This window comes from Solimonas terrae (assembly GCF_011067135.1).
Lineage (GTDB): Bacteria > Pseudomonadota > Gammaproteobacteria > Nevskiales > Nevskiaceae > Solimonas > Solimonas terrae.
The window spans coordinates 57,459-101,038 of the sequence record NZ_JAAMOW010000012.1 but is presented as its reverse complement, the minus strand read 5'-3'; the positions used below and the strand labels follow the sequence as shown (position 1 = coordinate 101,038).

At 61.5% G+C, this 43,580-nt stretch carries 42 protein-coding genes, 1 tRNA gene and 1 pseudogene (1 of these 44 only partly in view); 17 read left to right on the top strand and 27 right to left on the bottom strand.

Features of this window, described 5'->3' with window-relative positions; translation table 11 throughout:
• The 3 genes and pseudogenes from G7Y85_RS19745 to G7Y85_RS19735 all read right to left on the bottom strand — a co-directional run.
• Positions 1–184, bottom strand: a pseudogene (locus tag G7Y85_RS19745) (energy transducer TonB); the annotation flags it as partial.
• A gap of 1 nt (position 185) precedes the next feature.
• On the bottom strand, positions 186–1,559 hold the full coding sequence (locus G7Y85_RS19740) for an OmpA family protein (RefSeq protein ID WP_166261654.1): 1,374 nt from the start codon (positions 1,557–1,559) through the stop codon (positions 186–188).
• A 25-nt stretch (positions 1,560–1,584) separates the two neighbouring features.
• Positions 1,585–4,086 carry a TonB-dependent receptor gene (locus G7Y85_RS19735; RefSeq protein ID WP_166261651.1) on the bottom strand — a complete coding sequence of 834 codons (2,502 nt, stop codon included), beginning with the start codon at positions 4,084–4,086 and terminating at the stop codon, positions 1,585–1,587.
• Between the two features lie 356 nt (positions 4,087–4,442).
• On the opposite strand from G7Y85_RS19735, the gene G7Y85_RS19730 reads away from it, so the two are divergent.
• From G7Y85_RS19730 to G7Y85_RS19710, 5 genes are all read left to right on the top strand, one after another.
• Positions 4,443–4,895, top strand: a complete 453-nt coding sequence (locus G7Y85_RS19730) for a nuclear transport factor 2 family protein (RefSeq protein ID WP_206675631.1) — start codon at positions 4,443–4,445, stop codon at positions 4,893–4,895.
• Positions 4,892–5,605, top strand: a complete 714-nt coding sequence (locus G7Y85_RS19725) for a VOC family protein (protein ID WP_166261648.1) — start codon at positions 4,892–4,894, stop codon at positions 5,603–5,605. The genes G7Y85_RS19730 and G7Y85_RS19725 overlap by 4 nt, the downstream gene beginning before the upstream one ends.
• 143 nt (positions 5,606–5,748) lie before the next feature.
• On the top strand, positions 5,749–6,978 hold the full coding sequence (locus G7Y85_RS19720; protein WP_166261645.1) for an amidohydrolase family protein: 1,230 nt from the start codon (positions 5,749–5,751) through the stop codon (positions 6,976–6,978).
• A gap of 39 nt (positions 6,979–7,017) precedes the next feature.
• Positions 7,018–7,602, top strand: a complete 585-nt coding sequence (locus G7Y85_RS19715) for a cupin domain-containing protein (protein ID WP_166261642.1) — start codon at positions 7,018–7,020, stop codon at positions 7,600–7,602.
• A 30-nt stretch (positions 7,603–7,632) separates the two neighbouring features.
• Positions 7,633–8,490: a CmcJ/NvfI family oxidoreductase gene (locus G7Y85_RS19710; RefSeq protein ID WP_166261639.1), complete on the top strand. Its 858-nt coding sequence runs from the start codon at positions 7,633–7,635 to the stop codon at positions 8,488–8,490.
• A 46-nt stretch (positions 8,491–8,536) separates the two neighbouring features.
• On the opposite strand, the gene G7Y85_RS19705 is transcribed toward G7Y85_RS19710, so the two are convergent.
• Positions 8,537–9,304 carry an IclR family transcriptional regulator gene (locus G7Y85_RS19705; protein ID WP_166261636.1) on the bottom strand — a complete coding sequence of 256 codons (768 nt, stop codon included), beginning with the start codon at positions 9,302–9,304 and terminating at the stop codon, positions 8,537–8,539.
• 116 nt (positions 9,305–9,420) lie between these two features.
• Positions 9,421–10,020, bottom strand: coding sequence for an NADPH-dependent FMN reductase (locus tag G7Y85_RS19700; protein ID WP_166261633.1), 600 nt, complete (start codon positions 10,018–10,020; stop codon positions 9,421–9,423).
• A gap of 95 nt (positions 10,021–10,115) precedes the next feature.
• On the opposite strand from G7Y85_RS19700, the gene G7Y85_RS19695 reads away from it, so the two are divergent.
• The gene (locus G7Y85_RS19695; RefSeq protein ID WP_166261668.1) at positions 10,116–10,727 is read left to right on the top strand and encodes an NUDIX domain-containing protein; all 612 of its coding nucleotides are present in this window, start codon (positions 10,116–10,118) and stop codon (positions 10,725–10,727) included.
• On the opposite strand, the gene G7Y85_RS19690 is transcribed toward G7Y85_RS19695, so the two are convergent.
• From G7Y85_RS19690 to G7Y85_RS19670, 5 genes are read right to left on the bottom strand one after another with little or no spacing between them, the layout of a single operon-like run.
• Positions 10,724–11,443, bottom strand: a complete 720-nt coding sequence (locus G7Y85_RS19690; protein ID WP_166261630.1) for a hypothetical protein — start codon at positions 11,441–11,443, stop codon at positions 10,724–10,726. The genes G7Y85_RS19695 and G7Y85_RS19690 overlap by 4 nt on opposite strands.
• Before the next feature lie 27 nt (positions 11,444–11,470).
• A complete protein-coding gene (locus G7Y85_RS19685; protein WP_166261627.1) occupies positions 11,471–12,763 on the bottom strand; it encodes a TetR/AcrR family transcriptional regulator in 1,293 nt (430 codons plus the stop codon).
• Positions 12,760–13,233: a VOC family protein gene (locus G7Y85_RS19680; RefSeq protein ID WP_166261624.1), complete on the bottom strand. Its 474-nt coding sequence runs from the start codon at positions 13,231–13,233 to the stop codon at positions 12,760–12,762. Before G7Y85_RS19680 ends, G7Y85_RS19685 begins: the two co-directional genes overlap by 4 nt.
• A gap of 16 nt (positions 13,234–13,249) precedes the next feature.
• Complete coding sequence (locus G7Y85_RS19675) at positions 13,250–14,035, bottom strand: SDR family NAD(P)-dependent oxidoreductase (RefSeq protein ID WP_166261621.1); 786 nt, start codon at positions 14,033–14,035, stop codon at positions 13,250–13,252.
• Positions 14,036–14,039: 4 nt separating this feature from the next.
• On the bottom strand, positions 14,040–15,275 hold the full coding sequence (locus G7Y85_RS19670) for an amidohydrolase family protein (RefSeq protein ID WP_166261618.1): 1,236 nt from the start codon (positions 15,273–15,275) through the stop codon (positions 14,040–14,042).
• 96 nt (positions 15,276–15,371) lie between these two features.
• Here G7Y85_RS19670 and G7Y85_RS19665 point away from each other — a divergent pair, with 96 nt between their 5' ends.
• Positions 15,372–16,361 carry a zinc-binding dehydrogenase gene (locus tag G7Y85_RS19665; protein ID WP_166261615.1) on the top strand — a complete coding sequence of 330 codons (990 nt, stop codon included), beginning with the start codon at positions 15,372–15,374 and terminating at the stop codon, positions 16,359–16,361.
• Positions 16,358–17,422 carry a saccharopine dehydrogenase family protein gene (locus tag G7Y85_RS19660; protein ID WP_166261612.1) on the top strand — a complete coding sequence of 355 codons (1,065 nt, stop codon included), beginning with the start codon at positions 16,358–16,360 and terminating at the stop codon, positions 17,420–17,422. The genes G7Y85_RS19665 and G7Y85_RS19660 overlap by 4 nt, the downstream gene beginning before the upstream one ends.
• A gap of 33 nt (positions 17,423–17,455) precedes the next feature.
• On the opposite strand, the gene G7Y85_RS19655 is transcribed toward G7Y85_RS19660, so the two are convergent.
• On the bottom strand, positions 17,456–18,664 hold the full coding sequence (locus G7Y85_RS19655) for a TetR/AcrR family transcriptional regulator (RefSeq protein WP_366515008.1): 1,209 nt from the start codon (positions 18,662–18,664) through the stop codon (positions 17,456–17,458).
• 253 nt (positions 18,665–18,917) lie between these two features.
• On the opposite strand from G7Y85_RS19655, the gene G7Y85_RS19650 reads away from it, so the two are divergent.
• Positions 18,918–20,081: an acyl-CoA dehydrogenase family protein gene (locus G7Y85_RS19650; RefSeq protein ID WP_166261606.1), complete on the top strand. Its 1,164-nt coding sequence runs from the start codon at positions 18,918–18,920 to the stop codon at positions 20,079–20,081.
• Between the two features lie 3 nt (positions 20,082–20,084).
• Here the strand turns inward: G7Y85_RS19650 and G7Y85_RS19645 are convergent, their stop codons facing one another.
• Positions 20,085–20,894 carry an enoyl-CoA hydratase gene (locus G7Y85_RS19645; RefSeq protein WP_166261603.1) on the bottom strand — a complete coding sequence of 270 codons (810 nt, stop codon included), beginning with the start codon at positions 20,892–20,894 and terminating at the stop codon, positions 20,085–20,087.
• 137 nt (positions 20,895–21,031) lie between these two features.
• Between G7Y85_RS19645 and G7Y85_RS19640 the strand changes: the two genes are divergently transcribed.
• The 4 genes from G7Y85_RS19640 (at position 21,032) to G7Y85_RS19625 (ending at position 25,424) form a co-directional block, all read left to right on the top strand.
• Positions 21,032–22,174: an acyl-CoA dehydrogenase family protein gene (locus tag G7Y85_RS19640; RefSeq protein ID WP_166261600.1), complete on the top strand. Its 1,143-nt coding sequence runs from the start codon at positions 21,032–21,034 to the stop codon at positions 22,172–22,174.
• A gap of 90 nt (positions 22,175–22,264) precedes the next feature.
• On the top strand, positions 22,265–23,842 hold the full coding sequence (locus G7Y85_RS19635) for an AMP-binding protein (RefSeq protein ID WP_166261596.1): 1,578 nt from the start codon (positions 22,265–22,267) through the stop codon (positions 23,840–23,842).
• Positions 23,839–24,273, top strand: a complete 435-nt coding sequence (locus tag G7Y85_RS19630; RefSeq protein WP_166261593.1) for a Zn-ribbon domain-containing OB-fold protein — start codon at positions 23,839–23,841, stop codon at positions 24,271–24,273. Before G7Y85_RS19635 ends, G7Y85_RS19630 begins: the two co-directional genes overlap by 4 nt.
• Complete coding sequence (locus G7Y85_RS19625; protein ID WP_166261591.1) at positions 24,270–25,424, top strand: thiolase family protein; 1,155 nt, start codon at positions 24,270–24,272, stop codon at positions 25,422–25,424. Before G7Y85_RS19630 ends, G7Y85_RS19625 begins: the two co-directional genes overlap by 4 nt.
• Positions 25,425–25,451: 27 nt before the next feature.
• Here the strand turns inward: G7Y85_RS19625 and G7Y85_RS19620 are convergent, their stop codons facing one another.
• The 9 genes from G7Y85_RS19620 to G7Y85_RS19580 form a co-directional block, all read right to left on the bottom strand.
• Positions 25,452–25,730 carry a cytochrome C oxidase subunit IV family protein gene (locus G7Y85_RS19620; protein WP_166261588.1) on the bottom strand — a complete coding sequence of 93 codons (279 nt, stop codon included), beginning with the start codon at positions 25,728–25,730 and terminating at the stop codon, positions 25,452–25,454.
• A gap of 8 nt (positions 25,731–25,738) precedes the next feature.
• On the bottom strand, positions 25,739–26,323 hold the full coding sequence (locus G7Y85_RS19615; RefSeq protein WP_166261585.1) for a cytochrome c oxidase subunit 3 family protein: 585 nt from the start codon (positions 26,321–26,323) through the stop codon (positions 25,739–25,741).
• Positions 26,324–26,340: 17 nt separating this feature from the next.
• Positions 26,341–27,120 (bottom strand): SDR family NAD(P)-dependent oxidoreductase, encoded by a 780-nt coding sequence (locus G7Y85_RS19610; protein WP_166261582.1) that lies wholly within the window; start codon positions 27,118–27,120, stop codon positions 26,341–26,343.
• A 10-nt stretch (positions 27,121–27,130) separates the two neighbouring features.
• Positions 27,131–28,369: an amidohydrolase family protein gene (locus G7Y85_RS20725; protein ID WP_166261579.1), complete on the bottom strand. Its 1,239-nt coding sequence runs from the start codon at positions 28,367–28,369 to the stop codon at positions 27,131–27,133.
• Positions 28,370–28,600: 231 nt separating this feature from the next.
• Complete coding sequence (locus G7Y85_RS19600) at positions 28,601–29,686, bottom strand: IS5 family transposase (RefSeq protein ID WP_166261577.1); 1,086 nt, start codon at positions 29,684–29,686, stop codon at positions 28,601–28,603.
• Positions 29,687–29,774: 88 nt separating this feature from the next.
• Positions 29,775–32,129: a TOTE conflict system archaeo-eukaryotic primase domain-containing protein gene (locus G7Y85_RS19595; RefSeq protein WP_166261574.1), complete on the bottom strand. Its 2,355-nt coding sequence runs from the start codon at positions 32,127–32,129 to the stop codon at positions 29,775–29,777.
• Between the two features lie 127 nt (positions 32,130–32,256).
• Positions 32,257–32,664: a type II toxin-antitoxin system MqsA family antitoxin gene (locus tag G7Y85_RS19590; protein WP_166261571.1), complete on the bottom strand. Its 408-nt coding sequence runs from the start codon at positions 32,662–32,664 to the stop codon at positions 32,257–32,259.
• Between the two features lie 2 nt (positions 32,665–32,666).
• Entirely contained in the window at positions 32,667–32,966 is a 300-nt protein-coding gene (locus tag G7Y85_RS19585) for a type II toxin-antitoxin system MqsR family toxin (protein ID WP_166261568.1), read from the bottom strand.
• A 636-nt stretch (positions 32,967–33,602) separates the two neighbouring features.
• A tRNA-Ser gene (locus tag G7Y85_RS19580) sits at positions 33,603–33,692 on the bottom strand.
• A 173-nt stretch (positions 33,693–33,865) separates the two neighbouring features.
• Here G7Y85_RS19580 and mltF point away from each other — a divergent pair.
• Positions 33,866–35,338 (top strand): membrane-bound lytic murein transglycosylase MltF, encoded by a 1,473-nt coding sequence (gene mltF, locus G7Y85_RS19575; RefSeq protein WP_366515007.1) that lies wholly within the window; start codon positions 33,866–33,868, stop codon positions 35,336–35,338.
• Between the two features lie 201 nt (positions 35,339–35,539).
• Here the strand turns inward: mltF and def are convergent, their stop codons facing one another.
• From def to G7Y85_RS19555, 4 genes are read right to left on the bottom strand one after another with little or no spacing between them, the layout of a single operon-like run.
• A complete protein-coding gene (gene def / locus G7Y85_RS19570) occupies positions 35,540–36,073 on the bottom strand; it encodes a peptide deformylase (RefSeq protein ID WP_166261562.1) in 534 nt (177 codons plus the stop codon).
• Positions 36,070–36,396, bottom strand: coding sequence for a (2Fe-2S) ferredoxin domain-containing protein (locus G7Y85_RS19565; RefSeq protein ID WP_174839808.1), 327 nt, complete (start codon positions 36,394–36,396; stop codon positions 36,070–36,072). The genes def and G7Y85_RS19565 overlap by 4 nt, the downstream gene beginning before the upstream one ends.
• An 11-nt stretch (positions 36,397–36,407) precedes the next feature.
• Positions 36,408–37,076, bottom strand: coding sequence for a putative 2OG-Fe(II) oxygenase (locus tag G7Y85_RS19560; RefSeq protein ID WP_166261556.1), 669 nt, complete (start codon positions 37,074–37,076; stop codon positions 36,408–36,410).
• A gap of 23 nt (positions 37,077–37,099) precedes the next feature.
• On the bottom strand, positions 37,100–37,822 hold the full coding sequence (locus G7Y85_RS19555; protein ID WP_241696301.1) for a DUF481 domain-containing protein: 723 nt from the start codon (positions 37,820–37,822) through the stop codon (positions 37,100–37,102).
• A gap of 56 nt (positions 37,823–37,878) precedes the next feature.
• On the opposite strand from G7Y85_RS19555, the gene G7Y85_RS19550 reads away from it, so the two are divergent.
• On the top strand, positions 37,879–39,123 hold the full coding sequence (locus G7Y85_RS19550) for a (Fe-S)-binding protein (RefSeq protein WP_166261553.1): 1,245 nt from the start codon (positions 37,879–37,881) through the stop codon (positions 39,121–39,123).
• Here G7Y85_RS19550 and G7Y85_RS19545 read toward each other — a convergent pair.
• Positions 39,062–39,610, bottom strand: coding sequence for an LPS-assembly lipoprotein LptE (locus G7Y85_RS19545; protein WP_166261551.1), 549 nt, complete (start codon positions 39,608–39,610; stop codon positions 39,062–39,064). The two genes, G7Y85_RS19550 and G7Y85_RS19545, sit on opposite strands and share 62 nt — an antisense overlap.
• A 99-nt stretch (positions 39,611–39,709) precedes the next feature.
• Positions 39,710–42,382 (bottom strand): leucine--tRNA ligase, encoded by a 2,673-nt coding sequence (gene leuS / locus G7Y85_RS19540; protein WP_166261548.1) that lies wholly within the window; start codon positions 42,380–42,382, stop codon positions 39,710–39,712.
• 168 nt (positions 42,383–42,550) lie between these two features.
• On the opposite strand from leuS, the gene G7Y85_RS19535 reads away from it, so the two are divergent.
• Both G7Y85_RS19535 and G7Y85_RS19530 read left to right on the top strand, forming a co-directional pair.
• Positions 42,551–42,985, top strand: coding sequence for a pilin (locus G7Y85_RS19535; protein WP_166261545.1), 435 nt, complete (start codon positions 42,551–42,553; stop codon positions 42,983–42,985).
• 277 nt (positions 42,986–43,262) lie between these two features.
• On the top strand, positions 43,263–43,580 hold the 5' portion of the coding sequence (locus G7Y85_RS19530; protein ID WP_166261542.1) for a pilin. Its footprint extends 114 nt past the window's final position; the window shows 318 of its 432 coding nt (coding positions 1–318); its start codon is at positions 43,263–43,265; the stop codon falls past the right edge of the window.

Here is a 43,580-nt window from a genome sequence, read left to right as displayed (position 1 = left end):
GCGGCTCGTCCGGTGGCTTGATCTCTTCGATCAGCTTGGTCTCGATCGGCGCCGGCAGGATCTCGATCATCTTGTGCGCCAGACCCGCTGCCAGTGCCCAGATCAGCAGCGCGTGGAACGCGACCACGGCGCCGATGCCCATCATGCGCCGGCGCGGATCCTCCTGATGCTGACCGAGCTGCATGTTATTGATCCGGCTGCGGCTCGCTGACGTCGCTACCGGAAACACCAGCCGGTTCGAGCGCCGAACTCGGGCCGCTGCTGTCCGGAACCGAACCCGCATCGCCCGCATCACTCGATGAAGGCGACGCCGCGGAGCCAGCCGGTGCCCCATCGACGCTCTGCCCGACATCGGCGGACGATTCGGTCGCCGCCGCCGCATCCGCCGAACCCACTCCGACGATCTTGAGCTCGACGCGGCGATTGAGCTCGCGACCGTCTTCCGTGTCGTTGTCAGCCACCGGCTGAGTCTCACCAAATCCCTTTGCCGACATGCGGTCTGCAGCAACACCGTGATCCGCCAGGTATTGCATGACCGACTGCGCGCGACGCTCCGACAGCGCCTGGTTGTACGCATCGCTGCCACGCGAATCCGTATGCCCATCGACTTCAACGGCGATGCCGGGTGCGGCGGTCAGGGCATCCGCGACACCGTCGAGTATGGTCTGCGCGTTGACCGTGAGCTTGGCCTGGTCGTACTCGAAATTGACGCCGCGCAGGACAATGCTGTCGCCGACGGCGCAGCCGGACAGATCAACCTTCTGCCCCGCCTCGGGCGGCTTGCACGGCGGCGGCAACGGACAGCCGACATCGTTGACCTGCGTACCGGCTGGCGTATTCGGGCACTGGTCCTTGTCGTCTGTCACACCATCCCCATCGCTGTCGACCGGCGCCGCTACAGGCACCACCGCAACCGGCTCAGCCTTTGGCGCCACTGGTATCGGCATCAAGCCGACCGGCAATTGCAGACCGACATTGAGCAGGACATCGCCGAAGTGGCGAGGAATGTCGTAATCACCACTTCCGTTCGGACCAACACTTTTCCCACGAAGGCCGTAGCGGTAGCGCGCATCCATGCGTATGCCGAAGGCATAACGACCGACCCGCATCGGCACCAGATAGCCAGCGCCAGTCTCTACGGTCGTCAGCGAATATTCTCTGCCGATCGTCGGGTAGCGATTAACATCGAGGCCACCCGCGCCAACCAGTGCAAATAAACCAGGAAGGCTGTCAAACGGGAACACGAGCCCGTTCAGCGTCGCACCCCAGACACTAGTATCACTGCCGCCAGCGCCGCTCTTTTTTGCCTTCTCGCTGTCGACGACAAGACTGCCTTCGAATGCCCACCACCCGTTCCGGTAACCGACGGCGAAGGTGCCCCCATAGCCACCATCAAAGGCATCTCCACCCTTTTCGTTGAATATGTAGGAAGCCATTGGTGCCACATACGCGCCGTCGTAAAGTGGCGACGTCGCTACCGCCGATTCGTCCTGAGCATCGGCCTTTGCTGCGCAGCACAGCACCACAGCCGTCAGTAGAATTTTTCCTGCTGTCCGCATGATCGATCTCCGTGTGATCTTGAGCTCAGAAATTCCAGTCAAGCATCAGACCGTATGTGCGTGGCGGCGCCAACGCATTCATCACGCCGAAGTCGTTTTGGAAACGCTGCATGTGATACCGACGATCAAGGACGTTACGTCCGAAGACCGTAGCCCTCATATCCCACGGCAGGTGAAAGTAGCTGAGCCGCGCATTCAAAACGCTGTACGCATGCTCGTGAATCAGATTCGGAGAGTCCGCATAAAATCCGCCGTTGTAGTATTCGTCGAGCGCGACTTCGAAATTTCCGGTTGGAACCTCGATGGTCTGCACGACACCCAGGCTGCCCGACAGCTTCGGCGCGTAGACCATGTGATTTCCGCTGAAGTCGAACACCCCGGAGAGGAACAGGCCCTCCTTGTTGTAGCCGCTGGCGTGCTTGAAGTCGGTGTACTTTGCATCGACATAGGCACCGTTTGCTGTCAGCGCCAGACCGGGATTCCAGTGCGGGAACGGCAAGAAGGTTCCATCAAACTCCGCCCCGCGCGTGCGAGCCGCGCCAGCGGTCTGGAAGCGCAAGGTGCCACCGGCAAGTAACGAGATGTAGGCGGTCTGCAGGTTCTTGATGTCGTTCCAGAACAATGCGCCATTGAGGCGCAGGCGCCCACCCAGAAAATCCGTCTTGGTTCCGAGCTCGTAGGTCGTGATCTTCTCGGGAACGATGTAGTTCGGTGCGCGGTAGATGTTGACGATGTTGTACGTTCCGCTCTTGAATCCTGTTGCGTACGAAAGATAGATCAGCGAGTTGTCCGCCGGGTGGAAGCCCAGAACGGCCTTCGGCGAAAAATTGCTCGCGGTCGCGCTATCCAGCGGGAAGGACAGCAGTCTGGTTGAACCGGAGTTGTTGAGGTTCGTCAGGTCCGTGTGGGACTCGATGAGGTAGCGCTTTTCGTGCTGATCGCGACCGCCGAGCGTGAGATCGAGCCAGTCGGTAAACGAATACGTTGCTTGCGCGTAGCCCGAATAGCTCTTGGTTCCCAGGGTGCCGAAGAACGACAGATTCACGCCCTCTGGCCCGAACGGCGTGTTCTCAAGACCGAGCGCGCTCAAAAGGTCGTTGATGCCGGAGGTGTCGATCCCCGTGAATGCGTTGATCACGTCCGGAGCAACATGGATATGCGCCGGATGCAGGCCGATCTTCGACTCCAGATAGTACAGGCCGACCGTCCACTTCAGTTTGTCCGAGAGCCAGCTATCGGCGTTCGACACCAGTTGCAGTTCACCGGTCTTTTGATCGGTAAACTCGTGACTCCCATCAAAGCCTACGTACGGGCGCGACGAGCCGTCGAAGTCGTAGCTCGTATACGGCGTCCGCGCCTGGATATCGCTGCCGAGGAACTTGATGTCGAACCACGGGGTGTTATACGCCGCTGTTCCGTAGTAGAAGTTCTGATTGGACTGTCCCTGGACCTTGAAGTCGCTTTCTGCCACGTAATCGTCTGGTTGCGGGCTGATCAGGAGCAGACGTCCGAGCGGGCTCGGATTGGTGTTCTCGGCAATCTCCGCGGAGGCGCCCGTATAGTCCGAGTGAAATGCGGTCAGATTGACCGACAGATCATCGAATGGTTGGAGGTGCACCTTCAGTCGCGCAGCGCGATTGGTCTCTGGCTGCTCTTCGTAGTTGATGTTCGTATAGAAGCTGTCGATCTTCGAATACGAGCCGGACAGACTGAATGAGAGCCAATCCGCAACCGGGATCGTGACATTCGCCTTCAGCTGATGATCGTTGTAGTTACCGACTTCACTCGAAACCTCGCCGGTAAACTGGTTACCGGGGTCGGCTGTAATAATGTTAATTGCGCCGCCGGTAGCGTTTCGCCCAAACAGCGTGCCCTGAGGTCCCTTGAGAACTTCCACACGTTCGACCGTGCTGATGCCCTGCACGACGGACTGGCCGACTGGCAAATAGATGCCATCAATATACGTCGCGATACTCCGATCGGCAGATGGGATGGGATTGTCGGTGCCGATCCCTCGCATGAAGATCAGCTGGAAGCCCGCGGCATTGATGAACTGCAGGCTAGGAACGCTCTGTGCGAGCTGGGAGGTGTCCTGCACGCCACGCGCGTCCAACGCTTCCGCACTGAAGGCTTGTATCGAGATGGGAACATCCTGAATGTTCTCCTCTCTCTTCTGTGCTGTTACGACGATTTCTTCAATGACACGATTGTGGACCGCCGAGTCGCCGGTCGGAACTGATTTGTCCTCCGTCGTGTTGACCGGAATCGTCGGCAGATCTGCCGACGACTGGGCATCTTGCGAAGAACCTGCGGCGGCGTCCGGCGATGTGGCGTCCTTGGGGTCGGCACCGCTGGTCGGATCAGATACAGGCGCTGATGCGCCCCCATTCAAACCATCGGCGCCGTTGGAATCCGCCGGGGTTGTCGCCTCCGCCGCCGCATCATCCTGCGCGTGTGCGACGCCCACGACCCCCACGATCGACAGAAAAGCGCTCGCAATCGCCTTCTTCATTGCCGCCTTCTGCATGTCCACTCTCTCCTCTTTAGTCTTTATCGCGAGCGCCCCTACAGTGGCCTGAAAGGCCTGGGCGCCGCAGAGCTGCCGATCGCTTGCACGGTGACGAGGTTGCCGCCTCGCGCCAGGAGATTCACTGCTGCATCGCGCCCCCAGCGAGCGGCCGAGACACTTCACAAAGGCAATGCTCGATCGACCAGTCGAATGAGACCAGATAAGCTGAGTCATTGTCAATATGCAATATTAATTTCATACTAACAACGACAAATGCCGGAGCCAGGACTTCAATCTCGAACGGCTGATAGCTTTCATGCCTTCGCCGGGCCCCTGCAGTGAGCACCCTCGCAGACACTTACTTTGGAGAACCGATGTCGACCGTGCCATCCGCAGCCGATCTGCAAGACATAGAAGCCATTCGCCGGGTGAAGGCCCGTTATGTGCGGTATGGCGACACGAAGAACTGGGAGGGCTTTCGAGACCTTCTGACTGATGACTTCGAGGCCTACATTGAAGGCATGCCGCGAAGCAGCCCAGACGCGCCGACCAGTGGCGGGATTCAGGGGCTTGAGATGTTCCTGCAGGCCTTCTCGGTCATGTTGGCCGATAGCCTCACCGTTCACCACCTCTATTCCAGTGAAATTGTCATCACGGGCCCAGAGACGGCGACAGGCATCTGGGCCATGCACGATGTGGTCAAGCTACCCGCCTGCGTGTTTCGCGGCTGGGGTCATTACCATGAGGAATACGAAAAGCGCGAAGGGCGCTGGAAGATTCGGAAGAGCCGTGTGACTCGCCTTCAGATCGAGGAGGAATGGCGGTGAGTCTTGCACCCCCATTGCAATTGTCGAAGCCCGCATTCGACATCGCGCTCTTCACAAACCGGATCGCGCCCATGCTGGCCTTTTGGCGTGATGTCGCCGGCGCACGCCTGGAAGAGACGCAGCAGATTCGCGAGGGATACACCCAGTATCGTCACAGGCTCGAGCACACTTTCGTCAAGCTGGGACACATGGAGGCGCAGCTTCCCGAAAATCCCGCCGGCGGCCTGCGTGAACTGGTGATCTCCAAGCCGGGCTGCGGTCAGATCGCCTTCCACACGGACCCCGATGGGAACCGCCTCTTGATCGTGCCGCCAGGCACCTACGGCGTCGATAGCATTGGGCTCTGGCTCCACGTCACCAACGCTTTGGCAAGCGAGCGATTCTTCCGCGACCTCATCGGCCTGCCCGTTGAGCACGTCGACGGCGTAGCATCGATTCGAATCGGCGCCAATCGCCTGTTGCTGCGCGAAGATCGGGCTATATCGCGTGACGCCCCGCTGCAGGGCCCAGGACTGCGCTTCGTGACGCTTCCCGTCTTTGATGTGCGCAACTTGTACACCACGCTGCTCTCACGCGGAGTACGCGAAGGAATACCGCCCAAACGCTTGGGGGACACGGCGCGATATGCATTCGTTCGTGACATGGATGGCAATTGGCTGGAGTTGTCACAGCGAGCCTCGTTGACGGGCCCGATCGGCGACGACGATTGACGTCGCCGCCCCACGCCGAAACATCAATCGACACGTGTGGAAGCTGTTGACAAAGGCAGGGCTTCGGCTCATCCTCGTATTGCTTTAAAGAAATGATAATTCTATAAAGCGAATCATGATGCAGGCACATCGAGGAGCACGAGATGGCACAGTCACAAACGACCGCTTCCGCGAAATGGAAGCTCCCTGACGCAATCGCCGAATTCGCTGGGCAAATCAATGACACCGACGGGCATGAGGCCATGCCGATCAAGCGGTGGGCGGACACTTTCGGCGATGAGATCAAGCCGCTCGCGGATGCGCTGCTGCAGGCAGGCAAGGATGGCGTAGCGATCATCCAGAACCCCGACCTCGAAGGCGACTCCGCCGAAATCAACGACGAGACCGTCTGGAAGTGGAAGATGGAGAAGGCACCGGGCTCCTATGACATCAAGCGTCGCATCGAGGTCATGGACTACACGGGTGTGTACCGGCAGATCATGTACCCCGGGATCGCCGCAATCTACGCCCACGCGCTATACAACAAGGCCGACGACAGCAAGGTCTTCAGAAATATCACTGGCGATCGCAAGGCCTATGCCCATCGCCTGATGGACCTCTACAACGACTGGTGCGCACGCGTTTCGCGTGAACAGGATCGCGTACGTCCGACGGCGTTGCTGATTGCCGAGACGCCGGAGCTGATGTACGAAAAGGCCAAGAAGCTCGTTGATAAGGGCGTCCGGCTGTTCATGCTGGCGACAGATGAGCCGCCGGGTGGCGTCTCGCCAGCCAGCCCACGCCTCGGTCCGCTTTGGGATCTGCTGTCGAAGGCGAAATGTCCAGTGTTAGGACACATCTCCATCAGCGAGAAGCTGTTCGCCACCATGGAATGGCGCAATGCTCCTGCCTTCCAGGGCTGGATGCTTGGCGCCGAGTTCTCGCTCGACCCGTGGACATTGTCCAACATCCATCTGCAGATTCAGAACTATGTCATGACGATGGTTCTGGGCGGCGTATTCGATCGCCATCCCGACCTCGTCTTCGGGTGCGCGGAGTTCACCGGTCACTGGGTCGGCCCGCTCGCCGAAAACATGGATCGGTTCTATGGCAGCACGCCGTTTCCATCCGGCCAGCAGCACACGAAACTGAAACTGCGGCCGTCTGACTATATCCGCAGAAATCTTCGTGTGGCCTGTTTCGACTTCGAACCGGTGGGCAAGTACATCGATCGCTATGGCTTCGAAGAAGTGTTCTGCTACGCCAGCGACTACCCTCATCACGAGGGCGGCAAAGACCCCATGGGCAGCTTCGTGCGCAACCTCGACGGCAAAAGCCACGAAACCCTGAAGAAGGTCTTTATCGAGAACGGCCGGTCCCTGCTCCCGGACTGAGCCAACCTTCGGCCCCACCACATTCTCTTGAGATCTCCTATGTTCCTCTCCGAAAAAGAACGCCTGGCCCACATCACGCCGCTGCCGATCGACAAAAGTGGCTACTTCATCGACGGCGCACACGTCGCGCGGTTCGACAAGATTCCCTGGTCGCCCTTCAATCTGATCGGCAGCGCGGAAGGTCCGGTCTTCAAACTGATGACTGTCAACTGGGAACGCGACATGTTCGTGATGATCCTCGACGTGCCCGGCGGCATGAAGGTCGAGCCGCACTACCACCTTGGAGAGGCTTATGGCTTCATCCTGTCCGGCAGCTTTGACTATGAGTACGGCAAGATTGTCGCCAACAACTACATTGGCGAAGGCGCATCGATCGCGCACAGCGCCGTCATCGGGCCAGACAGCGTTCTCCAGTACTCCATCCTGTTCGGCGGACTGTGTGGCGTGAAGCCCGACGGAAGTCCAGATCTGTCCGTCATCGTCGGGTGCAGGGCAGTCTACGAGATGGCGCTGCGCAACAACGCAGCCGGGCATATCGCCCCACCGCCAGAGGGCTGGAAAAGCCAATGGGAGACGCCGGAGGCAATTGCCGCCGTTCAGATGCGCTCCCTGGCACCGGCCTGAACCGTCCAAAGACCTGCAGAGCAAGAAGCCATGCCCACCTCAACCGCCGTGAGAGCCGCGGATACCGAACACGTTCTTCCTTCGGTCAACGTTGCTCTCAACTTCAGTCAGAACATCCCGCGAGCGCGCTCAAGCGTTCTGGATCCGTCGCAAACCTACATGCCGCTGGAATCGCACGAGATCACGATCCGTGATGCGCGCCCGATTCGCGACCAGTTTGACCTGGATGTTCAGGGCTTTGCCCTGTTCGACCACAAGAGCTCGGTCACCCATCTGCGCGAGCCGAAGAAGCTTGACGCGACCTATCACGAGGAGGTCGGCTCGTTCATCAAGTCACTCTCGGGCGCTGATGTGGTGCTGCCCTACCGTATTTACCTGCAGTGTCGCCTCTCGCAGCGAGCCCCTGGCGAGAATGGCGACGCCACTACTCGGCCCGCTGGCTTTGCCCATGCGGATATCACGGAGAAGACCTTTCACGATTGGGTGCGGTGGGTTCAGGATGATGAGAACACCAAGGTGCCGAGCTTCAAGCGTGCGGCGCTGTATCAAACCTGGCGCGCCGTCTCCGAGCCTCCGCATGACTATCCACTCACGCTCGCCGACGCCCGGCACACGAAAACCGGGCAGTACGTCGTGATGGATAACATCACCAGCCTCGAGACCGATGATCACACCGTCGAAACGCGCCTCGGGCTCTATGACCCGGCGCAGCGGTGGTACTACTTCTCGAACATGCGAGAAAGTGAGTTGCTCGTGTTCAAAGGGTACGACAGCCGTTACAACGATACCCAGACGGTGCTACACACCGGCTTCGACAACACCGCGCTGCACCCGAATGCGTCGCCTCGTGAAAGTATCGAAGCACGCTTCTTCGCGTTTTGGCTGTAGTTCCGTCATGTCCGGACGGCGACATGCCGCCGTCCGGCATCATCAATCAATGAAATTGCGCGGCGAGGTCCTCGACCGAGTTGCGCAGATCGTCCTTGATCTGACGCATCGTGCGCTCCGTCGCCATGTGATGGTCGAATCCGACAAGAGCGATGCCGCGTGTGACACGATCCGCACCCTGAGGCAGTAGTGCCGCCACGACGGTGACGCCGCGGATATAGCCGCCTCGATCGACGGCCACCTTCTCAACTTTGACGCGATCAATTTCGGCGCACCAGTCCTCAAATCGAGGGGCCTTTTCCCAATTCAAGGCTTCAAACTTTTTCCTCAGAGCGTCACGGCCAAGATCGCGCATTGCGGCAACACAACGTCCCGTGGCACTGATCAAGGCCGGGAATCGACTGCCAACGTTGATATGCAGGCTTACCATGCCACTTGAGCGGGATGTCGCCACGACGACCAGGCGCTCACGACTATCGAGCTCCACCGCAACGGCCGTTACCTGATGCTCGGCGGCCAGACGGTCCAGCACCGGCTGGACGAGACGGGGGAACTCGCGCAAGGCCATTGCCTCGCGAACCAGCGTCAACAGTCCGACGCCGGTGCTGTACGTCTTGGTCACCGGATCGAATGCGATCAGGCCCTCATCGACGAGCGCTCGCAGGACGTGCAAGCATGTGCTCGGCACAAGCTCGATGCGTCGAGCAATTTCGGTCACGCCAAGACCAGCGCGCTCACCGGCCAGCAGCCTAAGAGCGGCCGCGGCACGCGAAACCGCTGGCGCTCGGTTGCCGTTGGCATTCTCTTTATCCACGGCCGACTCCGCGGCGGTCGCCCCGGCTCTCCCTGCCCCTTTTTTCAATTTCGCCTCGCCAAATCAATCGCCTGATGGCGACGAGGGCGACTGTAAGGCATGTCGAGAGGCGGTGCCTAGGCTGCATTCGCCGATCTGCATGACGCGTGATTCGCCCGCATCCGGGCGAAGTCCACGACCTGTGTCGCCATCAATTCCAGCTGCTTTGAAATCCCGGCATCCAGGCAAACCCCGTCGACGTCAAAGATCTTCGCGCTCGTGTTAATCGCAACACCGATTGGTGTCGGCCAGCCGCGAAGCGCATGGACAATCGACCGCAGAGCGGCCAAGGTGCTGCCTGTCGCCTGCCAGCCGAACGCGCAGGCGATGCAGCCGACCGCTCGTCCGTCGAAGTATGGGGCCGGGTCACTACGCAGATCTTCGACGTAATCAAGCGCGTTCTTCACGAGCCCGGAGATGGAGCCGTGATAGCCCGGCGATGCGACGATGACCCCGTCGCATTCGCGCAGCTCTGCCACCACGGCAGCGGCGGCGGGCGAGCGCTCGGAGCGTTCGGGTGCATACATCGGAAGCTCGATGTCCGGGCCCGCGAGCAGCCGCGTTCTGGCGCCCGCGCGCTCGGCTGCAGACAGGGCATAGCGCAAAGCGACTTCCGAGGAGGAGCCGGCACGTGTCGTGCCCCCGAGACCTACGATATATGGTTGCTCGATGTTCATATTCGATATGTGCAATTTACATTCAATATAGTAACAATAACTCCTTAGCCATTGCCAGCGATACCATCTGTGCGCCCCACGAGGACCTTCAGCGGATGAACGCAGAACCTGAGCGCTTCTGCAGCAAGTGCGGAGCTCCCGCAGAGATGCGTCGCCTCGAGAACGACCACGTCGATCGCTGTGTGTGCACACGCTGTGGCTTTGTGCGTTATCAGGGGCCTCAGCTGCTCGTGCTGACCGCCGTCTTCGCTGAAGGACGTATGCTGATGATGCGCCGCGGTCAGGATCCCTATGCAGGCATGCTGTCTGTGCCCGGGGGCTACGTCGAGGCCCACGAATCGCTGGAGGCGGCAGCCGTGCGCGAAATCGAGGAGGAAGTCGGTCTCGTGCTCGATCGAGCCACGCTGATTCCCTTCGGCATGCTCAGTCTGCCTTCGATGAATCAAGTCCACGTCGTCTTCATCGCGAAAATCGAAAAGCGCCTGCCGCTGCGACCGTCACCGCCGGAGGTGCTAGAAGCTGGGTGGTATGAGCGCAGCGAAGTTCCCGAACACGAGCTTTGGACGCCGGCGCACGACTTCGACATCGACCTGATCTTCGACCGCGGCAGCAGCGATCGCTTCGATTTCTATCAGCGTACCGACGAGTCGATGCGCATGATCAGCGAAGGCACACGCATCCGGCACATCTGGCCGGCCCAGGACTAGGACGTCAACGAGTCGGCGCCCGCAGCATCACTTTGTGGCTGGCGGGCAATCGCGCCACGCAGGAGCAGGAACGTCATCGCATACCACAGAAAATAGGCGGTCAACGGAATCCAGAAAACGAACACTCCATCCCACGCGAATGGCCCGGATTTGAAGAACATCCCGATCCCGCCCGGTACCGCAAGAAATGCAAACCAGAGGTTGAGATACCCGGACCAGCGCGGAAACACGCTCTGAGCTTGCCTGCTCAGCAGGATCGCGAGCCCTACGGCCAGCGCCTGGATAGTCACCAGCGGGAACGGAAAAATGAAGGTGAACCAGCCCAGATCGTTGAGAAGCTGCGTGAGCTCCGGGCTGCGCCCGGGTCGATACGCCGCACACGCGAGAATGAGACTTGGAAAGCAGACCAGCAGTGATGTTGCCGCGCCTGCTACCAACTGCGTACTGGCAAGTGCGGCGTCACAGCCGGGCATGCGCCGCATCTGCTGCGCGAGAACGGCGGCAAACGGCACGACGAGCCCGGACGCCGCCAGGCAGAGCAGCATGCCCGCCTTGATGCGGACTGCGTGGTCGCCATAGAGCTTGGCGACCGCTTCTGCGGTCAAATCCGGCGACGGCGGCGGCAGGAATCCGGCAAGGCCGGCAAAACCGACGCCAACCAGTAGCAGAAAGACCGGTGCACACCACAAGCAGATACGCTGTTGCAAGCTATTCACAGCCGCCTCCTCCCCGCATCAAGAAGATCATGCCCCTGATCGCGCGCGCGCCGAGAGGCGGCTACGACCACCCGCGGCACATCCCTTCAACAGAACCGTGAGCATTTCGACGATGCGGTCGCCACCGCACTCGCCTTCGCCGAAATTCACCGCCCAGCACGCACCCGAAATCGCACGACGTATGACCCTCGGATCAACTCCGCCTGGCAACGCCACCGCAAGTGTCGTTTCGATTTCGCGCAGGTGCGGTACAAGCGCAGCATGGAAATAGCGCCTCGCCTCTCCGAGTTCCGAGAACAGCGCACCAACGAACAGAGCGCCATACGAAGCGAAGAATGGAACTGCAAGGCGCAGGTAAGCCTCTGGGATATCGGCACGCACCGTCGTACTGCGCAGCGCCTTGGTCTGCATGGCCAGGCTTGCGAACGCAGACGACAGCGGCTTCAAGACCGCGTCGTCGTACAGTTGCTGCTTCGATCTGTAGATGCGCAGGAGAAACGCTTCCGTGATACCCGCGCGCTGCGCCAGATCGCGGCTACGAGCACCGCGCAGTCCACGCGCGAGAAATACCGCTCGCGCAGCCTCCAGAATCACCGCTGTGCGTTCGGCGCGGGGCAACTGTTTGCGCCCCACGATCGGCATATCGTCCAGGCGCATGGGGACGACGCGGGGACGCACGGTGCGGGCAGCAGGCAAGGCCGGTAACCCATCCCGGCGGACGTGCCCGAGATCACTGCCGGTAATCCACTTGAGCGAGGCCGCGACGCGCGCGACATTGACGCTCTCCTCTTCAAGCACACTCTCCAGCGCAATGCCGAAATGCATGCCGACGAGCGCACGTATCGCAAGGCCCATCTGCAAAGATCCAGGCGCCAGTCCGCTCATTGCGGCAAGTGATGCCTGCATGCTGTCGCCCAGCATGGGCAGCAAGACCGAACCGTAGAAGCGCGGCCCGTCGACCGGGTCAGCGAACTGAGCAGCCGACAGCAACGGGATCAATGCCGGCAGCTCAGCCAGAAACGCGCAATGAATATCGTGAAGAGCCCCAACGCGTCCCGGCACGACATCCCGTAGGCGCCCGCGCAGACGGCGGAGCGCTTCGTTGCGCGGCGCCAGCACGGCCAACTGAAATATTTCCTCGCGCGAGGCAAAGTGCTGGTAGACGAAATGTTCCGTGATGCCCGCTTCGCTGGCGATTTCCCGCACGGTGGTGCGTTGTGCCCCCGCGCGGCACCAGACCGCGCGCGCCGAGTCGATGATTTGCTCGCGCCGCGCCGATGCGCTGAGCCGGCGACGCGCTGGCGCAGGCCCGGTGCTCATACGGCGGTCGGCTCCCATATCTGGATCATGTTGCCCTCCGGATCGTAGAAGATGAAGGAACGTCCGAGGTTTGCGCATGACCACACGTAATCCGTCTGCAGTCGATGGCCTGCGCGGCGCACTTTGTCGAAGAAGACATCGATGTCACTGACGGCAAGTGCCAGCTCATGGATCCCCGTATGGCGATACAGCAGCTGCGCCGCTGGTGTGGATTCAACCGACGGGTGCTCCGGCGCCAGGAGTTCGATCATGGCGCCGTCGGCAGACGTCATCAGCGCCACCGTGGCGCGAGCGCTCTCATCGCCAAAGGTGTCTCGCATCAGCGAACGCGGCGCGAATACGGTCGGTCCGGCAGCGTCGCCGTCCGGGATCGACGTTCTGACTGCCAGCGTGAACCCCATAATCTCGCGCCAGAAGTCGATCTGCCGATCGAGCTGCCGTGTCACGATGCACATGTGATGAAATTGCATGACTGATCCCTTCCGCTTAGGTGAGGAGGCAGTGCCCACCGTCGAGCATCACGTTCATGCCGGTCAGATAGTCGGAATCCGCGCATGCGAGAAAGACCGCAACCGGCCCGGCGTCCTTTAGCGAATCACCGAAGCGACGCAGGGGAATCTGCTGCGTGATCGCGCGCATGCCGTCCGGATCCGCCCGCTCCAACGCCTCCATCGCATCAGTGCGAACCATCGGGATGATCAAATTGACGTTGATGCCGTATGGCCCCCATTCGCGAGCTGCGGTACGAGACAGGCCGCGCACCGCCTCCTTGTTGCTGTTGTAAGCCGCAGAACCCGGATTGCCGGCGATGCCGAACTCCGATGCGAAATTGATGATCTTGCCGCCCCGCGTCTTCATGTACGGGAAAACCGCCTTCATGCCCCAAAGCGTCGCCTGGACGCCGGTCCGGAACGTGTGCTCCCATTCGTCTTCGTCGAGCGTCTCAAGCGGCTGGATCACCGGCGCAGGCGCCGGGCTTCGCGCCGGGCCAAATCCCTGCGCGTTGTTGACGAGGATGTCGACCGCGCCATAGGCCTGTACGGCCTCTTCCACCATCCGAAACACCGCCTCGCGATCCCCGACATCGACGGCCATGCCGATCGCCTTGCCCTTGTCTGCGCAAATCTCAGCGACGACCCGTTCAACGGCCGCGCTCGACCGCGAACTCACAACGACGCGCGCGCCCTCTTTGGCATATGCCAGCGCGATGCCCCGCCCGATACCACGCCCCGCCCCGGTAACGATGGCCACCTTGTCTTGCAGACGACCCATGGCATCAATCCGGCAGCAAGGTCTTGCCGTTTTCGACAAAGAAGCGCCGGACCGTATCGGGCGAATGTCCCTCCAGGCTCACAAGGAATCGGTTCATCGGGTCCTTGCCGCCTTCGTGATGGGGGAAATCGCTTGCGTAGCAATAGACTTCTTCAAGCCCGTAGCGCTTGATGTAGTCCCCGACAGGCTCGAAGTCGAACGACATGACGCGCAGGTTTTCGCGCAGAAATTCGGAGGGCATTCGCTTGAGCGGCCGCTCCGCCTTGTTGCTGGGGAACGGCGAGTTCAGATGCCAGCGGTCAAGGTTTTCGGCCATTGGGCCAACCCAATGCCCGGTGAATTCCGCACAGCCGAAAGCAAGTTTCGGATGGCGCTGAAAGACCCCGCCCATCACCATTGTCGTCACGTAGTTCTGCACGGCGAAATGAATCGTCGACAGCGTCCATGGATCGAGGGAAAACTCCCCGCCGACCTTCCATCCTTCGAAGTCCGGAGCCTCCCGCCAGGTCATCGTGCGCAGGAAATTCTCACTGATCGCGATGTGGGCAAGGATCGGGCATCCCGCACTAGCTGCCAGCGCCCAGACCGGATCGAGATCGGGATGCGCGGGCGACATGCCGCCGGGCGGCGTGTCGGGTGAGATCATGACGGCGCGCACGCCGCTGTCAACGATGCGCCTCAGACGCTCGTGGAGTTCTGCCGGGTTGTCTCCGACAAGGATCGCCGCAGGACGGACCCGGTCCTGCTCGCGGGACTGCCGGGCGCACCAGTCGTTGTAGAGGTCGACCATGCGCGTTCCGTACCCCCTGCGGTCGCTCGTGATCGACTTGAAGACCGTCGGATCGTCTGCCTTGTTAATGAGGCCATGTGCAAACACACCCGCCGCACCCGGAAACAGGATCTGACGCCTCACGCCCGTAAGATCAAGCACGCGCAGACGACGGCGGAATTCGAACGCACCGGGCGCGTACTCCATCTTTCGCTGCCACACCGTTTGCGCATCGATCGGCTGGTCGTCAATCAGTGGTGGCGGCATCGCCGCACCGGCCGGTCGACCAGCGTGTTGATTGGCGATCGGCAGACACGCATCACGCAACGGACCAATCGCCGCACCAAACTCCTCCGTCCAGTTCTGGATCGGCGTGCACTCGTGACTGTCGATGTCGTTGATCTGACCCGCAAACGGCGCAAGCGCGGCCGGATAGGGCTGCGGCGCTGAAATCTGACTCGACGTGCTCATGGCTCACCTCTATTACTATAGTTTGTACTATACATAGTACGAGGCTAGTATTGTTCCCGTCGAAAATCAATACGACTTGTACAACGAGGAGAAAAAATGTTCGCGGTTTATGCTGAAGCGCCGAACTTCAACGACCCTCTGTCGGCCGTGGTGGTGGGCGAGCGCCCGGCACCATCACCTCGTGTTGGCTGGGTTCGAGTCAAGCTCGAGGCCGCCAGCCTGAATTGGCACGACCTGTGGACGCTGCGCGGTCTGGGCGGCATGAATGGGCGCCCCGAAGCCTTCCCCATGATTCTTGGCAGTGACGGCGCCGGTACGCTCGATGACGGAACGCCGGTGGCCCTCTATCCGCTGATGGGGGACCCGGACTGGCGCGGCGACGAGACGCTCGATCCACGACGAACCGTGCTTGCCGAAGAGGTTCAAGGCACTTTTGCAGATTTCGTGGCAGTGCCGACGCGCAACGCGGTACCGTTGCCGGCGGGCATCGCGCGTGACACCGCGGCGATCCTCGGCGCGACCTGGCTCACCGCCTACCGTATGCTGTTCACGAAAGCGCGCGTGCGTCCAGGCCAAACCGTGCTCGTGCAAGGTGCCTCAGGCGGTGTGGCAACTGCGCTCATCCAACTCGGCCACGCCGCTGGCCTACGGGTCTGGGCGACGGGTCGAGGCGCCACCAAGCGCGAACTCGCGCTTCGGCTCGGAGCACAGCGCTGCTTTGAATCGGGCGAATCCCTGCCGGCCCCGGTCGATGCGGTATTCGACTTGGTGGGAACTGCGACGTTCGCACACTCGATCAAGCACGTGAAGGCCGGTGGCGTCGTCGTCGTCGCCGGCGGTGCATCCGGCCTCGAAGCGACGCTCGACCTCGCCAGGGTGTTCATCGAGCAGATCACGATCGTGGGCAGCTTCGACGGCACCTTGCATGAATTCCTGGAACTGTTGGATTTCGTCGCGCAAGCCGGGATCAAGCCCCACGTCGGGCACGTCCTGCTTATGACTGATGCGGTCGAGGGTCTGCGCCGCATGCTGGCCGGCGAAACGATGGGCAAGATCGTTCTGACACGGCGACAGGCGGATTCGTGAAGCCGCTGCTGATCTACGGTGCGAACGGCTACACCGGGAGGTTGATCGTAGAGGAAGCCGTACGCCAAGGCCTCCAGCCCATCCTCGCCGGTCGCTCAGAGGCACGCCTGTTGCCGCTTGCGCATTTCTATGGCCTGCGCACGGTCGCCATCGATCTGCACGATACAACCCGCATGCAGGCCTTGGTGGCTGAGGCGGCAGCGGTGCTGCATGTCGCTGGCCCTTACGCGCAGACAGGCGAGGCGATGGTTGATGCGTGCCTCGCTGCTGGCACCGATTACGTTGATCTCTGTGGCGAAGTCGATGTGCTCGAAGCCTTGCAGGCACGCAACGCCGAAGCGATCGCCCGTGATGTCATGCTGCTACCGGGTGCGGGCTTCGACGTCGTGCCGAGCGACTGCCTGGCGGCACATCTGAACCTTCATCTGCCCGAGGCTATCGGTATCCGGCTATTCATCAAGGGCATAGAAGGACTGAGCCGCGGCAGCATGAAGACGCTGCTGCAGAACATTGCGCGCGGCACGATCGTACGATACGACGGCACACTCATCGAACTGAGCGCTCCGCTACGCTTGCAGTGCGATTTCGGCGATGGTCCGCGCACGGCGGTCGCCATCAGTCTGGGCGATGTGTCGACAACTTGGTGGTCCTGCCGCATCCCGAACATCGAGGTATTCTTTGAATCGTCGCCCGCCTTGGAGCAGCAGGCATCCATGTGGCGCTGGCTTCGCCGGCTGCTCGGAACCCGCATCGGTCAGGCGTTGCTGCAGCGACAGCTGGCGCGTCTGCCGCCTGGTCCTTCCGAACAAGTCCGCAGCACGCTGCGCACGACACTGGTCGCCGAAGCACGAGACGCAGCTGGCCGCACCATGCGCGCCAGTCTGCACACGCCAGAGGTGTATCGGCTGTCGGCCATGACCGCAGTCGAAATCGCTCGCCGCATCCTTGCCGGTCAACGCAAACCGGGCATGCAGACCGCTTCAAGCGCTTACGGCGCGGATTTCATCCTCGATCTACCTGGCGTCACTCGGCACGACGCCCACATGCAGCCGGCCGTCTGAGCCAATGACGACAAGGCCCCATGGAAGCAAGACTTACGCGCGTACCTGAACCTGCATCCCGGCGGTAAACAGGCGCGTCAGGATGGCGACGATATCGTCGGGATCATGGCGCGGCCAGCGCGGACCAAAGCTCAGCCCCCAGTTTGCACCGGTAATCACACGTCGCAGAATTTCGGCGCCGTCGGGATCTTCGCCGACGTCGAATCGCTCACCGAGGATCGTGCGCAACCGAACCAGTTTCGGCGCCACCGATCTGCGGTAAAACTTTTGGCCCTCTCCGAGCTCGGCAAACAAGGCAACGATACAAAGCCGGCCGTACTCCGAAAAAAAAGCTGAGGCAATACGGTTCAGGCGCTCAAGAAATGCTGCGTCCGTTTCACCGTCGACGATTTGACTAGCCCCTTCTGCAAGCTCCGTAAGCCCCAGCGTCACTGGCACCAGAACCGCGGCTTCATAGATCTCTTCCTTGGTGGCGAACAAGCGAAACATGAAAGCCTCAGTAATCGCCGCCCGTTCTGCGATGGTCTTGCTTCTTGCCCCCGCGAGACCGTGCTGAAGAAAAACTTCGCGCGCCGCCGCGAGGATGGCGTCCTCACGCTCGGCCCGCCGGAGACGTTTGCGCCCGCCAGCAGCCGCAGCAGGCGCCCTCCGCCTGACGGCGCCCTTGCGCGTCGCAGTCGAGATGTTGTCGAGATGCGCGCGGGCAAGACCCGGGCCGAAAAGAGACGACAACCGCTCCGCTGTACGATCGACATCGAGACGCGCGCGGCTCAGCACGGTTTCGAGGGCGATGCCAAAGTGCGCACCGAGCAACGCGCGCATCGCGACTTCCATGGCAACCGACCGTGGTGCAATCCCGGTCAACCTCTGCACGAGACCTACGACGCTCCGGCGAATCCTTGGAATCAGATGCCCGCTGAAGTACTGCGGACCCTTCTCAGGATCGGAGAACTGCGCGGCCGCAAGCAGCGGAATCATCGCGATCACGTTGTCGAGAAATGCCTCGTGCAATTGCCGATGGAGCATCTCGAGATCAGACGGCGTCCGCTTGACGAGTGCCCGCAGTCGCGCAGCGAGTCTCTCGACGATCTCCTCAAGCGGATCCAGAACCGACAGCTTGAACAGCTCCTCGCGTGAATCGAAGTGCTGATAGAGAAGCTGCTCGGTGACGCCGGCGGCCTTGGCCACGTCGCGCATCCTGGTTCGCCCAGCCCCCGCTTTGCTGAACACCTCCCTCGCCACTTCGATGATCTGCGCGCGTCGCGCTTCCGGCGTCAACCGCCGTCGGGGAGCGCTTGATCTTTCTCTTGTCGAATCCTGAAGCTGCGATTTAGGCACTCCGGCGTCCGTGGCGGTGGATGTTCATTGGCGAGCTTAGCAATTACCGCACGAACCGCGAGCGCAGGAAGTAGCCACAAGTGCGGCCAGAGCGCTCGGTATATTATTCCATATATGAATTTGCTATTGTTTATATGAAATGCCAAACCGAATAGCCATGCCCGATCCCGACAGCAGCGATCCCGTGCGCTTCAGAGCGCAGGTCCGCGAATTTCTGGCACAGGCGCTGACAGCCGAGCTTCAGACCGCCGGACTTGAGCAGATTGGTGTCTTTTCACCTGCGTCAATTGGCAAGGCCTGGCACCGCAAGCTGTACGAGCGCGGCTGGATCACGCCAACTTGGCCCGTCGAACACGGGGGCTGCGGCTGGACACCCCTGCAGAAGTACATCTTCGAGCAAGAGTGCGCGCTCGCGAACGCGCCAACACTCTCATCGGCAGGCCTTCTGATGTGCGGGCCGATCCTGATTCACTTCGGGACCCCCGATCAGCAAGCTCGCTTTCTGCCGAGATTGCGCTCCGGGGAGGATTACTGGTGTCAGGGATATTCGGAACCGGGCGCTGGCTCCGATCTCGCCGCGCTCTCGTGCAGGGCGAGGCGCGAACGCGACGCCTACATTGTCGACGGCAGCAAGCTGTGGACTACCCACGCGCACCACGCCGATTGGATTTTCCTGTTGGTCCGCACCAGCCAGCACGAGCGACCACAGCAGGGCATCACATTCCTGCTGGCCAACCTGCACTCCCCCGGCGTGACGATCCAGCCGATCATCAGCATGTCCGGCGAGCACGAAGTAAACCAGGTCTTCTTCGACGCCCTGCGCGTTCCGATCGAGAATCGAGTCGGCGCGGAGGGCGACGGCTGGACGATCGCAAAGCGGCTCCTAGAGTTCGAACGCAGCGGTGTCTATGGTCCCCGTGTTCGCCGGCTCCTTGCCCAGGCAAGGCGATTGGCAGAGTCGGACGGGGCGCGCTGGCATCATCCGTTGTTCCGGCAACGCTATGCGGAATTGAGCATCGAGGCCGATGCGCTCGAGGCCGGAGAGCTGCGGCTGCTGGCAGCTGCGAGCGATGCCTCGAACGTGACGAGTTCGCAACTCAAGCTCGCCGGCACGGAGACCTTGCAGCGTGTCAGCGAGTTGTGCGTACTAGCCGCAGGCACGAGTGCCGCCTACACGCACGAGTCGACAAGATGTGATGATCATCATCGCGAGGCCGGCGTTGCGATGGCGCGCTACTTAAATATGCGCGCAGCGACGATTTACGGAGGATCAAGCGAGGTGCAGCGCAACATCCTCGCGAAAACGGCGCTGCACCTCTAGCGTTCAGGAGGAGGCCGCCATCTCCTTGGTCCGAGCGATGGTGGCGCCAAGGCCGAGCGCACGCACGTCCTTGTATTCCTGCGTCGTGTGGCAAAGCTCGTGCGTGTCGAAATGCGCCTGGATGGCGTTGCGAAAGCCTTGCATGTCCGCCGTCCGGTTGAGGGAGCGCTTCAGCATCTTCATGGCAAATGGCGGTGCCTTGGCGATATCGACGGCGAGCGCCAGCGTCTCGCGTTCGAGTTCGGCACGCGCATAGACTCGATTGACCATCCCCATGCGCAGCGCCTCGTCGGCGTACATCTTTCTGCCGGTATATAGAAAGTCCTTGGCCGCTCGCAGTCCAAGCACCCAAGGATGGACCAGGACTTCCGTAGCTGCAGCTGCCAGTGTTCCGCAGACCGGATCGCAAAAAAATGCATCATCGGCGGCCACGACGAGATCGCACATATTCGCCACCATGAAGCCTCCCGAGATGCAGGCACCCTGCACCTGCGCAATGGTCGGCTTCGGAAAATCCCACAACCTGAGGCAGTAGCCCAAATAGCGCTTTTCCTCATAGGCGTAGCGCAGCTCGACGACATCTGGCCTGCCCGTCGCTTCTTTTACATCGTGCCCCGCGGAAAAGTGATCTCCCACGCCGCCAACGATGACCACGCGGACCGAGTCCTCGGCTCCAGCCCATGAAAGGGCATGATCGAGCTCGTCCAGCAACTTCGAGCCCTCGGCATTCCGGCGATCGGGGCGGTTGTGCGAAATCCGCACCACCGGACCCAGTACCTCGCAGGTGATATCGCTATAAACCGCTGTGTTCATCCCGCTCTCCATTGGTCGCACCCCTGATTTGAGCCGCAACTCGGTGTAGTATGCATTCCGTATAGGAAATGTCTATTTCTTATTTTGCATGGCGAGGCGGGACATCGGCCTGCAGCACCGCAAAAGGGAGGAGTGAGGTGGACTTCACGCTGACGGACGAGCAGCGCATGCTGCGGGACTTGGTCGAACGGATCGCTGGCGAGCAAAACCGGTCGGACCCGAGTCGGACGATGGCTGCGATCGGTGGCTTCAATGCCTGCTTTTGGCGAGAACTGGCAGATGTCGGGCTCCTGGCCGCCACACTTCCGGAGAGCTGCGGCGGCTTGGACGCCGGCCCCGTAGCAACCATGCTCATCATGGCGGCCTTCGGCCGGCACCTGGTTCTCTCGCCGTACGTATCGACGGTCGTGTGGGCGGCCGCACTGCTCGCGCGCGCGGGCACGCAAAGCCAGCAGCAGCAGTATCTGCCCCCCATTCTCGACGGCGACGACATATTCGCGCTGGGCTACGGCGAAGGCGAGGACGATTCGGACACTGAGCACATCCAGACCGTCGCGCACCGGAAAGCAGACGGCTACGAAATCGAGGGGCGGAAGTCGCTCGTGCTTGGTGCGCGTTGGAGTCGGCATCTCGTGGTCGTGGCCCGCATATCGGACGAGCAGGCCGATGCGGGTCGCGCCACAGTGGGCGCCTTCATCACCCCGATGGACTCAGAAGGGATCGAGGCACGCCACTACCAAACCATCGATGGCGCGAGCGCTTCCGACATCCGCTTCCGCAAGCTTTTTGTTCCAGCCTCCGCCCGCATCGGTGGCGGAATCGACCTGCGCGACGCCCTCGAACGCATCTGGGATGAAGCAACGGTCGCCTTATGCGCGGACGCGACCGGCTCCATGGAGGCTGCCCTCTCGGCCACCGTGCAGTACGCGCGAACACGAAAGCAATTTGGCAAGCCGATCGGGTCATTCCAGGTGTTGCAGCACCGCATGGTGGACATGCTGCTGGCCCGGGAACAGTCCGCGGCCATTACTCACCGCGCCGCACTCGCGCTCGACGACGCGCTGCCGGCGAGACACCGCGCCGTATCGGCGGCGAAATCACTCGTCGGTCGACATGGACGATTCGTCATGCAGTCGGCGGTTCAGATCCATGGCGGCATCGGCACCACCGACGAGCTTGATGTGAGCCATCATTTTCGGCGCATTGAGATGTTCAATCTGCAACTTGGCACGGTGGACCACCACGTCCAGCGGTACGCCGCCCTGCTCGATCAAGCCTGAGCACCCGCGCTGACCGACAGGATTTATGGTTCTTTTTGTCGAATTATTATTTTATATTTGCAATATCGATCAACTTAGGAGAACTCGTCAATGACCGCGGCCGGCACGGAGCTCTACCAGGGGGCATATCAGCCCCAGATCCTTGTCCACGCCTTGAGCTATGACCTCGACCGACCGCTGATCTACGTCGGCGAACAGGTCATCTCCGCGAGGGCTTTTCGCGATTTGGTCAGCCAGTACCTACAGGCATTGCAATCGCTTGGCCTGGGACGTGGCGCAAAGATTGGCGTTTTGGCCTCCAACCGCCCGGAGGTGCTCTGCATCACCTCGGCCTGCTTACTCGGCGAATTCGTGCTCGTCCCCTTGCATCCGCTGGGCTCGCTTGACGACCACAGCTACCTGATCGCCGATTCAGCGATGGACGCCCTCGTCATCGATGCCCCAGCGTTCGCCGAACGGGGGGCTGCCCTCGCCGAGCTGGCGCCGACGCTGAAGCTGCTGACCCTTGGCCCCGCAAGATCCGGCACCGACCTCGCAGCGCTCGCCACACGCATGCAACCTGCACCGCTGATCGCGCCGCAAACGAACGGCGATGAGCCCTACCGCCTCTCCTACTCGGGCGGCACGACCGGCAAGCCCAAAGCGGTCGTTGGAACCCATCGCATCGGCATTGCGGTCCTCAACATCCAACTGGCGGAGTGGGAGTGGCCGTCACAGATTCGCCAGTTGATGTGCGCCCCGCTCTCCCATGCCGGCGCGGCCATGTTTTTGCCGACGCTTTTGCGTGGTGGCTCCCTTGTCATTCTTCCCGGCTTTGATCCCATCCGCGTGATGGAGGCCATTCAGAAGCACCGCATCACCTGCGCGCTGCTCGTGCCCACGATGATCTATGCGCTGCTTGATCATCCGAGACTCGGCGACTTTGATCTTTCCAGTCTCGAGACCATCTTTTACGGTGCCTCCGCAATGTCGCCAACACGTCTGCGTGAAGGCATTCAGCGGCTTGGCCCAATCTTCTTCCAGTTCTACGGCCAAGTGGAGGCACCGATGACCGTCTGCGTACTCCGACGTGCCGAGCACGATGTCGATAGCCCAGAGCGTCTGGCTTCATGCGGCAGGCCCGTGCCTTGGGTACAAGTCGATCTGCTTGACGATGAAATGCGGCCTGTGCCCCACGGCGAGCCCGGTGAAATCTGTGTGCGTGGCACGCTGGTCATGTCGGGCTATCACCAGCGCCCGGAACAGACGGCCGAGGCATTTGCCGGCGGATGGCTACACACCGGGGACGTCGCCATACGGGACCCGCAAGGCTTTCTTCGTATCGTCGATCGAAAAAAAGACATGATCGTTACCGGCGGATTCAACGTATACCCACGAGAAGTCGAGGATGTGCTCGGCTCACATCCCGCCGTGTCGGCAAATGCCGTCATCGGCATCCCTGATGCACACTGGGGGGAGGCCGTGACGGCCGTTGTCGTACTCCGTCACGGCATGGAGCCTTGTGCCGACGAACTGCGCGCCCTCGTCCGCGAACGCAAAGGTTCCGTGCAGACCCCAAAGTCCATCTTCTTTGTTGATGCCCTACCCCTTACGCCAGTCGGCAAACCCGACAAAAAGGCCCTGCGCGCGCACTACGGCAATCCGCAGCAAAAGGCGGCCGCGGCATGAATGCAGAGATTCCAATCACGCCGCTCGCTGCCACGTCATACCTAGCGTTCGCCGCCGACGGCACCCCCCACCTGGTCGGCAGTCTCTGCGCAGATTGCGGCTGTGTTGCACCGGGTCCGCGAATGGCGTGCGCCGCCTGCTGCGCACGCGGCAGCATGAAATCGATTCGCCTCGCGGAGCGAGGCCGTTTGCATAGCTTCACGATCGTCCACCGTAGCTTTCCTGGCGTCACGACGCCGTTCGTTGCGGCGGTCGTTGAGCTCGACGGCGGCGCGATGTTGAAGGGAACGTTGGTTGACATCGAGCCACGCTGGGAAGCGCTGGCTTTCGATATGCCAGTGCAGATCGTGTTCCGCGACACCGGACAGCGAGCCCCTGACGGTCGAACCTTTATCTCCTACTATTTCTCACTGGCGGCCAGCCCATCATGACGGACGCGTATATCGTCGGAATCGACATGATTCCCTTTGGCCGTTACCCCTCGCGGACCGTTGTCGATCTTGGCACCGAAGCGGCACTGCTTGCGCTGGATGACGCCGGGCTTTCCATCCGCGACATGCAGGCGCTCTATTGTGGGAATCTGCTTGAAGCGCATCTCATGGTTGGCCAACGCATCTTGCGCGAGATCGGGCTGACTGGCATCCCGGTCGTGAACGCTGCGAATGCTTGCGCCACCGGTGCGACCGCGTTCCGCGAGGGCGTGATTGCCATCAAGGCCGGCTTCTATGATCTCGTCCTTGCGGTCGGCGTGGAGCAGATGGGGCGAGGCTTGTTGGGCGGCGGAACGCGCGCAGATGGCTTTGTCGAGGAAGGCGTCCTGGGCTCGTCGACGCTGCCGGCAATTTTTGCGCAGATTGGCATGGATCACTCGCGCAAATACGGAACCACCTTCGAGCAGTTTGCAAAGGTGGCCGTAAAAAATCATCACCACTCAACCATGAATCCGAAGGCCATGAGCCGACGTGAAACGCCGCTTGAGGAGGTGATGTCGTCCGAGATGATCTCGTGGCCGAACACCAAGCTAATGTGCTCAATTAACGTTGACGGCGCGGCCGCCGCCGTGATCGCGTCCGAGCGAGCAGTACGGCGCCTTGGCCTCATGGACCGAGCAGTGCGTATCCGGGCTTCGGAGTTGACGTCCGGACCTTACACGCCGTCCGAATCGGCTCTCCCAGACTTCAACCTCGTTTCGCAGAACTGCGCACAGGCCGCCTATGAGCGCGCGGGACTCGGCCCCAACGATCTCGATCTCGTCGAGCTCCACGACTGTTTCGCTACCGCCGAGATCGTTCACTACGAGAATCTCGGGCTTTGCGCAAATGGTGAGGCGGGCGACTTGATTGACCGCGGCGAGACGACACTCGGCGGGCGCATCCCAGTGAACATGTCCGGCGGACTGCTTTCCAAGGGCCATCCGCTTGGCGCCACTGGCATTGCGAATCTCTACGAAGTCACGCTGCACCTGCGCGGGAACGCAGGCTCCCGGCAGGTACACGGTGCGCGCATCGGTCTCACACATGTGTGCGGGGGCACCTCGGGGCGCGGATCGGCGTGCGCCGTTCACATCCTCGAAAAAGCCTGATGCGGTCTCGACGATCTTGTATCACCGCTACGCCTGGCTGAACCCGGGCTCGACAAAGAGCAGGCTTATCAGCGCTATTGCTGTCGCCGCCAACCAGATATCGCAAACGTGTCGCAATAGGTGGGGAGCGTTCCGAACGCCCATAAATTCGTGCACGACGATCCTCACCTTCAGAAATGCCACGCAGAGAATTGCGGCGCCCTGCGGCGGTGTCATTCCGGCACGTAGTTCGTGACCGTACCAACCGTAGAAGGCGGTCATCACGATCAGGATCAGCCATGCAAATGTCAGTCGCCCCTCGATCATCGTGTCGACTATCGCAGGAGATAGAGCAAGGTAAAAATCATGATCCACAGGACGTCGACCATGTGCCAGTAAGTGGCGCCGCTATCGATAGCGATCAGCGTGCTTTGGCCGGGCGTTCGGCTGGCCCTCGCCATAAACGCCAGAACGATCATTCCGATGACGGTGTGCACGAAGTGCAGCCCCGTCAATACGTAGTAGAAGGAGTAGAACTCGCTCGTGGCCGGCGTGATGCCGGCATTAAGCTTGAGCGTGTACTCCAGCAGCTTGCAGCAGACGAAGAGCGCGCCACAACCGATCCCGAATAGAAGGAAGCGACGCGCTCTTGCGGTGAATTGCCGGTGGAGCGCGTGAACCGCCTGCGCCACGCACCACGAGCTGGTCAGCAAGGTCACGGTGTCGACCAGGCCGAAGCCCGTCGACAACGAGGCCTGCGCCGCGGCGTAGAGCAACGGCTGCTGACCACGGTAGTAGAGATACAGGCAAAACAACACGCTGAAGACTGACATGTCGCCCAGCACGAATACCCAAATGCCGACGTCGCCGGGGATTTTATCCCCGGCATCGGCGTGGGTCGGTGGCGGCTGGTCACCCATCGTGTCGGTCCGCGGCCCTACATGCAGGTATAGCCCCCATCCACTGCCACGGTTGCGCCTGTCACGAACGTTGACGCATCAGACAGCAGCCAGCCGGCCGCTTCCGCAATCTCGATTGGCTGGCCCAGACGACCGATGGGATGGCCGCGCTCAACCGCTCCGCGCACGACCGGATCGTTGCCCATGGCGCCAAGGAGCATCGGGGTCTCGATGCCGCCCGGCACAATTGCGTTAATCCTGATGCCGCGGGCACTGAAGTCGACCGCAGCCGCGCGCGTAAGTCCCACGACACCGTGCTTGCTTGCGACGTAGTCGATGCTATTGGGGAATCCCACGATGCCGGCCCCCGACGATACGTTGACGATCGAGCCGCCGCCTTGGGCCAGCATGTGGCGAACCTGCCATTTCATGCACAAGAAGACACTTGTGAGATTGACGTCGATCATCGTCTGCCACTGCTCGACCGCCAGATCGATCAGCGACGCTCCCCGGCTGCTCATGCCCGCGTTATTCAGTGCGCCGTGCAGGCCGTCAAACTCTGATATCGCAAACTCGACCATGCGTCGCACTTGTGCTTCGTCGGAGACGTCCGTGTGCACGAAAGCCGCTTTGCCGCCCTCGTCGCCGATCGCCTGGACAACTCGCAGACCTCCGGCCTCGTCGATGTCGCCGACAACAACAGCGGCACCTCGTGCAGCCAGCAGCCTTGCACTTGACTCGCCGATTCCGCTTCCGCCGCCGGTGACGACGACGACCTTGCCCCCGAGATCGAGGGCTTTGTAGGGACTCGTGGACATTGTTGGCCCTTCAGTCCGGAAGCACGGCCTTGCCGTTTTCGACGAAGAATTTCCGCAGCGTTGCCTCAGAGTGACCTTCGAGGCTCTTCAGGAAGTTCCCGATCGGATCCTTGCCGCCCTCGTGATGCGGGAAGTCACTGGCGTAACAGTAGACCTCCTCGAGACCGAACTGATCGATGTACTTGCCCACCGGCTCGAATTCGAACGCCATGACCCGCAGGTTCTGCCGCAGGTATTCGGAGGGATCCTTCTTGAGAGGTCGATCCCCCTTGTTTCCCTGGAACGGCGCGTTCTTGTACCAGCGGTCCATGTTCTCGGCCAGCGGGCCGACCCAGTGTGCGGTGAATTCCGCGGTGCCGAACTTCAGATTTGGGTGCCGCTCGAACACGCCGCCGAGAACCATCGTCATGACGTAGTTCTGCACCGCGAGATGAATATTCGAGAGCGTCCACGGATCAAGCGAGAATTCGCCACCGAGCATCCAGCCCTTGAACGCCGGCGCGTCGCGCCAGACCAAGGTCTTCAGGAAGTTCTCGCTGATCGCGATGTGCGCGAGGATGGGCGTGCGCGCTGCGGCGGCCAGCGCCCAGACGCGATCGAGTACGGGGTCTGCAGGCGAGACGCCGCCCGGCGGTGTGTCGGGTGAAATCATGAACTGGCGTACGCCGGCATCGATCAGCCGCTTCATGCGCGCATACAGTTCGTCTGGGGTGTCACCGATCAAAATGGCGGTCGGCCTGACTCGGTCCTGTTCGCGCGATTTGCGCGCACACCAGTCGTTGTAGACGTCGACCATCCGAATCGCATATCCCTTGCGATCATCCGTGATTGACGCAAAGACCGTCGGATCGTCGGCTTTGTTGAGCAGCGCGTGCGCGAAGATCGGCGCGGCGCCAGGGAACATGATCTGACGTTTCACGCCAATGAAGTCGAGCACTTCGATCCGGCGGCCGAGATCCGCAGCGCCGGGTGCGCTTTCCATCTTCAGGTTCCAGACGCTATGCGCGTCGATGGGCGCGTCATCGAGCTGCGGCGGGGGAACTTCCACCACGTCGCCCACCTCGCGCCCAGCCTGCACTGCGGCAATGCGCGCGCAGGCGTCTCGCAGGGGCGCAATCGCCGAGCCAAACTCGTCGACCCAACAACCGATCGGTGTGCACTCGTGGCTGTCGACGTCGTTGATCTGCCCGGAAAATGCCGCCACCGGGCCGGGCAGTTGGTAACAAGCAGAATGATCCGTTGCGTTCACTGTTTCTCTCCTTCGGCCTGAACTTTAGTATGTACTATATAAGTTACAAAGCAATGGAGCAACCAGCACCTCACCATCAGGAGCGGTTAGCAGGCCGGTGAAAAACTCCGCGTCCTCTGAGATTTTCCCGATCCGATGATTTTCGACGCCGGATCAAACGTCGTGGCTGGCGAGCTCGGGGAGCGGGGCTTTCCGAAGGCTCGCCGCCGTGCGGCTGTCCGGCCGCATCGACTACCGCGCTACGGCGTATATCGGCACCAGATTCACCATGCGCGTGAGGTTGTATGCGGCAAAGGCGAGCAGCGCCTGCCCGGACAGGCGGGCCAGACCCTTGTGCCGCGTTTTGCGCAGACCGCCGACGGTTTCGATCCAGCCGAAGGCTTCCTCGATCATCTTCCTGCGGCGCAGGCTCAGGGCGTAGCCCTTGCCACGCGCCGTGCGGCCATCGACGGCACTGCCTTTGTCCTTGCGGGCGATGTGGCCCTTGATCCGGCGGCGGTCGAGCATCTGGATGAAATCCGGCACGTCATAGCCCTTGTCACCAGCAACGGTAGCGCCCGGCTTGAGGCGGCTGCGCACGATCATGCGCTCGGCCGCGACCCACTCGGCACGACCATCGGCCTGCGTGGTCTCGACATCGACGATCAGGCCGTGGCGATTCTCGGCCAGCGCGTGGACCAGATAGCGCAGCCTGGCTTCGGCGTATTCGCCCTTCTTGTAGAGCCGGGCTTCGGGATCGGTGAGGCTGCGGTGCGTTTGGTTGCTGCGCTTCTCGCCCTTGAAGTCAACCGGCGCATTGCGCCCACCGGGCCGGCCCGAGCCGTCGTCGTCCTTGCGTACAAAACTCTTGTGGCTGGCCCACGCCTCGATCATCGAGCCATCGACGCTGAAGTGCTCGTCCGACGTCAGTTTTTGCCACTGGGCCAGGACCAGCACGCGCTGGAAGAACGCCCGCGCCATGTCCGTATCCAGCAGCCGGTCCCGGTTGGCGCTGAACACCGCGCGATCCCAGATCGCATCATCCATCTGCAAGCCAACGAACCAGCGGAACAGCAGGTTGTAGTCGAGCTGCTCCATCAGCATCCGCTCGCTGCGGATCGTGAACAGCACCTGCAGCAGCAGCGCACGCAGCAACTGCTCCGGCGGAATCGACGGACGCCCGGTATGCGAGTACCGCGCGTCGAACTGCGCGCTCATGCTCGACAAAATCCCGTCCACCAGCGGCCGCATCAGGCGCAGCGGATGGTCTTCCGGGATTCGCTTCTCAAGGCTCACGTAGCTGAACATCGCAAACTGGCTGCTGTCGGGGCCACGCATCGTGATGATCAAACTCGTAAAGAATTTCGATGCACTACCGATGCACTTCTCGTGTCAGATCAGTGGGCCGGAGTTTTTCACCAGCCTGCTAACCCATACCGCCTGAATCTGCATTACCGATCCGATATCCCATCGCTCGATATCCGCGTTGCCGCTTTCCCCACATTCTCAGCAGCGCCGGATGGCCAACATCCACAAAGTCGATGATTCGCACGTTGACCTTGTCGCTGTGCTCGCGGTGAAGACGGCCGGCATACTGCTGGAGAGTTCCCTTCCACGATACCGGCATCGCAAGAACCAGTGTATCCAGCGGCGGATGATCGAACCCCTCGCCCACCAGCTTTCCGGTCGCCAGCAACACGCGAGGTGTGGCGGGCGGCAGCGCGTCTAATGTCGCAATCAGGGTAGCGCGCTGCCTCTTCGACATGCGCCCGTGCAACAGAAACGCGTCCGGGACATCGGCCCTGATCGCGCTCTGAAGGACATCGAGATGCTCGGTTCTCTCCGTAAGCACGAGGACCTTGCGGCCTTGGCGGAATGCATCGCAAATCTCGCGCGCAATGGCGTCCGTTCTGGATTGATCGCTGGCAAGATGGCGAAACACATCCTGGATACCCGCATCGGGCAGATCGATACGAGCCTCGCGCAGGCGGGGAACGATTGCCAGATCACGCGGCGCATTGATCGGCTGAGCCGCCATGTGCCGAATCGGACCGCACTGCATAAAGATGATCGGCTGTTGACCGTCGCGGCGCATGGGAGTCGCGGTCAGCCCCATAACGTATCTGGCTTTCACGCGCCGCAGGATTGCGTCGAACGACGAGGCGCCGACGTGGTGGCATTCGTCCACGATCACCTGTCCGTAGCCCTCAACGAGCGGATTGATTTCGCCTTTTCTGGACAAGGCCTGCATCACCGCGATGTCGATCTTCCCCGTTCGCTTGGACTTGCCTCCGCCAATGACCCCAATCATGTCCTTGCCTGCGCCTAGGAATGCGACAAGACGTTCCTGCCACTGCTTGAGCAGCTCTGTTCGATGGACCAGAATCAAGGTGTTCACACCGCGCCGGGCGATCATCGCCGCGGCAGTGATGGTTTTCCCGAACGCCGTCGGCGCGCATAGGACACCGGCATCATGGTGCAGCATCGCAACCGCGGCGGCCTCTTGATCGGGACGAAGTGTGCCGACGAAGTGTAGATCGATCGCACCGCCGTCGATTCGCTCCTCGCGCACGTCCATACGGATACGGTAGCTGTCCAGCAATTCAGCGGCAGCATCGAAGCAGCCGCGAGGTAGCGCGATATGCTGCGGATAATTTTCCGCACAACCAATAACGCGCGGCTTGTTCCAGACAGACATCCGCATCGCCTGCGCACGATAAAACTCAGGATTCTGAAACGCCGCCAATCGAATCAGCCGATTCGCCAGCGACTGCGGCAGCTGCGCCTTCTCGAAGTAGACCTGATTCGCCAGGGTCACCGTCAGTGCCGACGGCATCTCACCCTTCAGTCGCTGGGCGGACGTGCTATCGCGCTTCCACGGTGTTGCCAGATCCTCGTCATCAATGAAGGTGACGTCCAGCGGGTGCGTTCCCCCGGTCGCTCTCAGAATAGCGGACTCCAGATCGGCGACCCGAATCGACTCGATGCTCGCCAGAAACGCCCATTGATCCGGGTATGGTCGCAACTCCTGGTCGACGAAGACGCTGAAGCCATCCTCACGGGGTCGCTTCTGCAGCGGCAGGGCAATCAGATTGCCAAAGCCACCCTTGGGCATGGTGTCTTGGTTGGGAAACAAGCGATCGTACGACCCCAGCTTCAACTGGCGCGTGCGTGCGCAGGTATGGCTGATGATGGCTGCCCCCAGTCGACGGGCATCTCGCGCAGGCACCCTGGTGGAGAAGAAAAGCCATGCGTGTGCGCCCTTGCCCGATCTCGAAATCTCCAGCGCTACAGGAATGGTCAGTTCACTGCAGGACTGGGCGAAGGCGCGCGCGTCGTCACGCCACTCGGCTTCGTCGAAATCGACGGCGAGGAAATGGCAGGTGTCGTCCTCAAGCAAGGGATAGACACCGACCGTATGATCCCCCGCCAAGTGCTTGAAGATGACCCCGTCACTCAGCGGCAGCAGCGATCGATGCCCGCAATCGCTGCACTTGATGCGCGGCTTCTCGCAGATGCCGGCGCGCCATTCGTTTGCACAGGCCGGCGCGTAGCCGGACTTCCCGCTCGTCTTTCCTTCCCAGCGGATGGGATAGACATCCGTCCGCCCCCGAAAAAGCCTGCGAAATAGTGCCACCTTCTCCTGAGTGGAAAGCGACTGCGTTTCGGTGGCCTTCGGCGCAACGGGGACGGGCGGCAGCTTCCACGCGATTCCATTCGCTTCCAGAAGCGCCATCAATCGAGCATTTTCCGCTCGAAGACTGGCGATTTCATCATTCATTCTCCCAACCACATCCCTGTTGGATCGATCGAATATACGACCCACGAGCATCGCCAGATGCTCATGCGAGCAGATCGTCTAATGGCGGGGCCGCAAGCCATGCGCATCCGCACCCGTACGGCGCACATCAGCCCAGGCGAAGCTCCTTAAGCAGTTCAGGATGCTTGTCGAGCAGTCGGAACAGATTGACGACTGCCGCCATCGGCTTGGCTTCGCCGCGCTCGTAACGCGAAAACGCGTTATGCCCACCTCCCGTCAGTTTGGCGGCATCGGCTTGCGTCAGCCTCAACTTCTTGCGGACGCGGGTCAGGGACTGGCGATTGCGCGCGTCCAGCTTTTGAAGCGCAGCGTCGAAACGCGCGGCACTGTCCTTGTCTATGAATTCCACCTCGCCGCAGTGAGGGCAATGCCAACCAGTGACGTCCGGAACGGACTCCGACAGGCCGTACAGCCGCGCCGTCGCCGTCTGCGTCGCGAATTTCATGTCCGCCTGCTCGCAGTTCAGGCACGGATGCCGAGTGACTTTCTTGCTCATGGCTACAATCTCTTGAACGAAATGACGACACTGCCGTCACGCAAGGTGAACTTCACGTAGGCCATGCCCGCAGGCGTCGGCGCGTGATAGACGTCCTGCCAGAGCTTGTGGTCCACCAGGGTCGTCATGCTCTTGTAGAACGCACGAGACTCCAGGTCAGCGATGACCAGCAGCGCCTGTTCCAAACTCAGGCCCATCTCCATGACACCCGTGCGCGCACTGGCTGTGAACGCCAATTCGCGATGCTGAGCCACGGCGGTCCTGATCAGCTCTAGGCGGTAATGAGGCCTACGCTTCTCCATGCTTCAATATACCCTATAAGGGTAATGGTTGCACCTTTTGGCGGATCCTCGAAACGGCGGCGCCACGCCAGATTGACGGCAGCCTAGCCTCTCCATTCGATACTCGGCCTGTGTAGCGGGAAGTAGCCAACTGTGCATCCTTGCGGCAGACACTATAAGGGCTGCTTATCGTCGGTACGCTTCGATGTCGCAGACCCGATCAGCGCATCAGCGCATCAGCGCGACGATAGAGCGGAAGTGAGGCGCCGGGAGAATTATCTTTGATCGGCGAATATCTGATTAATGATCTCCGCAACGATCTGCAGTGTTCCGACACTGCTACTCGACAAGGTCGTCGATCCGTGGCCGAGATTGTTGCGCAGCTCCGGAATAGACCGAAGTAGCGGCGAGACATCCATCGTTTCCAGCTCGGCTGCAATTTCAGCTTCGCTGGGAGATCTCACTACCGCCTCGTCGCCAGGCTGCAGTCCGCGAATACTCTCTCGCGTGATGTTGTCCGAAGCCCGAACAGCGGCCAAGCGGCGCATCGCAGAAAAGCTCGCCGCAGATATCTTCTGTTTCTTTGGACGTAAAAAGCCCGCACATGGCGGGCTTTTTTGCCGAAGTCCTCCAGATTTTCACCTGGCGACCACTTGTTGGCGGAGAGGGAGGGATTCGAACCCCCGGTACGTTTTCACGTACGCCTGATTTCGAGTCAGGTACATTCAACCACTCTGCCACCTCTCCGTGGACTGTCTGGCTGCGGACCGGCCCAACGGTGTCCGGCCGGCCTTGCGCGCGGCGGTGACGAAACTGTTGTGCTAGCTTGGCGTCCAAGGGCCGCTGTGCCAAGACCGCTATTTTAGATGAACCTGGCCGCGACGCCTACTCCCCGTGACAAAGAAAACCGCCCAACCCGGGTGGGACGGGCGAGGCTGCTGTTTCTGATCGGCCTGTTCGGGCTGTTTTCGGTGCTAGGCACCTGCTCGCCGCGACAGTCGACGCTCGCTGAAGTGCGTGCGCTCGGCGTGCTGCGCGTGGCGACGGTCAACAGCCCGACGGCGTACTACATCGGCCAGGACGGCGATCCGACCGGTTTCGAGTATGACCTGGCGAAGGCTTTTGCCGACCAGCTCGGGGTCAAGCTCGAACTGGTGGTCGCGGCCAATCCGCCGGCCGCAGTGGAAATGGTGCGTGCCGGCGTGGTCCACATGGCGGCGGCAAGCATCACCGAAACGGCCGGCCGCAAGAAACTGGTGCGCTTCTCACGCCCGCTGCTGAAGGTGGTTCCCGAACTGGTTTACCGGCTTGGCCAGCCAAGGCCCGAAAACCTGGGGGATCTGCATGGCGTCCTGCGTGTCGTCAAGGACAGTACACCGGTCGAGACCCTGCAATCGCTGCAGGCCTCGCGCTACCCGCAACTGAAATGGGCGGAGACCAACGAAGACGTTGCCGAAGAACTGCTGTACCAGGTCTCGCAGGGCACGCTGGACTACACCATCGTCAATTCCGACCTGCTCGAAATCAACCAGCGTTACTACCCGAATCTGCGCACCGCGTTCACGGTTTCCGATGCGCTCGATGTGGCGTGGGCATTCCGCGCCGGCAAGGACACCAGCCTGACCAATGCCGCCGCCAAATTCTTCGACGCCTTGGGCAACGAGGAGTTGGCGCGGATCAAGGACCGCTATTTCGGTCACGTCGATCAGGTCGATTCGCAGGGCGCGCTGGCGCTGGCGACGCACGTCGATACTCGCCTCAAGCGTTATCGCGCGGCTTTCGAGCAGGCCGGCGACAAGAACGATCTGGACTGGCGCCTGCTGGCGGCCATCGGCTATCAGGAATCGCACTGGGACGCCGACGCCACCAGTCCGACCGGCGTGCGCGGCATCATGATGCTGACCAACGACACGGCTGCGTTCCTCAAGGTTGATGATCGCGAAGATCCGGCGCAGAGCATTTCCGGCGGCGCGCGGTATTTCAAGCAGATTGCCGACCAGCTTCCGGTCGACATTCCGGAGCCCGACCGCACCTGGATGGCGCTGGCGGCGTACAACATGGGCGTCGGCCATCTGATCGACGCACGCGCACTGACCGAAAAGCTGGGAGGCAACCCGAACCGCTGGCTCGACGTGCGCCGCACGCTGCCGTTGCTGTCACAGAGCCGGTGGTACGCGCAAACCCGCCATGGCTATGCACGCGGCCATCAGGCCGTGATCTACGTCGGCAACATTCGCTCGTATTACGACATGCTGGTGTGGATCACGCGCGACAAGGACGCGACACCCAAGACCGCGCTGGAAGCCGCCGAAGAACAAAAGCAGGAGACCGAGCCGGATGATGACAAGCCGGACGACAGCAGCCCGCTGAACATCAATTCGCCGGTGCTCTAGCGGCCGCCGGAGCACACCTTGGCGGAGTCCTGGCGTTCGCCATGGCTGCGGCCTCGCAAAGACGGACGTGCAGAAGGCTTTTGCCAAGCGTCGGCACCGGCGCCAGGCCCCGCGATCCGACCAGCGACAGCAGCCGGCATCCGGCCGGCAACAGGCACGGCGACAGCTTCACGTCCCACAAATCACTGCCAGCATCGCGCTTCAGTCGTCGCCTCGCGCCGTCAATCCCGGAAACAGCACGTCGGTATATCCGAAACGCGTGAAGTCGCGCACGCGCATCGGATACAGCACGCCATCGAGGTGGTCGCATTCGTGCTGGACCACACGGGCATGAAATCCGTCCGCATGCCGTTCGATCAGCTTGCCCGCCGGATCAAACCCGCGGTAGTGGAGTTGCCGGTAGCGCGGCACCACACCACGCAGGCCCGGCACCGACAGACAGCCCTCCCATCCCTCCTCCATTTCGTCGGACAGGGGCGTCAACTGCGGGTTGATCAACACGGTTTCGGGCACGGGTGGCGCGTCCGGATAGCGCTCGCTGTGCTGGAAGCCGAAGATCACAACGCGCAGATCGACGCCGATCTGCGGCGCCGCAAGTCCCGCACCGTGGAGATGGCGCATGGTGTCGAACAGATCGGCAATCAACGCCTGCAGCTCTGGCGTGCCGAAGTCCTGCACCGCTTGCGCAATGCGCAGCAGGCGCGGATCCCCCATCTTCAGCACGTCGCGAATCACGCGCGATCCTTGAGCCGCAGACGCTCGACGATCCGGCCCTGCTGCAGATGCTGCTCGACGATCTCGTCGACGTCTTCTTCATCCACATAGGTGTACCAGACACCTGCCGGATAGACGACGACACAGGGGCCTTCTTCGCAGCGGTCGAGGCACCCGGACTGGTTGATGCGCACCTTGCCCGGGCCCGCCAGCCCGAGCGCCTTGACGCGCTGCTTGGCGTAGTCGCGAACCCGGTCTGCGCCCTTGTCGGCGCAACAAGTGCGCTCGCCCGGCGGGCGGCGGTTGCAGCAGAAGAACACGTGATGCTGGTAGTACGTGGACATATCCGAGTCGCTCATTTCTTCGAGGGCATCGCCCCCTCCAGACGAAACCAGGCGTTGAACGCAACTGTGATCCGCTCCCCAGGGCCGTGGAACGGCATCACCTGATGCAAGAGCCACGACGGGAAAATGATCAGCTGCCCCGGCCGGAGCCGAAACATCCTGCCTGCCGTACTGTACGGAGGGCGAAGGTTCGCGGCCGCCATGTCGAGGTACATCGCAGACATGGGGTTCGGATGCTGGAAATTGAGCATGCCGCTTTCCGGGTGCGCCTCCGAGTCGCCACCGTCGTCGACGCAGTAAACGCCCGACCATGACGCCATCGGATGGTTGTGTATCCCGAAGTAACCTCCCTTTCGAGTGACGTGAAACCACGCGTCGGCGTTGATGTGCAGACGACGCAGCACTTCAGTGTCATATCCGTTCAGCTCACCGATCAGGCCGTACAGCGTTGACCAGCAGAAATCGCGCAGCCGGGCAATGCAGGGCTCACTCCAGTCGAAAAGTCGGAACGTGCTCTCGAACAGCCCGGGATTGATCTTCATCGTCGCGCCCGGATTTCCGTAGTGCTCCTGACCTTCACGAGCAAGGAAAAGCTGCCTCAACGCACGATTCAGCTCTCCATGATCCGGGTGATCAATCAGAAGTGAAGGCACCGCGAACATGGGATTGATACGTGCCATAAAGCCGACTCCGACCGCCCGCCTCAGGTCTTGTCCTTGCCGAATTCGTAGCTGACGGTCACCGCGGCCTCGGTGTCGGTCTTCCTCGTGTCCGGTGCGGACTGCGTGTTGTTCTTGATCGTATACGACAGGTTCGTGAACAAGCTGCCGACGATCTGCAGTTTCAGTGCGGTAGCCGATTCGCTGTAGGTGTTGCTGTTTCCGGATTCGATCTTCAGCGCCTCGGTCAACGAGGTCGTCTGCGTGATCGCCCAGCGATATTTGAGCGCACCGCGCCCGATGAATTCGTCGTCGCGTTGTCGGGGAACGTCGTTGGTCTGCTGCTGGCGCGCACCGAGGCCGACTTCCAGATCAAGAAAATGTACGGGGCCGATCAGCAGATGACGGCCGTAACCCGTGGTCTCCGAGGTCCGCTCGCGAATCGCGGCAAACAGATCCTTGTTCCATTCGACCGCGCCGAATGCGTAATCGCGCGGCGTGAAGTTGTAGTCGAGCTGCTCGTTGGCGGTATAGCTTTCCGCCGAACTCTCGTTGTCCGCATAGGTATTGATCGCCGACGCGCCGAACGTGTTCTTCCACCGCTCCTGTGCGTAGACCAGACTGAATTTGCCGTTCAACGAACTCGTTTTCGAATTGCCGGTGGTTGCGAGATAGCCGACGGCAACGTCGCCGGACCACGGGGCGGCCCGCGCCATTGCCGGCAACAAGCCAAGAACTGCGAGCACGGTGAAACCTTTCACATTCATCACTGGGTACTAACTCCGATTGGGGGACAAAAGGGAAGCGACTATTATTGGCGCCGATGCCTGAATCGCAAGCTGCTGCCCTGTTTCCACTCGCCAAGGCGGACCTTTGCGTGAAGTGCGGGCTGTGCCTGCCGCATTGTCCGACCTATCAGGAAACCCGCCACGAAGCCGAGTCGCCGCGCGGCCGCATCATGCTGATGCAGGGTCTGGCCAGCGGCATGATCGAAGACTCGGCACCGCTGCAGGCGCACCTTGATCGGTGCCTTGGCTGCCGCAGCTGCGAGCGGGTCTGTCCGGCCAAGGTCCCGTATGGGGAATTGATCGATGCCGGTCGGGCGATGCTGGTCGCGCGCCGCGGCTCCGCGCCGCGTCTGACGCGCTGGCTCGCACCGTGGCTGACATCGGCAGGCTTGCGCCGCGTCGCCCGCACGCTGCTGGCGATCTATCAGCGCAGCGGCCTGCAAGGCCTCGTGGCCCTCGGCAAGCCGTGGCGGATGGGTCGCGTCGGCCGTTTGGCTTCGCTGATACCGCAGCGCTCGCAGGCGATCGCCGTCGGCAACTGGCGAGTGCAGGCTCGGCGGCAACCCGTGCAGTTGTTCGGCGGTTGCGTCGGCGATATCGCCGACAGCGCGACACTGAAGCTCATCAAAGAGCTGCTCGAACGATGCGGTTTCGAGGTGCAGACACCGTCGTCGCAAACCTGCTGCGGGGCGCTGCACCAGCACGCCGGCGTGCAAGATCAAGCCAGACAGCTGGTCGCGCGGAATGTCAGGGCGTTTTCCGGCAACGCGCCGATTCTCTACGCAGCCAGCGGTTGCGGCGCAACGCTCAAGGAATATGCACTGATCGCCCAGGGCGACGGCGAAGCAGCAGCGATGGCCGGGCGTGTCGCGGACCCGCATCGTTTTCTGCTGGATCACTGGCCGTCCGCTGTCTCCTTGCGCGAGCTCGACGCGAAAATCGCCGTGCATCTGCCATGCACACAGCGCAATGTCACGGGTGACGGCGAAGCGGTGAGCGCGCTTTTGCGCAAGATTCCCGGAGCGCGCGTAGAGCCTCTGGATCTGCAGCACAATTGCTGCGGCGCCGCCGGCACCTACTTCGTGTCGCAGCCCGAGATGGCCGATCGCCTGCTCGAGCACAAGCTCGACGCACTGGCTGCGGCGCAACCCGACATCCTCGTGAGCAGCAACATCGGCTGCAGCCTGCACATTGCCGCCGGCCTGCGCCGGCGAGGCCTCAGGGTACCGGTGCTGCACCCTCTGGCGTTGCTGGCGCAACAGTGGCCGAGTGATATGTGAGCGCGGCATCAATGCGCAGCATCAGCAGTTCCGCCAGCTGGCTCTGAATGAATTCTCGAAGGCGCTGTTCTTCCGCCTCCTTCGCGAGCACCTGTTCCGGTTCAAAGCTGTAGTCGCGCGTGGCGACGAGATCGCCCGGCGTGACCAGAGTGTGCGGACCGCGAAACACTTCGTAGTGCACCCGCGTCAGCAGTCGGAATTCCACCGCCTTGCCATCGGTGCCGAGCGACAACACCTCGCGACTCTCGCGCAGGCTCGACAAACGGATCGTCGTCACATCCGCCGACGGGTCTTTCGCAACCTCGGCGCCGCGGCGCTGCAGAATCGCGCGCAGCTGCGTCTCGATCGGCGGTTCAGTGACGGAATACGGAATCGTCGTGTCGAGATAGACCTTCTTCAGATCGTCCGACAACGGCTTGCCGCCAGCAAGGTGGAAGCCGCAGGCCGACAGCAGCAAAAGCACGGGAAGAATCAGGAATGCGCGCACGGCCGTTCCATATCACGAGTGAACGCCATTGTAGGAGCGGCGCAAGCCGCAAGGGGCACCAAACGCCGCTCCTGCGGATTTTTTGCCATGGACAGGTGCTTACACCACCAGATTGACCAGCTTGCCCGGCACGACAATCTGCTTCTTGATCGCCTGACCGGCAATGAACCTGGCGACGTTGGTGTCCGCCATCGCCGCGGCGATGATGGCGTCCTTGTCGGCACTCGCCGCCACGGAAACATTGCCGCGCAGTTTGCCGTTGACCTGCACCACCAGCGTGATCTGATCGCGCACCAGCGCGTCGTCGTCGACCTTCGGCCAGCGTTGCGCAAGAATGTCGTCGCGCCCGCACAGAACCTGCCACAGCGCGTGCGAGATGTGCGGCACGATCGGCTGCAGCAACAGCGCGATCGTCTCCCAGATTTCCTGCTGCAGCGCGCGACCCTGCGCACTCGTATCGTCGCCGCGCGTCGCTTCGTTCATGAGTTCCATCACCGCGGCGATCGCGGTGTTGAACGTCTTGCGCCGACCGTAGTCGTCACCGACCTTGGCGATCGTTTCGTGCAGCTTGCGACGCAGCGCCTTCTGCTCGCCGTTGAGCGCCGTCTTGTCGAGCGCCGACGCGGGGCCGGCCTCGACATGTCCCTGCACCGCGCGCCACAAGCGCTTGAGGAAGCGTGACGCCCCTTCGACGCCGTCATCACGCCATTCCAGCGACTGCTCCGGCGGCGCCGCGAACATCGCGAACAGGCGCACGGTGTCGGCACCGTACTGGTCGATCAAAGCCTGCGGATCGATGCCGTTGTTCTTCGACTTGGACATCTTCTCGACGCCGCCGATCGTCACGGGCTGGCCATCGCGCTTGAGCCTGGCGAGGATGGGCTGAGCCTTGGCATCGAGCTCGAGTTCGACATCGGCCGGACTGATCCACAGCTTCTTGCCCGACGCGTCCTCGCGGTAGTACGTCTCCTTCACGACCATGCCCTGCGTCAGCAGGTTCGTGAACGGCTCGTCCGACGCAACCAGGCCTTCATCGCGCATCAGCTTGTGGAAGAAGCGCGCGTACAGCAGATGCAGGATCGCGTGTTCGACGCCGCCGATGTACTGGTCCGCGGGCAACCAGTAGTCGGCACGCTTGTCCAGCATGGACTGCGTGTTGTCCGGGCCGGTGTAGCGCGCGAAATACCAGCTCGACTCCATGAAGGTATCGAAAGTATCGGTCTCGCGCTCCGCGGGGCCGCCGCACTGCGGACAAGCGCATTTGCGCCACTCCGGATCGGCCTTGATCGGCGACTGCACGCCGCTGAAGGCGACATCTTCCGGCAACACCACCGGCAGCTGCTCTTCCGGCACCGGCACGGCATCGCAGTGGGCACAGTAGATCACCGGAATCGGGCAACCCCAGTAACGCTGGCGCGAAACGCCCCAGTCGCGCAGGCGGAAATTGACGCGGCGGCTGCCGGTTCCGGCTTTCTCGAAGCGAGCGGTGATCGCCTCGAACGCCTGCTCGAAATCCAGGCCGTCGTATTCACCGGAATTGATGAGCGTGCCGTGCTCGGTCATGCAGCCGGCGCGCACGGACTCCAGTTCTTTCATCAATGGCTGATTGGCCGGGGCGTCGACAAAATCGTCCTCGTCGGACAAGTCGCCGACCGCCGCGAGCCGCTGCATCAGTTCGCTCTCACGGGCGCCGCGAATGACCTGCTTGATCGGCAGACCGTACTTGCTCGCAAATTCGAAATCGCGTTCGTCGTGCGCCGGCACGGCCATCACCGCGCCGGTGCCGTAGCCCATCAGCACGAAGTTCGCCGCCCAGACCGGCACCTTCTCACCGGTGATCGGGTGGATTGCGGCAATGCCGAGCGGCATGCCGCGCTTTTCCATCGTCTCCATTTCCGCTTCGGCGACGCCGCTGCGATTGGCGTCCTTCAGAAACGCCGCGAGCTCCGGATTGCCCGCAGCCGCCTGCTGCGCCAGCGGATGTTCGGCCGCGACCGCCACGTAGGTGACGCCCATCAAGGTATCCGGACGCGTCGTGTAGACCGTCAGCGGCGCCTCGTTCTCGATCGGGAACTGCAGCTGCAGACCTTCCGAACGACCGATCCAGTTGCGCTGCATGGTCTTGACCGACTCCGGCCAGCCTTCCAGCTTGTCCAGGTCATCCAGCAGTTCCTGCGCATACGCCGTGATTTTCAGGAACCACTGCGGGATTTCCTTGCGCTCAACCAGCGCACCGGACCGCCAGCCGCGGCCGTCGACGACCTGCTCATTGGCCAGCACCGTCTGATCGACCGGGTCCCAGTTGACGACCGCGTTCCGGCGGTAAACCAGGCCTTTCTTCATCAGGCGCGTGAACAGCTGCTGTTCCCAGCGGTAGTACTTCGGATCGCAGGTCGCCAGCTCGCGTGACCAGTCGTAGGCAAAGCCCAGATGCTTGAGCTGCTCGCGCATGTACGCCATGTTCGCGTACGTCCACTTCGCCGGCTGAGTGTTGTTGGCGATCGCGGCGTTCTCGGCCGGCAGACCGAAGGCGTCGAAGCCGATCGGCTGCAGCACATTCTTGCCGAGCATGCGCTGATAACGCGAGATCACGTCGCCGATCGTGTAATTGCGAACGTGCCCCATGTGCAGCTTGCCGCTCGGATACGGAAACATCGACAGGCAGTAGTACTTCTCCTGCCCCGCTTGCTCCCTGACTTCAAACGAATGCCGGTCGGCCCAGAACGCCTGGGCGGCCTGCTCGACAACGGACGGCTGATACGGCTCGGACATGGAACGGGAACTGGAATCGAGATAAAGATTGTCAGTTTAACAGCGGCCATGAACCGCGACCGCAGCGCGTCAAATACCCGGCACGACCAATTGGGGGGGCGGGCCCCGAGGCGGCTGGCATGAACAATGCCCGTAACTCAGTCGTCACAGACTCAGGGGACTAGAAAAATGACACGCCGCAAGCCGGTTTCCGGCTTCACTCTGATTGAATTGATGATCGTTGTCGCGATCATCGGCATCCTGGCCGCCATTGCGATTCCGGCGTACCAGGACTACACGATTCGTGCCCAGGTTGCGGAAGGTTTGAGCCTCGCCACCGGGTCAAAGGCGGCGCTCTGGGATTTCATTTCCAATCGCGGCAGCATGCCGATCAACAACGCCAGCGCAGGTCTCGCATCACCACAATCGATTTCCGGCACTTACGTCTCTTCAGTAAATGTTGCCGGCGGGAATGTGACCATTACCTTCGGCAACAAGGCAAATGCCAGGATCAATGGCAGCACCTTGCTGATGTCGGCCACGACGCAAGCTGGCAGCATCATCTGGCAATGCACGGGCGGCGACCTTTCGTCCAAGTATCGGCCGACGACGTGCCGCCTGTGACGACGCGCCCATGCGTGCAGACTCGACTGATCAAAGACTTTCATCCGGAATTTCAGTCCGAATCGACTGATGACGGACTGACCATTTTTGTCAATAACTGACGAAATGGACACGGGCAGGCAACTGCTTCTGTCCGGAATTGATCCTGTAACCGGCGTCTCGCGCCTGATCCGGACGACGGTTCGGAAAAAAGGGCTTTAGTGGCACAGGGCTTGCGGAAAAAACCGCTACGCGGGGGACGTCCCAGCGGGGTTTTGAACCATCCATGGAGAGACAAATGAAGAAGATGCAACAGGGCTTTACGCTGATCGAACTGATGATCGTGGTCGCGATCATCGGCATCCTCGCTGCCATCGCCATCCCGGCCTACCAGGACTACACCATCCGTTCGCAGGTGTCGGAAGGTCTGTCGCTGGCCGATGGCGCCAAGACGGCGCTCGCCGAGTTCTACTCGAACAAGGGCGTCATGCCGGCAGACAACGCGTCGGCGGGCCTGGCCTCGGCCACCTCGATCACGGGCAACTACGTGAAGAGCCTCGACGTGTCGGCCACGACCGGCGTGATCACCGTCACCTACGGCGTCAAAGCGAACGCG

Bases quoted from the DNA above. Each gene is read 5' to 3' on its own strand.
- G7Y85_RS19740 (WP_166261654.1), bottom strand. From the start codon at position 1,559: ATGCGGACAGCAGGAAAAATTCTACTGACGGCTGTGGTGCTGTGCTGC.
- G7Y85_RS19735 (WP_166261651.1), bottom strand. From the start codon at position 4,086: ATGCAGAAGGCGGCAATGAAGAAGGCGATTGCGAGCGCTTTTCTGTCG.
- G7Y85_RS19730 (WP_206675631.1), top strand. From the start codon at position 4,443: ATGTCGACCGTGCCATCCGCAGCCGATCTGCAAGACATAGAAGCCATT.
- G7Y85_RS19720 (WP_166261645.1), top strand. From the start codon at position 5,749: ATGGCACAGTCACAAACGACCGCTTCCGCGAAATGGAAGCTCCCTGAC.
- G7Y85_RS19715 (WP_166261642.1), top strand. From the start codon at position 7,018: ATGTTCCTCTCCGAAAAAGAACGCCTGGCCCACATCACGCCGCTGCCG.
- G7Y85_RS19710 (WP_166261639.1), top strand. From the start codon at position 7,633: ATGCCCACCTCAACCGCCGTGAGAGCCGCGGATACCGAACACGTTCTT.
- G7Y85_RS19700 (WP_166261633.1), bottom strand. From the start codon at position 10,020: ATGAACATCGAGCAACCATATATCGTAGGTCTCGGGGGCACGACACGT.
- G7Y85_RS19695 (WP_166261668.1), top strand. From the start codon at position 10,116: ATGAACGCAGAACCTGAGCGCTTCTGCAGCAAGTGCGGAGCTCCCGCA.
- G7Y85_RS19685 (WP_166261627.1), bottom strand. From the start codon at position 12,763: ATGAGCACCGGGCCTGCGCCAGCGCGTCGCCGGCTCAGCGCATCGGCG.
- G7Y85_RS19680 (WP_166261624.1), bottom strand. From the start codon at position 13,233: ATGCAATTTCATCACATGTGCATCGTGACACGGCAGCTCGATCGGCAG.
- G7Y85_RS19675 (WP_166261621.1), bottom strand. From the start codon at position 14,035: ATGGGTCGTCTGCAAGACAAGGTGGCCATCGTTACCGGGGCGGGGCGT.
- G7Y85_RS19670 (WP_166261618.1), bottom strand. From the start codon at position 15,275: ATGAGCACGTCGAGTCAGATTTCAGCGCCGCAGCCCTATCCGGCCGCG.
- G7Y85_RS19665 (WP_166261615.1), top strand. From the start codon at position 15,372: ATGTTCGCGGTTTATGCTGAAGCGCCGAACTTCAACGACCCTCTGTCG.
- G7Y85_RS19650 (WP_166261606.1), top strand. From the start codon at position 18,918: ATGCCCGATCCCGACAGCAGCGATCCCGTGCGCTTCAGAGCGCAGGTC.
- G7Y85_RS19645 (WP_166261603.1), bottom strand. From the start codon at position 20,894: ATGAACACAGCGGTTTATAGCGATATCACCTGCGAGGTACTGGGTCCG.
- G7Y85_RS19635 (WP_166261596.1), top strand. From the start codon at position 22,265: ATGACCGCGGCCGGCACGGAGCTCTACCAGGGGGCATATCAGCCCCAG.
- G7Y85_RS19630 (WP_166261593.1), top strand. From the start codon at position 23,839: ATGAATGCAGAGATTCCAATCACGCCGCTCGCTGCCACGTCATACCTA.
- G7Y85_RS19625 (WP_166261591.1), top strand. From the start codon at position 24,270: ATGACGGACGCGTATATCGTCGGAATCGACATGATTCCCTTTGGCCGT.
- G7Y85_RS19620 (WP_166261588.1), bottom strand. From the start codon at position 25,730: ATGATCGAGGGGCGACTGACATTTGCATGGCTGATCCTGATCGTGATG.
- G7Y85_RS19615 (WP_166261585.1), bottom strand. From the start codon at position 26,323: ATGGGTGACCAGCCGCCACCGACCCACGCCGATGCCGGGGATAAAATC.
- G7Y85_RS19610 (WP_166261582.1), bottom strand. From the start codon at position 27,120: ATGTCCACGAGTCCCTACAAAGCCCTCGATCTCGGGGGCAAGGTCGTC.
- G7Y85_RS19600 (WP_166261577.1), bottom strand. From the start codon at position 29,686: ATGCGTGGCCCCGACAGCAGCCAGTTTGCGATGTTCAGCTACGTGAGC.
- G7Y85_RS19595 (WP_166261574.1), bottom strand. From the start codon at position 32,129: ATGAATGATGAAATCGCCAGTCTTCGAGCGGAAAATGCTCGATTGATG.
- G7Y85_RS19590 (WP_166261571.1), bottom strand. From the start codon at position 32,664: ATGAGCAAGAAAGTCACTCGGCATCCGTGCCTGAACTGCGAGCAGGCG.
- G7Y85_RS19585 (WP_166261568.1), bottom strand. From the start codon at position 32,966: ATGGAGAAGCGTAGGCCTCATTACCGCCTAGAGCTGATCAGGACCGCC.
- G7Y85_RS19565 (WP_174839808.1), bottom strand. From the start codon at position 36,396: ATGTCCACGTACTACCAGCATCACGTGTTCTTCTGCTGCAACCGCCGC.
- G7Y85_RS19560 (WP_166261556.1), bottom strand. From the start codon at position 37,076: ATGGCACGTATCAATCCCATGTTCGCGGTGCCTTCACTTCTGATTGAT.
- G7Y85_RS19555 (WP_241696301.1), bottom strand. From the start codon at position 37,822: ATGAATGTGAAAGGTTTCACCGTGCTCGCAGTTCTTGGCTTGTTGCCG.
- G7Y85_RS19550 (WP_166261553.1), top strand. From the start codon at position 37,879: ATGCCTGAATCGCAAGCTGCTGCCCTGTTTCCACTCGCCAAGGCGGAC.
- leuS (WP_166261548.1), bottom strand. From the start codon at position 42,382: ATGTCCGAGCCGTATCAGCCGTCCGTTGTCGAGCAGGCCGCCCAGGCG.
- G7Y85_RS19535 (WP_166261545.1), top strand. From the start codon at position 42,551: ATGACACGCCGCAAGCCGGTTTCCGGCTTCACTCTGATTGAATTGATG.